The following is a 57,671-nucleotide window of genomic DNA, read 5'->3' on the forward strand; positions in this document are numbered from 1 at the left end:
TCTCTAGTCAGCAAGTAAGCCATTTTGCGACTGGCGACGCTGGAAACGGCTTGCCTAGTATAGATTTCATATATTAATCTGGCCGCTTGGTCGGTAGTTACTTGATTGCGAATCGGCTGAGAAGCATCGCCCCGCAATTGCAAGTCGCGACCGATTGGCCCTTCTTGTCTTAAATAGTATATGGGATAATTTTTGGTGCTTATACGAAGATCATTGTAGCCTGCGGACTGGAAAAATGTGTTAATTTGAGTGCGCTTTTTCAGCCATGTTTGCAACTCTTCTCCTGAGAGCCTGCCGCCGGATTTTGTATCTGTGATTTTGTCTAAAAGTCTGCTGGCAGCATCGTTGTTGGAGATGCGAATCATTTGCTCTAGGTCGTTTTTAAATGCAGATTCTCTTTGCGTAATAATGCCTTTTTCTATGGCTGAGTAAAACGCTGCCATCCAAAATAACTTGGCAACGCTAGCGGGAAATCGAAGAGTTTGATTTTGATATCCGGCAAAGGTGTGACTTTTGGAATTGCTGACATCAAATAAGGTAATTGATAGCCGTTCTGCGGGCATTCCTTTGGTGGTTGCAATCTTCACCGCTTCATCAACAATCCCTTGCAATTCTTGAGAGTAAACTGGATTGGGAGGTGTTTTGATGTTGTAGCTAAAGGTAGGCTCGCTTTGACGATCGGCTAAATTGTCCGATGGTTCAATTGTCGGAGGCGAGAGTGTTTCTTGAGGCGAGACGGCCTGTTTAGCCAAGATGACTGGCGGTTCTGGGGGACGGCGAATTCTGAACGGTATTGTGACAATCCAACCGATCGCGATCGCCCCGGCAATTAAGCACAGGATGTTACGGTACTTTAAGCGAGAAAATTTCGTCCTGACTCGACGACGAGATTGAACAGGACGCTGGCTGCTTTGGCGTCGTGGCCCGATTGGGCCTAGGGGCTCGATGGGGCGTCGGGGGGAAATTGGGCGTGGGCGGCGTCGGCGTTCTACTTGCATTACAGTTTTGTGCTATCAAACTCGCACGATCAGTTTATAATAGGGCGGCATCTAAATGACAAGTGTATCCATCTAGTCCGCTGTTGCCAATTTTATCTGTCTACTAGGCTGATTGAGAATTCTAGTAATTGTAAAATTTTCAGGATAGCACTGAGTTGAAGCAAAATCCTTGGAAAAACATGAAAAATTTTTGGAGTCTGGCTGTTTTGGGATTTGCGATCGTCGGCGTGAATAATTCTTTGATCCCTGATGTTTGGGCATTTCAGTCTCAATCTGCTACGAGATATGTTGTCGATCGACAAACAGCAGGACAGGGGGCGGATCTAGCGTTTTCCTTGACGGGAGAAAGCGAAAATCTGGAAATAACAAACAAGCAAAGTGTTTCCAGTTTTCCGAGTATGTTGTGGGACTTCAAAAATTTAGGGGAAATTTCCTATTCCGAATTGCTGAAGGTGCTGGCGAGAGGATCGGACTCCAATAATACCGAGAGAGAAACCGTTGCACAGCCTCAAGACATAGCACGTTTTGAAAAGGTTGTACAGTATGCAAAACAACAAAATTTGCACGATCGCTCGATCGGAGAAATCGTCCAGGCGATCGCCGATAATTTCCAAGGATCGCCCTACGCCGCTGGTTTGCTGGACAAATCTGGCGAAGAAAAGTTGCTCATAACTTTGAATAAATTTGATTGCGTTTTATTTGTAGAAACCGTTTTGGCGATCGCCAGGGGCGTAGCAGTACAAGATTACGACTATCAAAATTTTGTAAATCGCATAGAACAACAGCGGTATTTAAACGGTAAAATTAACGGTTATTGCAGCAGATTGCATTATTTTTCTGAATGGATTAATGACAATCAAAAACGGCAAACAGTGGAAAATATCACCGCTGAATTAGGTGGAGTTCCCATGAATAAAACACTAAATTTCATGAGTCAGCACCGCAGCAGTTACCCGCAAATGGTTAAAGACGAAGCGACTTATCAGTGCATAGTCAGGCAAGAAGCAGACTTAGCCAAAACTACTGTTAATTACATCCCGACAAATCAGATAAAACGTGTTTATTCTCAGTTAAAACCAGGGGATATTGTAGCGGTAGCCACGGATGTTAAAGGATTGGATGTCACCCACACGGGTTTAGTCTACCGCAATGCTGACGGCAATATGGGTTTAATTCACGCTTCGCCGGCTGGGGAGGTGACAGTTGCTTACGACTTGCAGAGATATATTAGCAGAGTCGAAAGTGCGATCGGCATTGTAGTCGCTAGGGCGACAACCCCTAATTAAATTAGTTTGTACTCCTATGGTGCATCCGCTTGCATTATTTTAGCTGAAAATTTAAAATTTCTGTGCTGACGCACCCTACAAACTCTGTTGTGGGGTGGGCTTCTAACCCGCCCGGAATATACAAATTAAATGCACAACAGTTTATTGAACAATTTCGCTGCGAGATACCTTACTCTTTCTAGCAGGATTTGGCGTTAATTCCGGCGGCGAAACTTGAACACTTCCCCAGTCATTCAAAAAGCTTTTCAACAAAACCTCTTGCTGAGTGCGAAATGTCTCGACATTTGCCCCTCCATTCATAATCACAAACCACACTGTTTCTTGTTTTTGAGTTGGCAGGGCTCCGCCCAAAGCGCTAACATTATCCAACGTGCCAGACTTGACCACTGCTAATTTAGGAAGCGCCCGTTCTGCCAGTATTCCTTGATCTTTCCCAACTACAGTTAAGACATCAGCAACTGTCATGCTGTAAGGTTCAAGATAGCGTTCTAAAGCTATAAATAACGCGCAAGCAGCCCGGGGAGAAATCAGATTTTCTTCGCTCAATCCCGAACCGTTGACGAGTTGAATTTCTGCGGGGGGAACTCCGGTTGCTGCTGCTGCTTTTTGGGCGACTGTTTTGGCGCCGCCGACAGTATCAGCTAGCATATCTGCCATGAGATTGTTGCTATACTGATTCATTTTTTTGATCAATTCAGCAAGGGGCAAAGAATAATGTTTGACTAAAGGCTGCACGTCATTGGGAGATGCTGGCAAAACTTGTACAGTACCCTCAATTGCTATTTGGGGTTTTGGCGTATTTGGAGGCAGGGTTTGATACTGGGCGGCGGCTTCGCTGGGCCAGATTTGACTGTTCAATCCTTGTTTGAGCAATTCTCCCGATTTGAGGGGATCAAGTTCAAAGTTCATGTAAAACTTATCGACAATTATCAAATTGCCACTGACTTGCTTGATGCCTTTTTGATTTAAGGCGTTACCAAGGGCGATCGCCTCTTCCCAAACAAACAACGGATCGGCGTTTCCCTGTACAATTAAATCGCCTTTTAATACGCCGTTTTCAATTTTTCCAGTTGTACCAATTAAGGTTATAAATTGATGTTCCGGGCCGAATTCTTGCAGTGCTACCAGAGATGTGGCTACTTTGGTAATAGAAGCGGCTGACAGAGGAACTGTACCTTGATGATTTGCTAGCAAAGTATTGCCCGATTGCATCCATATCCCTTGATCTTCTTTGGCATAACCTTGTGCTGTTAAGCCGTTGAGATATTGCTGGATTTTGGTATTTGTGGCGGTTTCGGGATTGCTAACAGAGACTATTAAGGGCTGAGGCTGACTTGGTTTAACTGGGGGCGGGGAAGATTCAGCTACAGGAGAGGGAGATGCAAGTTGAGGTGATTCAGTAGCTGCACATCCGGCAATAATTGTGAGAAGGGCGATCGAACTCGCAGCAGTTAAGTAGGGGTTTTTCAGCATTACCTTAATTTTTTTCATCAAATGTACGATCGTCTGTTCGGCACGCCCGATGGAAAGTTTAACATTAACACGCGCGTTTTGGAGCATCCGGATCTGCGTTACCAGAATCCCGAACCGCTAACATTAGCTATCTTCTTCTCCATCTTTCTTCGTGCTCTACCCTACGGGAACGGCTTCGCCGAACACGTCTTCGTGGTTCGTTAAATAGATATTGTTTAGATACTGCGGGATTTTATACCAATAGCCCGGACTTTTTTAGTTCGCAGTCTGAAACCTTCGATTTTTCGTTAGTAGCTCACATCTTGCATCATTCTCGCTTAACAAGCATCTTGCCTGTTCCACAACAAGTGCATTTTCTTGTGGGGTGGGCAGGAGAGCCCGCCCATAAAAAGCTTATTGAAAATGGTGCAAGATGTCAGTTGGTAGTTCGATTGCCGAATCGCCTTGAAATCCTTATTCTACGGTTGGCACTCAACAACTGTCCGAAGTATTTTTATACCAGTTCCCAAAAACAATGCAACTCTAGGCAACCTCCAAACCCTTATCTTATAAGGCATTCCCAAATCTAAAATCTAAAATCTAAAATCTAAAATCTAAAATAGTCTGATCTTCAGCGCCTGGGGCCTTCACCCCAGGCCGATCGCTCTCACAAATTTTCGATAAACTGGTTTATCCAGCCATACTCCCTATACTCAGTGGCACCATTTCGCCGTGCATCGTCAGGCCTAATAACATCGGCCCGCCCGGTCGAATCAACTCTCCTGTAAGCGCGCAGCGTTCCTCCTGCTGTGCTGTGGCATTAATGCTAGCTCGAATATCCGATCGAGAAAACATCTGCCGATACTCTCCAGACTTCTGCTGCACGTAATTCCAGAGCAAATCTCGAATCAAAGCTTGATAGCCTTGATTGCCCGCGAGTTCTTTAAGTCTCTCCTTGAGCTCTCTTTCGAGTCGAATGCTGGTGACTTCCATTTCGGTGGTTGAGGTTCTAGGTAGGGTATGCATAATTTTTTCTCCGTGACGGGTGGACATATGTGTAATATCAGTGTAGTATGTTTACAGCTAGATTGAAAGCCTCTTAACCACCTTCTGCCGACTTTGAAATTTCTCCCCACCTACTCCACCTATCAACTGAAGTGCGATCGCCCTACGGGTCGCTCCGAGTCGTTACGGCACGTCTTTAGCACGGGTTTGGCGACTGTCGCAGCGACCTCGTGGGCGGGCTTGGGCCTAATTAAACCCGGTTATAGTGGATTAGAACAAATTGCAGAAATTAATTACAACGAGGTAGACCGAGACGGTCTGCAAGTGGCACAGCCACATCGAGATACGCGAAGCGGGAGGTACAGCTAAACGACTGTACCAAGACAGGATGAAAATTTGCATGAAAGCAGTTTTTCTAGCCCCCGCTTCTAAGTAAGAGAAGCGGGGGCATTTGATTGGATATTTGAGAAATTCGATCCGCTTGGGGAACTGGGAAAAAACCAGATGTAGCCAATGTAGGCGTTGCACCGAAAATCCCAAATCTAAAATCTAAAATCTAAAATCTAAAATCCAAATGAGGAGGAGCAAGCCGTGACCGTAGTAACTGATGTATTGAGGCAATCTGTGGTGGTGTTTTCTCAAAATTACCTACCAATGAGCCGTGTCAACATCAAACGGGCGATCGTACTGTTGGTAACAGGCAAGGCTGAACCTCTGGATTTTAGCATCGGCAACGGCTGGCTGGTGCGATCGCCCAGCACCAGCATCCACGTACCCGAACAAATCCGCTTGACTTTTGGTAACAGGGAACGCCTTTGGAAAGTGCCCCCGGTCAATCGCCGGGAAGTTCTGCGCCGCGACGCTCATTCTTGCCAATACTGCGGTAGCAACCGACATTTGACGCTGGATCACGTCATGCCTCGATCAAAGGGCGGCCCGCATACTTGGGACAACGTGGTGACTGCTTGCGAACGGTGCAATTCTCGTAAGGGCGATCGAACTCCCATAGAAGCTGGAATGTCTCTGCGAACTAAGCCGAAGGCTCCTATACACCCCACTGTTGCTTTTGCAGAACTGTTTTGGCACGAATACCAAATAGGGGAATAGGGAATGGGAAGAATTTTAGATTTTAGATTTTAGATTTTAGATTTTAAATTGATGCGTAATGCTCATCTAAAATCTGCCCTAAATCGCAATTCCAAATTCCCGATCGCCAATTTTCAATTACCAATTTTTAACTTTCAATTCCAAATTTAGGGCTGTCAATATGCTGAAGTTGACTTACACTGAAACGGGCTTTAACCTAGAGCGTTTGGCTCAATCTCCCGAACAGTTAGTGGCGCTGCGAGTTGTGCTGGCTATGCGAGTTGGTCAAAGCATCAGCGTCGAACCGAGCACTGCGGCATTTTTGCTGCCCGCGAATTTGCCGGCGCTGTCTCTGTTGGAATCTGAGGCGCGCCGAAACGACAATGATGCGATCGCCCTTTGTGTTGCTGATGCTGACTTTGTAGAAGTGACTCTGCGCGGTACGTGGATTTCTGATGCGTCTGAGGGGGCTGACGGCGTGTTTGCGACTGTGTTGGGCGATCGGGCGGAGCTCTTGCTGCTCAAACTCTGGCTGGAAACTCAGGCTGCTGCAGAGGTTGTCGGGGAAGTCGGCGATTAATATCCGATGTGGAAGAAAGAGGGAACAAGGAAGAGGGAACAAGCAAGAAGGAAATATTTTCTTCCTATCGCACTCCCCCACTTTCTCCCTCTCTCCCGCCAGAAGCGCACTCAATTCCATTCTCCTTGCAGCCCAAAAGCAGCCCAATAATAAGGAGATTGCCATTCTGAAAGCTGTAGCACTTCGATTTGCGCCGATCGCAGTGCCGCAGCAGGCGCCAACTTATCTTGGAGCATTTTTTTGTAAAATCGTGTCATCAACTCAGAAGTTACTTGATCCTCAACACTCCACAGAGAAACCACCACACGCGGCGCCCCCGCATACATAAACCCTCTCGTCAAACCCACCAACCCTTCTCCTTTAACGTCTTTTCCCAAACCCGTCTGACACGCGCTCAGCACCACCAATTCAGCCGGTAAATTGAGATTGAAAATATCATTCAGTCGCAGGTAGCCATTTTGTAACGTACCTTTTTCATCAACTAAAGATAGCACCAATCCCGATAATTCTGGATGTTTGCTATTAGCAAATCCGTGCGTAGCGAAATGAACAATGCGATATTGAGATAAATCGGGATTGGTTGCCGTAGTACGATTAGCCGTAAAGTCAAACGCTTGTTTTTCCAAATCATCGGGTACCAAAGCCAGGATTTGCTCAGCTTCAGTTCGCGAGAAAGGTAGGCGAGTCCAATAAATGTTAGCCTCTGATGCAGATCTCTGTAATTGTTGCGCTTCCACTGGCAGATTTTCAACAGTTTGATTCTTCGTTACAGAGGATGTACTCGTGCCTTTGAGCCGTTCATCGTCCGTGCTAAAAACTGGATCTGCAAACAAGGCGATCGCCTTTGGAGCCGGTTGACGAGTCGCCATATCCCGCCGCAGAATAGCCAGAGTTGAAGCAGAAGGCAGATTAATAATTTCATGCTTAACTATTAGCGGCGCTTCAGATTTTTCCAGAGTAAGGGCGCCAAAAGGAATGTATTGCAAGGCTCCATCCGCAACAATTAGCAAGCGCTTGTTGCCCAACTCAGAAGCAACCGGAGCGAGGATCGTTTGGCTCAGAAGTGCAGCAGATTCGGCAACCATTTGAGGAGAGGTTCTCGTGGTGGCTTTGGTTAAAGTATCGCGAAAATTCTTAGCCGTGGCTTCAATCTCGGTGCGAGAAGGGAGTTCGTAACTGGTGAAAGAAGTTTTCGTCACCGCCCACAAATAACTGCGCTCCTCACCCAGAGAATATTCTAAAAGTAGCGTATTGTCATCGAGTACCTGTTGTTGAATTTGTGGCAAGTTGAGAGGTTCGGGATATTTTAGAGCAGCGTAACGAGGACTGCTGGCGCGAATTTGAGCTTCTATTTGAGCGAGTTGCTTGAGAACTGTGTCGATTTTTTGTTGAATTTCATTCACAGCTTCTTGGGTAGATTGAGCGATGACAATTTGGTATTTGCGAGTCTGAAACTCACTAAGTTGTTGTTGCAAATTTTGTTCTTGTGCTAGCAGTTGCGAGTCAACACCTTGGCGAATATTTGCGCTGGCTTCGCTAAGGAGTTCAAGCAGACTGCGGGCACGGGCACGTTCGCTAGCATGAAAAGCTTGTGCGTCATAACCTTTATCTGGATTTTTCAGGTGCAGTTGCATCAACAAATCGATGTAAAACTGGTAATAATCTTGGTTGCGGGCAAAGTAAGACTGGCGCAGTTCTTGGCTACCGATTTGAGTGCGGAGGCTTTCAATAATATTAATTGCGGTTTCGATTTCGGTTTGGGCAACTGTGAGGTTATTTTGTTTGCGGTTTAAGATGGCAAGATTGTAGATGATGTGCGCTTCTTCTGTTTTGTAACCGAGTTGTTGGGATAGAGATAAGGCTTGGTTATAGTTTTCAAGGGCGGTAGAATGCTGACCTAAAGCAGTTTGTATTTTCCCCATTTGGTTGAGGACTGTGGTTTCTTTTACTTTGTCGTTTAGGTGTCGGGAGATTTTTAGGGCTTGGTTGTAGGCATTCAGGGCAGTTGACCATTCTTTTGAAGCGATGTAGGTGCTACCAATGCCAGTTAAGGCAGTAGCTTCTGCTGCTAAATTAACTGCGGGTCGAGAGATGACCAGGGCTTTGTTGTAGGAGTTTAGGGCATTTTTCCAGTTTCCTGTAGCAGCGTGAATATCACCAATGTTGTTGAGGGTGTTGGCGACTGCCGTTTGGTCATTTAATTGATAAAATAAGGGCAATGCTTGGTTATAGTAATCGAGGGCTGTTTTTGGGTCGGCTAAATCGGTGTAGAGTTGACCAAAACTGTTGAGGATAGCGGCTTCTTCGGCTTTTGCACCGGCTTGTTTTGATAAGGGTAATGCTTGATTGTAGGAGTCTAGGGCAGATTGAAATTGTCCGAAATTGGCGTAAATTTTACCCATTGAAAGGAGAGTGCGTGTGGCTTGGGCGTAGTTTCTCTCTGCACGAGAGAGTGCGATGGATTCTTCTAACTTTTGAAGGGCTAGTTTTCTTGAGTCGACTGTGCTTTGGCTAGAAAGTTGATTTCCATTGAAAAATGCGACTTCAGCGGCTGAAACTTTGATTCCTGTGGAGATATCCCATACACGGGCGGTTCTATCCCGACTGGCAGTGACAATTTGTAGACCGTCGGGACTAAATTCTGCACTTTCGACACTATCCTCATGTCCCCGGAATATCGCTAAAAGATCACCTTTGTTATCCCACAGACGGGCGGTTTTATCCTCACTGGCGGTGAGAATTTGGCTTCCATTTGGACTAAATACGGCGGTGTTGACAGAACTCTCATGATCTCGGAATATGGCTAACAGATTGCCTTTGATATCCCATAGCCGGGACAGTCTATCCCCACTGGTGATTAAAATTTGCCGACCATCCGGGCTAAATACGACGCTGCTGCTAGAACTAGAGCCTTTCTCTACATCCTTCTGCCCCCGAAACTCTGCTAGGAGATTGCCTTGGGTATCCCACAGACGGGCATACCCGTGGGAATCATTGCCGAGGGTAAGGATTTGCCGGCCATCGGGGGTAAAGATGGCATTATCAACCCACTCATGCCCCCGAAACTCTGCTAAAAGATTGCCTTGAGTATCCCACAGACGGGCGGTTTTATCCGAACTGCTGGTAAGGATTTGAGTTCCATCTGGACTAAAGACTAGGGTGTTAACTTGATACTCATGCCCCCGAAACTCAGTCAGGAGATTTCCTTTGTTATCCCACAGACGGGCGGTACTATCTATACTAGCAGTGAGAATTTGATTCCCATCTGGGCTAAATACTGCCCTTGTAACAGAACCCTTGTGTCCTTGGAATTTTGCCAGGATATTACCTTTGATATCCCACAAGTAGGCAGTTTCATCACCCACTGCAAGGATATGTCGGCTATCGGGGCTAAATACTGGTCTGGAGAGCCTTTCTTTAGAAACTTGAAACTCGGTTAGAAGATTGCCGTTGGTATCCCACAGGTGAACCACTTTCTCTGTCGTGGTAAGAATATGGCGACTATCCGGGCTAAATACCGCACGCTGGACTTCCTGGTTCTCCTGTAACTCTGCCAGTTGAGCGTTATTTTGGGACAAGCTTTCCTGAAAGGTTTGTAGGGCAGCCATTTGTTCTGCTTGGGCAGCAATTGCCACTGAGACATCCCACAACCGCGCAGTACCATCATTACCAGCAGTGAGAACTTGACTTCCATCGGGGCTAAAGACTGCACTGTGAATGGCACCTTCATGTCCCCGAAACTCTGCTAAGAGATTACCTTTGGTATCCCACAACCGGGCGATTCCAGGGCCGAAAGTCTCACTGCTGGTGGTCAGAATTTGCCGGCTATCCGGGCTAAAAATTACACGTCCAAGATGTCTTTCATCTACCCGAAACTCTGCTAAGAGATTACCTTTGAGATCCCACAGACGAGCAGTATCATCTAAACTCTCAGTCAGAATTTGACTTCCATCAGGACTAAATACAGCACTTTCGAGTCTTTCCTTATGCCCCCGGAACTCGGTAAGGAGATTACCTTTAAGATCCCACAGACGGGCAGTTTCATCATTACTTGCTGTCAAAAATTGACGACCATCGGGGCTAAAAACGATACTTTTGACAGCCTTCTCATGTCCGAGTGGGAATTCGGCTAAGAGATTACCTTTGGTATCCCACAATCGGGCAATTTTATCCTCACTGGCGGTGAGAATTTGGCTACTATCGGGACTAAATGTTGCACTGTTAACGATCCACTGCCATTCTTCTATGTCCTCAACTTTCCTGGGCACCCGCAACTCAGTCAGGAGATTACCTTGGCTATCCCACAAGCTAACCGGATAGCACTGACAATCGCTGGGGAGGATTTTGCTACCATCTGGGCTAAATTCTGCATTGATGTGACTGCCTCCTTGCAATACAGAGAGAAGATTGCCTTTGTTATCCCACAAACGGATGTTTTCACCATTGGTGGTGAGGATTTTACTCCCATCGGGGCTAAATCTTGCTCGATAGACGCCTTCTTCATGTCCTTTAAACTCTGCCAGGAGATTGCCTTTAAGATCCCATAATCGTGCTGTTTCATCTCGACTCGCGGTGAGAAGTTGCTGGCCATCGGGACTAAAGACAGCACTGCTAACCAAACTTTCATGTCCCCGAAATATTGCCAGTTGAGCATTATTCTCGGACACATTTTCTAGAAGGGTTTCCCTAGCAACTATTTGCTCAGATTCAGCAGCAATTGAGGCTGACATATCCCACAAACGAGGCACTTGATCCCAACCAAAGGTGAGGATTTGCCGGCCATCTGGACTAAATACGGCACTCACTGCACTCTCATGTCCCCGCAACTTTGCCAGGAGATTGCCTTTGGTATCCCAAATTTGAGCAGTTCCATCTCGACTACTGGTCAGAATTTGTCGGCCATCAGGACTAAATCCTTGTACACCCCAGCTATAAACTTCATGTCCCTGGAATTCTGCTAAAAGATTGCCTTGAAGATCCCAAAGGCGGGCTGTATCACGACTAGCAGTGAGAATTTGCCGGCCATCTGGACTAAATTCTGCACTGTAAACTAGCTCTTTATGCCCCTGAAACTCTTTGAGGAGATTGCCTTGAACATCCCACAGACGGGCAGTTTTATCTGAACTTGCTGTTAGGATTTGGTTGCCATCGGGACTAAATTCTGCACGAATGACAATATCTTTATGTCCCTGAAACTCTTTGAGCAGATTGCCTTTGATATCCCATAAGCAAACGGTTCCATGCGTATCGACAGTGAGGATTTTGCTACCATCCGGGCTAAATACAGCTTTTGAGTAAATTGATCCACCACTTCTCCTCTCCGGACGACCCTGGAACTGTGCGAGGAGATTGCCATTGGTATCCCATAGATGGAATGTATCCCCAAAACCGACTTGCTTATAAAAGCGACTAATGGTGAGAATTTGCCGGCTATCTGGACTAAATACAGCATTTATGACTTTATCGCCATTGTCAACGCCTCGGAACTCTTTGAGGAGATTGCCCTTGAGATGCCACAGGCGGACTGCTTCATAATCCGTAATTGTCAGAATTTTGCTGCCATCGGGGCTAAAGATAGCACGTCTGACTTCTTTGTCATGACCTCGAAATACCGTTAAAAGATTGCCATGAAGATCCCATAGACGGGCAGTTTCATCCTCACTCGCCGTCAAAATTTTACTGCCATCGGGGCTAAAGACAGCACTGGTGAGATCCGCCTCATGTCCTAAAAACACGGCGAGTTGTCCAGCAAATGCTTGTACTGGTTGTTTTATTCCTGATGGGTTAAGGTTTTCTGTTGTTGATGACTGAGACACTCTGGTAGTTCTGGGTTGGCCACTGATGGGGATGCTGTAGGTAGTAGCGAATACAACTCCCATCACCAGAGGGAGACAGCGATGCACTTTTCGGTATTTATCTGGCAGCATAATTGTTTTTTGGGAGAGTTAAGAATTGGGAGAGGGGGTCAACTAAACCTTTCTCTAGCGAATCCGTAAAAGCCAAAAGCTCTAGTTTCTTTTTGGATAGGCAAATCTGCTTAGCGTTGGCTCATTTTTTACAGAGGTCATCAAAATTAAGATGGGCTGGGGGTTAGTTGTCAGAAAAAATTATTTATGTTAAGGACAAACTCTATCATTTTTCATAATCTTTGTCTGTCATTGGCTGCGTCAAGGGTGAGGCAAAGACGTTAAGAGATGTAACTTGAATCGGCTGCGGGAGCGTTGGCTCGTCGATGTTATTATCTTTTGACTGGCTGACTGTGGTTTGTAAAGCGAGCTGATTTTTCTCAAGGGACAGCTACCTGCGTCTAATACCAACTCCGGTAGCGTGGGAATTAATATTACCCCCAGTCAGGACACCGCGAGTGCCTAAGTTATCATAGGTTGCAGCATTCTCAATTAGCCTTTTATGAACAGGCAAGATGCCTGTTCCACAATAAAATTTATATTTTGTGGAACAGGCATCTTGCCTGTTGCTGACAATGATGCCAGATATCAGTAAGTCCCTTTAGGGCGTATAAATTATGTTGAAGTAAATTCCCTTATCTTGCAGATTGTCGCCTTTATCGCTAATTCTCACCAAAGGAAAAGCGTAATCTACTCGCAGGTTCACCCGCTGTATCGGTTCCCAGATTACCCCCAAACCTAAACCTGCTAAAAATGTCTGATTGGTTAATGTATTAGGATTGTTCGCAACGTTCCACACCGTACCCGCATCCAAAAAGGGAGCTAATTGAAGTTTGGGATTTCCCGAAGCATCCCGCTGCAAAGTAATCCGATCTTCGATGGAAACTCTGAAGCCGTTATCGCCAGAACGGACATTTTGGCGGTAGCCGCGCAAAGATTGTCCGCCGCCAATTACAAATTGCTGTGAAGGCAACAAACTATTAGCTGACAACTGCAAGTCAGCCTGCAAAATTAATAAATGTTTGTCATTCAATCGCTGTACTCGCTGCACTTGACCCAGCCAACTAAAAAATTGTCCGTCGGGATCGGAACCTTCGTTTTGAGTAGCATCAAACAAGCTAGTGCCGATCGTAAATTGCGATCGCACGGCCCAAGCACCCTGCGGGTCGCGCCGAATGTAGTCCTGTCCCAGCTTAATTGCACTCGTAGTGGTGACACCATTGGAGTCCGGGCCGATGCCAAAAGGAGTCGGTTCGCCGGCGACAAAAGTTCTGCCTGTCTGATAAGTAAAACCGGCAGATAAGGCAAATTCTTCGATCGGCGTTCTCCGCAGTGGCTGGCGGTAACTAACTTCAAATAAATGCGATTTTCCCGAAATATCAAAAGTATCAAAAGGTGCTTGCACAATACTGTTGCGGTTCGGGGCTGCCCTCAATTGCAAAGTGCCGTTCATCGCATTTAGCGGCACGCGATAGCTAAAATCAAACACGTCTGAATCGCCGAGCGATCGATAATAAGCCCCTGCCAGTTCGTCGCCATTTCCTGTTATATTGCGGTGTCGCAAACTAACTCCCAATCTTTCCGAACCGACACTGGGAGGCGAGTAATTGTCAATGCTGAAACTAGGTTGAAATGGATTAGCTTCCGAGATTCGGACTATCAGAATGCTCTCGCCTTCATTATCCCCCGCCCGCAGACTGGCTTCTACATTGTCAAATAAAGGATCGACTCGCAGCAGCCGGAGTTGGTCTTCTAATGAAGCTGTGCTTAAAGGCATTCCCGCACCGAGACGAATCCGGCTGCGGATGTAACTCGGATTCAATCTTTTAGTTCCTTCTACCTCAATTCGGGCTAGCTTGCCTTCAATCACTTGAATTTGGACTACCCCTGCGGTGATAGTTTGGGGCGGCAAGACTGCTCTCGAAGTGATGTAGCCACGATTGAGGTAAATTTCGGTAATTTTGTCGGCGATTTGTTTGAGCTGTTCTAGGGTGGTAGAACGGCCTTCTAAGGGGTTGACTAAGGCATTAATTTCATCTTGGCTTAAAATTGTGCTGCCAACTACTTGAATTTTCTGCACCTCAATTGGTGTATTCGGCAGGGTTGGGGGAACTGGCGACGGGGACGGCGGCGCTACTGTGGGTGGTACTTGGGGAGGTTCTGGGGAAGGCTGCGGGGCGGGTTGCAAAAATCGATCGCGATTTGGATCGGGCTCCGTCGGCGGCGGTGGCAGGTTTGGAGGCAGCGAGGGTTGGTTCTGGGCTAAAAGATGATTGCAATCTAGCGGGTTCTGACATTGGGGATCGCTGTCAACCAGATTTGTTTGTTCGGGCAAGATGCCCCCACCACAAGCAGTTCCATCGATTGTGGAACAGGCTTCTTGGCTGTTCTCGGCGGGGTTCGATTGTGTTTCTGGTTCAGGGTTGGTCTCGATCGCATCGGGAAGCTGATTTAAGTTTGTTGCTGTTTCATCCTGCTTGATTTCGAGTTTTTGCAGTGCTAATACTTGATTGCCCGTATCTGCTGAGTTGTCAGCGGCGACAGGCAACAGAGAAATATCGTTTGTTTGGGATATAGCTTTATTGGCATAAAAGCAAGCCATCGGCAGTGCAGTTAGAAGTGAAATCCCCAACCGAAATAGTGCAATATTTGCATTCGGGCGCATAATTAATAATTTCTCTAAAATAAGTTTGTCGGCTGCTTCACTATGCCAGTTTATCATTTAGTATTAGGCGAAATTTGACCATCAAAATTTCCACCGTCCGCCTTTCAAGATGCCAGAAGTCCGAACTGCTGATCAGTACACAAATTTTAATTTATTTAGGACGCTCGACCAAACAACCCGCAACAGGCAAAAATCATCTGTGGCGCTGCCAAATACCATTTTAGATTTTAGATTTTAGATTTGAGAATTGGCAATGACTTATGGCTATCAGGGTTTGGGGCACGGGCCTACCGTTACATTCTTTGCGTGAAACTGGTATTGAATTATTTTCTTGTGATCGGTGTTATTTCACTGGCGACTAAGGGTTCTTGGGCTATTTTGCCGAGTTCGACTGAGTTCAAAACTGCTGACCACTTGATCGCTAAACTGGAATCGCTGGGAGACTGGAGACGCAATTTAGCTAGAGTTGCCAGGTACTCGTACCAGAGATTTTGTTGGGCGAAGATGCTGAGCTTGGTGAGATCGGACGATCGATCCAACTCTGTTTTCACGCTTGGAGCGACAGCAGTGCGGTTGATCCACCCGGAAACGAGAACATCATCTTGTGTATTTTTGGGGTTGCATTTGATAGTAAAGTACCATTGATAGTTTTTGCCAACTTCCAGGGCTGGCGAGTTGTCGTCGGAGCCAAGGCTGACGCTAACGACACCTGCACGGCTAGTTACCATGCGAAAACTTTTTTTGTATAGTGTTTTGTCCCTTTGGTCTGCTAACTCAAACTGAACTGTTTTGTCGAGGGCTACGGGAAGGTAGTAGAAAAATGTTGGCTTTGCTGATATGGTTTGCCCCATAGTTGATTGGGGAATCAAGGCAGTTAAGGCAGTTGTGGCCGTGGGGCATTCTAAGCCGCGGGTTCCTCCCCCTTCCCGCCTTCCGGGTACTCCGTCCTCCGGCGGTTGAAAGCTATTCCACGCCGCTCCCAATTGCTGGCTGTTCGGTCTGCTTCCGCTGGGTTCAGGGGGTTGAACTGTTTGCCAGTTGAGGGGTAACTGCGGTGGTGAGGGGCGCTGGACAATGTTTGCGGGGCTTTTGAGAGCCTCTGCTGGTATTAAAAAACTACCGGCGGCAACTGCCTCTAAAGACAGAATTAAGGAAAGAGCACCGATATTTAGAGCAGACTTCAAAGCCATGACGAACCTGCCTTCTGATGAACCTAGGAACTTTATCGCACGGTTTTATTCTATCCAAGGTTTTGACGGATATCGTAATCTGTTGTACTTAATTTATATCTTCAGGCAGATACGATTATTTGGGTCGATCTGCTCAACATAGAATTCTCTGTCGCGTTTGTCAGTGGTAGCTTAGTAGTTATACTTACTTCCATTCACTGCTGCAGGTTGGGTTGAGCTTGTTAAACCCAACTTTGACAAAGACTAATATTCGGGGTCTTTTAACTCTAGCAAGAGGCTACAACGCCTCTTTTCGTAAAAACACCTGGTTGATGCGTCAGTCCTGGATATCAGGAAACTCGGCAATTTTGCTGGTGAACCTCAAGCGCTCGGCTACAAGTTACAAATCAGTTTTTCTGTACAATACCGGCAAGAAATTTAGCATGAATCTCGATTCACCTGTTCTCTCGGACAAACAGCCTTCGGGGCTGCGGATGGTCAGACCCATCGGAGTCTTGGCACTGCACGGCATTGCTTTTTTAGGAAATAGGTTGTTCGCTGTCGATCGCGCCGAAGGGCTGCTATTGGAGATCGATCGAGAAAGTGACAACACTACTGTTTTGAATCCATTTCAAACGGCTAAGTTTACCGGCGCAACGGGGCTGGCTATTTCGGAAGATACTCTCTGGTTTGCGCGGGATGAGGATATTTGTTGCTGTCGGGGCGCAATTCGGGACGGGGCGATCGCTGAACTCAAACCGGAACATTTTGTTTCACTTTCTTATCCTGCTGACGGGATTGCTGTTTGGAAATCTACGCTTTATGTGACTTGCCAGAGATTAAACTCGATTCTGGTTTTTGACCTGAAAACTGGTCGGGAAATTACTCGGTTTTACGCTCCCGGTATTGGGGTAGAAAATATTACAGTCCGGGATGAGGAAATTTGGGTTTGCGACAAAACTGAGCAAACTGTTTACTGTTTGGAACGGGGAACTGGGGAGATTAAATTTAGCGTTTTGACTCCCTTTGAGTCGCCTTCTGGTTTGGCTTTTCACAAGGATTCCGAAACGGGGGAGGAGGTTCTGTACGTGGCTTATGCCGGGGATGAACTTTACATCCGAGATGACCCGAATTCGGAAGATCCTTTTCAGTTGACGAAGCGCGATCGCACTTTTATTCAGCCCTTGTCTTTTCACTACAATGAAGCTGAGCGCTACGCTTTGTCAAACGGTTTTTTGATGGAAATGTCTTATGTGGAGGAACTGTCTCCCCTCGATGAGGTAGAAATCGAAAATTTGGAGTGGCGGATTGCTTTGCCTTCGCAAACTCACCGACAAAAGGTCAGGAAAATTACGCCGATTGGAATGCCTTTTACTGAGGAAATTCAGGAAGGAGAACGGGTGGCGGTGTTTAAGTTCGATCGGCTGCACCCTGGGGAACGCCGAATTTTTGGCTGGAAGGCTTTGTTAGAAGTTCGATCGATTAAGTATCAGTTGTCGCCTCGGGATGTCGAAAAGAGTCCGAAGCTGTCGCCGGAGTTTGCAGCTAAGTATTTGGTTGATAATGACAATTTGGCGATGGATACGGAGATTGTGCGATCGGCTGCTGTGGCTGCCATTGGCTCAGAAACTAATATTCTCAGGCAGTTACTGAGCATTCGCAATTTTGTTTACGACCAACTTTCTTACGGGATTAGGCCTCACATTGACACTCCCGATATTGTATTACGCCGGGGCATCGGTTCTTGTGGCGAGTACGTGGGCTTGTTGTTGGCTTTGGCAAGGTTGAACCGGATTGCTTGCCGCACGATCGGGCGCTACAAGTGTCCGGCTTTTGCTGACAGAAAAGGTGTGTCGCTAGAGCCAGATTTCAATCACGTTTGGCTGGAATTTTACATTCCGGGTTTTGGCTGGGTGCCAATGGAATCTAATCCTGATGATATTCAAGACAGAGGCCCTTATCCGTTGCGATTTTTTATGGGTTTGGCTTGGTATCACGTAGAAATTGGCAAGGGAATTCGGTTTCAAAGTCTCACTAGCGGCGGTCTTCCTTTAAATAAGGAGGAGGTTTCCGTGGGAAGTCTGGCAATTAATCATGTGAGGTTTACAATTTTGTCAGAGTTGCCAGCAGTTTGAAGGGAGTGTTAACAGTTAACAGTTAGCCTTGAATATTCAACTGTTAATTGTTAACATTTTTCATCTAAAATCGAAAGTAGAAAATGTAAAATCAGAGGAAGAGGGGTTGTGGAATTTTCGATTGCTAATATTCTCGTTTTAGTTGCCTTTGTACTGCTGCTAACTGTGACTGGCGGTGTCGCTTATTTGACTTCTGTTGAGTGGCGCGATCGCAGGCGGTTAGATAAGGCGAAACGGAAAAAAAAGTAGCTTTTTGCTGTTGACAAAGTGCATATTTTATGATAAAAAACAAGGCGACCTGGTTGGCTCGCCTTGTTTTGTGATTTGAGGTATTTTCACCGCAGATGATATCAAGTTTAGTAACATAAACGTTGCAGGTTCGTAGTGAGGACTTGAGTTTTCATACAAAACTATGATTCATATCGTTTCCGGTTGGATCGGAAGGATTTAACCACAGAGAACGCAGAGAACACAGAGGGAGACAAGAAAGATGAATAATTCCGATGAAGCGTGGATTTGAGATCGCGGGCGGGACGCCCGCGCCACAATAAAAACACTAAAATAAACACAGATGAAAAAGGGAATTTTGGAGTTGATATCTTAAGTCCACTGTCTGAAAAATGTATTTTCTTGCCAAGCGGCGGCGGTGCGTTTTTCAAGTGCTGCCATTTCTGTTGTGTTCAGGGGTTTGAATGCTTGGGCGACTTTAAAGTTTTCTTCTAATTGCTTTACTGAGTCGGCGGCGATGATGCAGCAGTGCACGCCGGGAAGTGAAAGCGTGTAGCCCATTGCTTGGTGCATTCCCTCTAAAACACCGTTTTGAAATAATTTGCCGTAAGCGGGTATTTTCATGGCTATGACGCCGATGTTTTTGGCTTTGGCTACTGGTAAAGCGCTGGTAACAAAGGAGCGCGGATGATGTTTTTCGGCGGCGTTGAGGGAGATTAATGTTGTGTCGAAAGGATAGCGCTCCAGGCCTGCCACAATGATAGCAGGTTCGTGGTGTCCGGTGATGCCGGAAAAACGAATAATTTTTTGCTGTTTGGCTTCTTCGATCGCCTTTATTGCTCCTTTGGCACTGAAAATTTGGTCTAATTCGGCTTGGAATGAGACGTGGTGGAGTTGCCACAAGTCTAGTTGATCGGTTTTTAATCTTTTGAGCGATCGCTCTAAGTCTCTCCACGCGCCATCTCTGTCTCTGGCGGAGGTTTTTGTGGCTAGGAATAGGCGCGATCGATATTTGGGCAAAACTTTGCCTAAGTTTTCTTCGCTGGGCCCGTACTCGGCCGCCGTGTCAAAATAGCGAATGCCTAGTTCGATCGCACGTTCAATTTGTACCGCCGCTTCTGCTTCTCTTCCCGGCTGCGACAGCGGTGTTTGTCCGCCTCCCCCCAAACCGAAAATCGGCACTTTCACGCCGGTGTTGCCTAACAGTCGTTCTGGCATTTTTACTGTGGCGGCCGCCTGGTTATTGGGTGCGGCTGCGATTTCCCGATCCTGCTGTTCGATCGCCTTAGCACCTGCAATGCCACCTGCAACAGCTATACTGCTCAATATAAAATTGCGACGAGTCTTTTTGCTGGTCATGGTTGGCATCTCCTCAGAATATGTAAGTATAAATTAACTGGCTTTATGTTGGCACAATAAATATATTTTTACTGCAAATCTGATTATTTTCCCCCTCTCCGAGGGAGGACACGGTCGGGGGAAATTTATCAAGATGCCGATCGATTATTGGTCAATTATCCATGCGCGAATCAGTTCGTTTATCTGTTCTGGTACTTCGTCGTGGGGACAGTGACCAGCTTTGATAAAGTGTTCTGTCAACTGCGGATAGTGTTTGCGAAATTTGGCGCTTCTTTCTGCGGAATTCATCCACGGATCGCCTTCTCCCCACAGCATTAGCAACCGACAGTTTAATTGACTTAGCAATACGTCGATTTTTTCGCCTTGGGGTGTTCGGAATACGGAGGCGAATACTTTGGGGGCACCGGGATCGCAGGAGGGAAGGTATATTTCTTCTACTAATTGGTCTGTGACGGCGCTTTGGTCGAGATATACTTTTTCTAGGGTTTTCCGAATTGTCGATCGCTGGCGCACGTACTGGAACAGCAGAAAACTTGCCCAATCTTGCTGAAATAAGGTTTTAGCTACTGCAGATATAGCTTTTTGCAAGGGCGGGGCTTCAGGTGCGGGCTGCGGTTCGCTGAAGGGGCCGGCGCTGTTGATTAATATGAGTCCGGCTGCTGATTCGGGGCGCTGGGCAGCTACACACAAGGCGGCGTAGCCTCCGAGGGAGTTGCCAGCTAGTACGGCGGGCCGGCCGATGATGTTGGTGATAAAGTCGTGGAGTTGGTCGCGCCAGAGGTCGCCGCTGTACTGCAATTCGGGTTTTGCCGATCGCCCGAATCCGATCAGGTCGATCGCCCAGACTTCAAAATCTTTGCTCAGGCCGCTGATATTTTTGCGCCAGTGGTCTGTGGATGCTCCAAAACCGTGAATTAACAGTAGGGGAGGGCGTTCTGGATGCCGATCGCTGGATCGAACGTAGTACACTGAATGCCCCCGCCACTGCCAGTAAGTGCCGGCTATGGGGGCTGCGGTGATGGCTGGGGTTGTTTGCATAATGTAAAGAAATAATTATTTACTTTAACTATTGTATCGCGATATTCAGATTTATATAGTTTGACCAACGCCTCGGAGTTTCGCCAGCAAAGGATTGGTCAATTTGGGCGAGTGCGGGAGATCGCGATCTCCCGCACTCAGGATTAATAAGTTTTGTAACAAATATTGATTTTGGGAGGGGCGCAGCAATGGGAGATATTTTGCCCGATCGCATTTGGGATAATAAATCGGGTTTTGGCTGCAACATACCTAGGTATGATGATTTGGCTGTTTGGCGGTCTGAGCAAGTTCTGGGCGATGGCGCTTGCCTAGGGGTGCGAGGGTCGAACCTGATTGGGGACGGTCAAGGGATCGACTTTTTTATAGTTATTTGCGAGCTTTTCCAGGTGGGGATCGTTTGTTCAAGATGTGTTGACGGCTTCGGGGATGCAGCTAGCCGTTGGGTTGCTAGTTGGCCAAAGCCGAGCTCAAAAATTTCGCTGCTGGGAGAACCTATAAGTAAAATTACTGATGGTTCTCTGCAGAAGTTTCTCAGAATCGCTGAATATTTTGTGACGTGGTTTGCTGTTCTTAATTGCTTGGATACTCTAAGATAGAAGTAGAGCTGCGCCGCTCAATTAATTAGCATTTTGAATACTAGGGAGCCAACTATGCAGGGTGTGAACTTTATCCACCTGAAAGTTAGGGAGTTTTCTGAGTGATTGCTATTTCACCTCGTCCCGTCGGACGCAATTGGATTACGATTAGCTTCGCTTCTACCCTATACCTTTGTCCTATTTTGGATCTGCTCCTAGCAGAGCTTCCGGATCACTGGCAAGCGGAATTGCGGTTGGGGCTTCAAGAAGCTTTGGTAAATGCTGCTAAGCATGGAAACAAGTTAGACCCCGGTAAAACTGTTGGAGTCCGTTTTTCGATCGTCCAAAACCAATATTGGTGGGTGATATCGGATGAAGGTTCTGGCTTTAAGGCCCCTTGCAGTTGTAACCTTTATACCGATGATTGCGACAGTCTCCTAGCAGAGGACGTTGCAGATAACTCTGGACTACCCCATGTGGAACAGGAATGCGGTAGGGGGTTGTTTATTCTTTACCAAATATTCGATCGGGTAGAGTGGAATTCTCAAGGTACAGAGTTACGGCTGTGCAAAGAACTTCCCAGTCGCTACCGGCTGCCTCGCTTGCGCTAGAACTGCTATTTGGCAGCAGTTTTTACCTCAGCTAGACCTGGAAATTTTTTCGTTCCCGGACTGAAGTTGGCAGTGAGAATTTGAACGCTCTGGCTATTGATAGCTGATCATAATGCAAAATGTTAGTTTTGAGTTAAAAAAGTATAAATCTTTTGAACTCACAATCGCGCTGCTCGATCGGGCGGCGCGATTGTCTAAGTTTTGAGCGACTAATCAAGTCAAAACTCCCAAATCAAAACCGCGAAGCGTTAGGAACAACGAAGCAATCTAATTATTTGCCGTGGGTGGGACAGGGAGGAGCAGATATCGATCGATCCAGCCATCCTGCTGCTTGGTTTAAGCGCGGGAGAGCTTCTTCAGGCTGTTTTTTGAGCAAAAACACCAAAGCGGCCGCAGCTTGCTCGCAGGCCCGCGCGGAACGGTTGGCTTTGAGGCGGTGCCAATCTTTTTCGTGGATGGCGAGGCGCCCGGCTAGAGCTTGGGCTAGTTCTACCGTGCTCAGCTCGTTGAGGTTGACAGTTTGGGTTGTTTGTGTAGTTTCAAGCATAGGTGGTAAGGAAGAAGGAAGAAGGAAGAAGGAAGAAGGAAAATGCGAGAAAATCAAGGGTTTCAGCAATTAAAAACGTTTTAAATGCCGATAAAGTTGCTATACTTATGTCTATTTGGCTAGAGTTCGTTAATTTAGAAAATATACTGCATATAATAACAATTTAATTGGAAATCGGTTTTTTTTATTATTGTCAGGTTTGCAGATCGAAATGCCTCAACAGCCGTCAGAGTTAAATCCGGAAGAGCAAGAAAGCGAGTTTGTTCAAGCGATCGCAGCAGTTGAGCGATCGCTCGCGGCAGTCAAAGAACGGTACACTCAAATTCAGGTTGATCGACAGCGCCAAGTCGAACTCGGCCATCGGCGCGAAGAAATCCGCCAGTCGGGGCGCCGAAATCCTTTGCCACCACTCAAAAAAGAATTGCGGGAAATTGAGCAAGAATTGGAAACTATCGAGTTGAATTTAGAAAGCAGCCTGTTTTCTTGGGGAAGCATAAAACAACCTTTTTGGCAAGCAGTTCGCTTTGGGGGACTCGGTATTTTGATCGGTTGGATTTTGAAATCCTATGCAGGTTGAACAATGTTGGGATTTTTGATTTTTTTATTTACCGCAGAGGGCGCAGAGGGCGCAGAGGAAGAGAAAAGAGAGAAATATGGTGCAAAATATTAAATAAACAGGAGTGGATATTATGACAAATCAACGAATAGCAGCAATTTTGCGTTCAGGTGAACCCGACGAAACTGTAACTGTTCAAGGCTGGGTTCGTACTAAGCGCGAATTGAAAGAGTTTGCCTTTGTCGAAGTCAACGATGGTTCGGCGATGGCCAACTTGCAAGTAGTCATAAATTCCGATTTGCCAGATTTTGAAAATGTACTGAAACAACTGAATACAGGTGCATCTCTAGAAGTGTCGGGAGTGCTGGTAGCATCTCCGGCAAAAGGACAGCGAATTGAGTTGAAAGCCTCACAAGTACAAGTTTACGGTGATGCAGACCCGCAAACTTATCCGTTGCAAAAAAAACGCCATTCCTTTGAATTTTTGCGGACAATCGCGCATTTGCGGCCGCGCACAAACACCCACGGTGCTGTCTTTCGAGTCCGCAATGCTTGTTCGGCGGCGGTACACCAATTTTTTCAAGAACGCGGTTTTTTGTGGGTTCATACTCCGATTATTGCTGCTAGCGACTGCGAAGGTGCGGGGGAAATGTTCGCCGTTACCAACTTTGATTTAAAGAATGTGCCGCGCACTGATTCGCAAGAGGTTGATTATGCTAAAGACTTTTTTGGAAAGCGCGCTTATTTAACAGTTAGCGGGCAGTTGGAAGCGGAAGTTATGGCGATGGCTTTCGGAAATGTTTACACTTTTGGCCCGACTTTCCGAGCGGAAAATTCTAATACTTCGCGGCATTTGGCTGAGTTTTGGATGATTGAACCGGAGATGGCTTTCTGTGATTTGCAGGGAGATATGGATTTGGCGGAGGCGTTTTTAAAGTATATTTTTAAATACGTTTTGGAGCGCTGCCCGGAAGATATGGAGTTTTTCAATGAGCGCATTGACAAAACGGTTTTGGCTACTGCTGAAAATATCATTAATAATCAGTTCGAGCGGATTACTTATACGGAGGCGATCGCACTTTTGGAAAAAGCAGACAAAAAGTTTGATTTCCCGGTAAGTTGGGGTTTAGATTTGCAGTCAGAACACGAGCGTTATTTGGCTGAGGACTTGTTTAAAAAGCCGACAATTGTCAGCGATTATCCCGTGGGGATTAAAGCATTTTATATGCGTTTAAATGATGACGAGAAAACGGTGCGAGCAATGGATGTTTTGGCTCCTAATATTGGGGAAATTATCGGCGGTTCGCAGCGGGAAGAAAGGCTGGATGTGTTGGAGCGGCGCATGGAAGCCCAGGGTATGAATAAGGAGGAATTGTGGTGGTATTTGGATTTGCGCCGCTACGGTACTGTGCCTCACGCTGGGTTTGGTTTGGGATTTGAGCGGTTAGTGCAGTTTATGACGGGAATGGGGAATATTCGGGATGTGATTCCGTTTCCAAGAGCGCCTTTGAGCATTGATTTTTAGTAGTAGGGACACGGCATTGCCGTGTCCTTACCTTGGGCGGAGGACAAGGCATTGCCGTCTCCTGAAAACAGAGGAATGCAAGCCTTTGTTACCGATTAAGTCGCTGGGGGAATTGTGATATCAACAGATTCCACTTTGACCGAAGTTCCCAAACTCGATAACGGCGGTTGAATAGCGGCAGTATTTCCCACTACTAATGTTACCAAATTTTCCGGTTTCAAGTAAGTCTTGGCTACGCGCTGCACGTCGGCAATTGTTGCTGTTTCGATGCTGCGGCGGTAGCGAAAAATGAAATCTTCGGGATAACCGTAGTATTCGTAGCGAATTAATCGCGACAAAGTTTGACTGGGATTTTCAAATTTGAAGATGAAAGAATTCAGGGTGGAATCTTTAGCATAAGCTAATTCTTCCGGGGTAATTGGTTCGGTGCGGATACGATCGATCTCGGCGCGAATTGCCTGGATAAATGGTACTGTGGCATCCGATCGCGTTTGGCCTCCTGCGACAAACACCCCCGGATAGTCATATCTCGGACTCCAAGCCGCGTATACTGAATAAGCTAAGCCTTGGCGCGATCGCACGTTATTAAACAAACGGCCACCGAAACCGTTCAAAACCCCATTCATCACATCCAAAGCACCGTAATCTGGACTGCTGAGCATTCCGCCCAAATGTCCCATTTGCACGTAACTTTGACTTAATTGCGGCTGATTTACCAAAAATACGCCGCCCCCATTTGCTGGCGCTACGGTTGGTAGTGCAGGCACTTCTGCACTTTGACTCGGTTGCCAGTTGCCGAATTTTTGCTCGACGAGCGATCGCATTTTAGCTGTATCAAAATCGCCAGAAATACCCAAAATCATATTTTTGGGATGGAAATATTTCTGGTAGAAACTCACCAAATCGTCGCGGGAAATATTGGCGAGGGTTTTGTATTCTACCGTGCGCGCGTAAGGACTGCGATCGCCATAAATTAATTTTTGAAACTCGCGGCCGGTAATACCGTCAGGATCGTCATTGCGGCGGGCGATCGCACCTTGAGTTTGGTTCTTCGCTAAATCCAACTTTTCCTTAGCAAATATTGGCTCCCGAATCACTTCTGCAAATAAGTCAAATACGGGTTCCAAATCTTCAGCTAAAGCACTAAAATTAGCGCTGCCCGAACTAACATCAATCCCTGTTTCTACCGAAGCTGCTCGCTGTTCTAGCAACTGATTTAATTCATCAGCCGTATGCCGACTCGTGCCGCCAGTTCGCATCACTTCTCCCGTCAAACCTCCCAATCCAATTTTATCGGCAGGTTCAAAACGCTCGCCCGTGCGAAATAGCGCCGTTCCCCCGACTAACGGGAGTTCCCGGTCTTCCATCAGATACACCCGGATGCCATTTTTCAGCTCGAAGCGAGTATATTTAGGCAGTTTAATTTCTGGCACCGCCGGGAATGTTAATTCGTCGTAGTGTTTCGGTGCAGCCGCGAAGGAAGGTAACAAATTAAACGTGCCCAGTGAAACAGTAAAAAAGCAAAGCGACAGCAGAAATAACTTTACTTTTTTCAGTCTCAATTTAGTCCTTTTCATTCTTTCTCCAATGTTTCCTAATTTGACAATTCGAGGCAGAGCCTCGCCGATATGCGTTCCCAGGCAGAGCCTGGAAACGAGTATTTCTTCCCTCTTCCTTCTTCCCTCTTCCCTCTTCCTTCTTCCCTCTTCCGACTTCCATCGGACTGACATCCGTTACATCCGTTACAGAATCCGTTGCCGAACCTTCTTCTTACAGCGGCAAAAGCTTTCCAATCGTGCGATTTTCCGGGCGGAAAGTTACCTGAGCGACACGCTGAATGTCAGCGGGAGTAACAGCGGCGATCGCATCCAATTCCTTGAACAAATTTCGCCACGAACCGGTTTTCACTTGATAGTCCACCAGCGCAAATGCCATGCCCATATTAGAATTGAGCGATCGCAACAAATCGGCTCTCGCCTGAGTTTTCACTCGCTCCAATTCCAAAGCAGAAACCGGCTCAGTTTTCAGGCGATCGATTTCCTTGCTCAAAGCTGCAGCTACTTCATCAACCGTGCGGCCCGGAGCAGTTTGAGCGTAAAATAACATCAAATTCGGATACTTTTCCCCCGGATAACCGCTGAAACCTTGAGCAGCCAGCGCCAATTGCTGCTCTTCTACCAAAGATTTGTAAAGCCGAGAAGTGCGGCCATCGCTGAGCAAAGAACCCATCATTTCATAAATGGCATTGTCGGGATGATTCATCGCCGGTTTGTGATACCCTTCCAAATACCAAGGTTGAGTTTTTAATTTCAGCGTGACTTCCTTCGTTTGCGTTTGGGGAGGTTCGACAATCTGCAATTCTGGAGGCGCTGGTGAAGCCTTGTAACGGCCGAAATAAATTTGAGCTAGTCGCTTCACCTCCGAAGCTTTCACGTCTCCTACCACCGCAACAGTCAGCTTGCTGGGGACGTAGTGAGTCTCGAAAAACTTCTGCACGTCACTGCGGGTGAGGTTTTTAATGTCTTCACTGTAGCCAATTACCGGGCGACGGTAGGGATGTACAGAGAAAGCTTTATTGGCAAAAGCTTCAACCATTTGTCCGATCGGAGAATTCTCGGTTCGCAGCCTGCGCTCTTCTAAAATTACCTGTTTTTCCTTGTAAAATTCCCGAAATACTGGTTCTAGAAATCGCTCAGATTCCAGCGACATCCACATTTCTAACTTGTTAGCTGGAAGGCTGTAAAAATACATTGTGGCGTCGGTGGAAGTAGCGGCATTTAGTCCGACTCCGCCTGCTTGTTCCACTATTTTGCCGAGTTCATTGCGCTTAACAAATTGCGAAGCTTCGGCTTCAACTTTGTCAAATTCTGCTTTTAATTGGGCGACTTCTTCAGTTTTGCCGCTGGCCTTGGCTGCTTGCATTTGCTCGAAGAGTTGGTCTTGTTTTTCTAGCAGCGGCTTTTCGGCTTGGTAGTCGGTAGTGCCGATTTTTGGCGTGCCTTTGAAGGCTAAATGTTCCAGATAGTGAGCGACGCCTGTTTGGCCGTCGGGTTCGTTTGCGCCGCCGACATCGGCGTGAATCAGAAACGATGCTACGGGCGCTCTGGGCCTTTCGAGTACGATAAATTTCATGCCGTTGTCGAGCTTAAATTCGCTGACTTGGCTGATTACTCGATCGAGCGACGGTTGAACAGAGACTGCTTGGGAGCCGCTAGCGGGGTTGGGGCGGGCGAGGGCGATTTCGGGAGAAAGTCCCCACCACAGCAGTACAGCGGCCAGCAGGGAGGCAATGAATCGAGTTTTGCTCACGGGCGATTCCCTACGGGATAGCTTCGCTTCACGGGGTTTTTGGAACTGCGGGGTCATTCGATTGTAGATTTTAGATTTTAGATTTTGGATTGTCAAACAAAAAAATGTTTGTGCTCGGTGGCCAGGCATTCTTTTCTAAGGATAAAGATTTTTGGAGGCATAAGCGATCTGTTGCGCCGCAGATGTTAGGCTGATACAGCAAATCTCAAAAAGGGTCTGGAGCCCGGCGAGGAGTTTTAAGTTTGGGATAAAAGCCGCGCACAACTTAAAACTTAACATTATTTAGCCATTTAGTCCCGAACCCGTAGTTCCAAGTTGCCAATTACCGATTGCAAAGCCATGCGAATTTTTAATCAGTCTCCTCCTTCTGAAACAGAAACTAAGAAGCGAATTTTACAAGCAGCTCAGCGGTTGTTTGCCCGCAGCGGATACGACGGCACGACAACTCGTGATTTAGCAGCGGCGGCGGGGGTAGCCGAGGGTACGCTATTTCGGCATTTTGATAATAAAAAAGCTATTTTGATTGAGGTGGCGACGGAAGGATGGGTGGAGTTGCTGACGGATTTGCTGACTGAATTGAGTGAGATGGGCAGTTACAAAGCAGTGGCTCAGGTGATGCGGCGGCGGATGCTGAATATCCGCGAGAATAGCGACATGATGCGGGTGTGTTTTTTGGAGGCGCAATTTCACCCGGATTTGCGCGACAGAATTCAGTTGGAAGTCATCGGAAAAATGAGCGATGTGGCTGAGGCTTTTTTTGAAACGGCGATGGAAAAAGGAGTTTATCGAAAGATGAATCCGAAGATTGTCGCTCAGGTATTTTTGGGAATGTTTGCAGTCGCGGGTTTCAGTCAAAATACGATTATGGAGCCGAATGCTTCTCCGCAAGAAATGCAGGAAATGGCTGAAGGACTCGCAGATATTTTTCTGAATGGGGTTTTGCTAAAAGATGAATAATTAGTTATGGGTTATTTATTGGTTGTTACTTATTGGTCATTATAATCAATAACCAATAACCAATAAGTAGTCACTACTCCCCACTTACTCTATAAACTCGTACATCTTTTGCACCCACTTCTCGCGATAATCCTGCCATTCATCCGTCACTACTTCCCAAGTTGTATTGCTTTCAAGTTCCAGCAAGAGACTTGATACTTCTTCTAGCGTCGAGGCTATATGACATTCTTCTACCCAACTTTCACGGATCATTTTCCAGAGACTTTGTACTGCTTCTCGCTGAAAATTTGATTCTAATTCAACTAGCAATTTGGCGAGGTGTTTTTCGTCACTTGCTGCTAACACCTCGCTCATCCAACAGTTGCGACGTTCTTTCCATTCTTCCGTCACGGCGTCCCCGTTTAGGTGGGCTTGAAACTCTAACAGTAATTGGTTTAGTTCTACCATATTAAATTTGGTCTTGTTTGCAGTTTGTGCTAGAATTGTACAAATTTTATTCATTTAGACTGTTGGTTTTTTATAATGAGCTATGTGGCGGAGATTTTTTGGAAAACTGCGATGGAAAAACAAGTTTATCTAAAGATGAATCCGAAGATTGTCGCTCAGGTATTTTTGGGAATGTTTGCAGTCGCGCCCTTCAGTCAAAATACGATTATGAAGCCGAATGCTTCTCGGCCGCAAATGCAGGAAATGGCTGAAGGACTCGCAGATATTTTTCTGAATGGGGTTTGGCTGAAAGATAAAGAATTAGTGATTAGTCATTAGGAAAATTTAGAGCCTGGAAACGCATATTTGCAGGCTCTTAACCCTCGAAACTACTCGTTAAACTTGTGCATTTCCTGTACCCATTTCTCGCGATTCTGCTGCCATTCATCTGTCACCGCTTTCCAATTGGTATTGGTTTCAAGTTCCAGCAATAAACTTGATACTTCTTGAACAATCGATGCTGCCAGACATTCTTGTACCCAACGGTCCCGACGCTCTTGCCACTGAATATCTACCGATTCCCACTGCAAGTTAGATTCCAATTCAACTAGCAATTCTGCTAGATATGTCAGGTTAACTGATGCTGCCACATCGCTCACCCAACTTTCCCGCCGCTCTATCCATTCTTTTGTCACTCCTTCCCATTTGAGGTTGCTTTCAAACTCTAACAGTAACTGATTTAGTTCTACCATCTTAAATGTTGGTTTTTTTGTAGTTTGTGCTACAATTATACCAAAATTTTCACTCAACAGAGTGTTAAGTTTTTTTTTAGATTGCGGTCGCAGTGAAACTACAGAATAGATAACTGAAGAATGAGCGATGAATTTACTTTAGATATGCTAGACATTCCCAGCGGTTGGAGCCGGGGCGAAGGTGACTGGACTGGAGTGGCGGCGGCTCTTGCTAGAGGGGAAACTGTCGAAGTAATTCAAGAAGTTGGTTCTACTTTGTGGCACAACAGCCTGCCCGAAAAACATTCTTTGTATTGGGAGGGGGAAAATCTATCAACTATCAAAGCCCGAATTTGGATTAGTTTCACCCAGAGAAGATTTTCGCCGGAATCTGCTTTGCCAAAGGTTCAGTGGCATCCAAGAGTGTTGTGGGTAGGGATAGGTTGTGAACGCGGAACAGGGCGAGAATTAATCGAAACTGCGATTAAACAAGTATGCCGTGCTTATCATTTAGCCGAAAGTGCGATCGCAGGTATTGCTACAATAGACACTAAAGCAGGTGAAGTCGGCTTGCTGGAACTTTGTCAAGCGCGAAACTGGCCGTTAAAAACCTTTGCTGCTGACATTTTAAGTTCCGTAGAAGTCCCCAACCCTTCAAATATTGTAGTCAAAGAAGTCGGGACGCCCAGCGTAGCAGAAGCTGCGGCACTTTGTGCGATCGAACTGATATCTTGTACCATTCTCAACAACAGGCAAGATGCCTGTTCCACAAAGAGTGAATCTGCTTGTGGGGTGGGTATCCTACCCGCCCGTGAAAAGCTTTTAGTCCCTAAACAAATATTTCGCAGCAAAAATCCCCCCCTTTCACAAGGAGGGGTTAGGACGGGTTCTGCGGTAACAGTAGCGGTGGCAGTTTGCCCGATCGAGTATCTGGGATAATGTATTACTGAGACAAAGTATTGGCATTCACAAATCGACCAATCAACCCAGAAACGAATGACAACACAATTGAACCCAACAAAGCCGGCCAAAAACCGTTAACCGCAAAGCCGATATTGAACGCACCCGCTAACCAGGAAGCTAGGGAAAGCGAAATTGCATTCACAACAAACAAAAACAAACCTAAAGTAATAATGGTCAAAGGCAGCGTCAGCAATGTAAGAATCGGTCTGACAACCGCATTCACCAATCCGATAACAACAGCAGCCAGCATCGCTGCCGGAAAGCTAACTACCGCAATACCTGGTACAATGTTAGCGGTAATGATCAGCGAAACCGCTGCTACTATCCAAGTTAAGAAAAAACTTAGCATATCTTTTTTTCCATCTCCATCACTATTAATTAAGATTGTAACTGTTTAGTCGATCGACCAAAGTTCGGGATACACTACGAAATACCCACCTTCCGAGAATATCAGACTTATGAAACTCCGGCAACTAGCTGCATTGCTATTAGCGTTAACTATCTTCATCTTCCCGCGGCCAGCCCAGGCTCAATCTAAATATTACGCTCCGCCCTTGTCCTTTAGCAACGCCGAACTGACAAGACGCGATTTTTCTGGTCAAATGCTGCGGGCCGCTGAGTTTTCTAACGCTAATATGGACTTGACTAATTTTTCTAATGCCGATTTGCGGGGAGCAATTATGAGCGCTTCGGTGATGACTCAGGCGAATTTGCACGGCGCCAATTTGACTAATGCAATGATAGATCAAGTTAAATTTACTAATGCCGATTTAAGTGATGCCATTTTAGCGGAAACAATTTTGCTGCGTTCTACTTTTGACGGAGTTGATATCACCGGCGCTGACTTTACTGATGCAATTATGGACGGATCACAAGTTAAAGAATTGTGCACAAAGGCAACCGGGATTAATTCTCAAACTGGGATTTCTACTCGCGATTCTTTAGGATGCCGCTGATTTATTTTATTATCCCATAATTTAAATTTCTGGAATATTGATGAGGGGCCGGGCTAAAAGCCCACCCCCCCAAAATCAATACACAAAATAAATTTTTTTGTGGAACGGGCCGGAGAGCCCCTTCCTGAAAGATTAGCTTAAACCAAATTTACTAAGGCTTTGCTTTTTTCTGAGCAGCAGCATAATGCTCACTCATTAACTGATTAACTTCGGGATTGTAAATCCGCAGATAATTCCAGTAATTCTCAAACACCGATTTCACGTATCCTTTCGTTTCAGGAAACGGAATCTTTTCCGCAAAAGCATCCGGGTCACTAAAATTAAACCTCTTCAACCAATCTGATACTGCATTTGGTCCGGCATTATAACTCGCCACAGCTAACATCGAGTTATTCTTGTACTCGTCGTGAGTGTGATCCAAATACCACGTACCTAGTTTAACGTTGTCATCCACATTCTCCAATGAATACTTTTTGAGGCTGATTTGTCCAGCAACCCAAGCTGCTGTTTCCGGCATTACTTGCATTAAACCAGTGGCGCCAACTGATGATTTGATGGCGGGCATAAACCGCGATTCTTGCCGGATTAATGCTGTTACTAATACTGGATTTATTTTGCGTTCTTGCGACCATTTGACAATGGTTTCTAAGTAAGGAAAAGGATAAAGTGCTTGCCAATAAATAGGTTGCTGTCTGAGTTCGAGGTATTGGGTTCTATCATCTGGTTTATCGCGCTGCCTCAAACTCCCAACCATCCACAAGCCGTCTAAATTGTCTCCAACTGCAACTCGCATTAAACCGTCGGTAAACTGTTCGGCAATACTTGGTTCTACGCGGTCGATAAATTCTATTTGCCACAGCGTCCAAGCATCTCTATCTTGACCTAATTGATAGAGTTCTTTCAACGCAGGAGAACCCGCAGTTGGTTCGGGGCGCTGAGGGGGCCGCACTACATTGGGAGACAAATCTCGGACTGTGGTAAAGTCGCCGACGGGCCAGCCGAGAAGTACAGCCGATCGCCACGCAAAATATGATTCTGGATAGCGTAAAATAGTATAGTCAAATGCAGTCTTGGCGTCTTGTTTGCGGCCGAGTTGCTGTGCCCATTTCCCGACCCAAAATGCGGCTTCTGGAGCTTGTTCGCTGTCGGGATTGTGGGTGGTTAATTCTCTCGCCCACTGCCAAGCTGATTTTAAATCTCCGCCTTTGGCAAACTGTTGGGCGATCGTCCACCGCAATTCCCCTGCTTTATCAGAATTATTGTATTTTGTCAAGAGCAACTTCCGGGTATCTGAGGCGGATTGACCACTGCGTGCTTTGTCGAGAAGTTGCGATTTATCTAACAAAGCTTCGGGGGCATAATTGGGAAATTTGCTAATAACTCGATCGAGCAAAACGATCGCTTCTTTCGGTTCGCTCAGCCGCGATAGCCGAATTAAACCCAAACCAGTATCTTCGGCATCGGGAAACTCGCGCACTAATTCTTGATAGGCAATTCTGGATTCCGGGATTTTTCCGTCGAGCCACAAACCGCGAGCTTTGCGGTAAAGATTTTTGGCGTTGCGGGGGGCTTTCCCGTAAGCAATAGCTCCTTTGCCATAATCTTGTTTTTCCCAATAGCCAAAGGCAATTTCTTCCCAATCTTCCGGTTTCAAACCGGCGCTGTTTCGCTGCACCAGTTGTTCCAAAATTGTCCCGTAATCTTTGACATAATGACCGTGTTTTGCTACGAGCAGCATCAACTTCGGCTGATTGGGATTTTCTTTTAACTTGCGGAGGGCAATTTCTACGCTGCGGGGATGACCCGGAAATTCAGTAATTGCCTGTTGCCAATATTCCGGTTTTGACTTGCCTAAAACATATAAAGCTTCCGCTGCTACCGGGTCGCTCGGATAGTTTTTGAGCAGTTCCTCCCAAGCTTTTTGAGTTTTGCCCTTGTCGCCGGTCAATTGGTAAGCTTGCGCTCTTTTTAAGGCAATGTGAGCAGCTAAAACCGGATATTCTTGCTCTAATTTGTCCAATAATTTTAATGCTTTGGCCGCATTTCCTTGCTGGATTAAATCGCTGGCAAGCAGATAGCGGGCGCGGCTTTGAGGGGAGATTTCCTGCTGCGGGTTCGTACTTGCAGACTGACTGGTTGCGAGTTCAACTAATTTCGCCGATCGCTCGATCGGTGATAGCGATACCAGCATCTTGACTTGCGATTCGGAATTCGCTGCATTCAGCGGCTGCTCGGCCTTCTGGACCGAGCCAAAACCCATCCATTTCATCGCAGCAACCAAAGAGCCGATCGCAATAACGCAAACTGAAACGCTGATTAAAACAGAAAATCGGGCCCGGCGTCGTTTTAGCATGGGAAAATTTAAGAGAATAAGATATAAAGAACCGATCGTTTGTCAAGAGCTATCACAGGCAGGATGGGTGTTCCACGCCATCACAGGCAGGATGCCTGTTCAACGAGAAATAAATGTTAAGAGTGGGGCAAAAACGGACAGCCGACCCCCAAACAGATGATTGAGATTGGTGGAAGATCCGATCGCAGGCGGACTTGGCTGATATAGTAGCAGAATTTATTTCGATGTGGAGCGAAGAATTTGTGCGATCGATCTATTTCCCCGCACCAATGAAAAACCCCAAACCACCCACTACAAAGTACAATCAAAAATCTAAAATCTAAAGTGTAAATCAAAACATGGAATTTCTAGTCACCGATACGCCCCGCTCTGTTTGGACGGGAGACGCCCTGGCAATTGGTCTATTTGAGGACGCCCTGGAACTCACGGGCGAGCTGGCACAATTAGATGAAAAGCTTGCAGGCACTTTGAAAGAGCTGCTACTGGAAGTAGATTTTAAGGGCAAAGTGGGCACGAGCGCCATCACCCGCGTGGGCGGCAATAATCCCATTCGCAAAATTGCGATCGTCGGTTTGGGCAAAACAGAGGACTTAAAATTAGACACCGTGCGGCAAGCAGCAGGCGTTTGCGCCAAGTTAGCCAAAAAAGAGAAATGCAAAACCCTCGGAATTAGCTTTCCGGTGTGGAAAAACGCGCCGGATGTTACAGCAAGCGCGATCGCCGAAGGTGTAGAACTTTCCCTAAATCAAGACAACCGTTTCAAATCGGAACAGGAAGACAAAAGCCCGCAAATCGAACAAATTCATTTGCTCGGTTTTGCCGGTACCGAAAGTGCGATCGCCCGCGCCCGCCAAATCACTGCCGGAGTCATTTTAGCACGCGAATTAGTCGCAGCGCCTGCAAATTTTGTCACCCCGATTACCATGGCAGAAACTGCTCAAAGTCTGGCTGCCGAATGCGGTTTAGAATTAGAAATACTGGAGCGGGAAGACTGCGAAAAACTAGGCATGGGAGCCTTTCTCGGCGTGGCACTAGCATCTGATTTACCACCCAAATTCATCCATTTGACTTACAAACCAGAAGGTACACCGCGTCGCAAAATAGCAATTGTGGGCAAAGGATTGACCTTTGATTCCGGCGGTTTGAACATCAAAGGTGCGGGCAGCGGCATTGAAATGATGAAAATAGATATGGGCGGCGCTGCGGCTACTTTGGGAGCGGCAAAGGCGATCGGACACATCAAACCCGATGTGGAAGTTCACTTTATCAGCGCCGTCACTGAAAACATGATTAGCGGCCGCGCCATGCGCCCTGGAGACATCCTTACAGCTTCCAACGGCAAAACAATTGAAGTCAACAATACCGACGCTGAAGGTCGTTTAACCCTGGCTGATGCTTTGGTATTTGCTGATAAATTGGGAGTTGACGCGATTGTCGATTTAGCAACTCTAACCGGGGCCTGCGTAATTGCTTTAGGCGACGATATCGCGGGTTTGTGGAGTCCTCAAGATAGCGTCGCCGCCGAAATAGTCGCGGCCTCAGAATTGGCAGGCGAAAAATTTTGGCGAATGCCGATGGAAGAAAAATATTTTGAGGGCTTGAAAGCATTGCACGCTGACATGAAAAACACAGGTCCACGTCCCGGCGGTTCGATTACGGCGGCGCTATTTTTGAAGCAGTTTGTAAAGGATACTGCATGGGCGCATTTAGATATTGCCGGCCCGGTTTGGACTGACAAAGAAAATGGCTACAATGGCCCTGGCGCTACCGGTTTTGGAGTTCGGACTTTGGTGCATTGGGCGCTCGGCGGCGCTTAATTGTGGATTCCCAGCGCAAAAATTGAGATTTTCTCTGCCTTAAAAGTCTGCTAGTCCATCTGTGAGCCAGGGGTTAAAAACCTCTGGCTCACTGCTTAAGTAATCTAAAAGAAAATTTAATAGTGATCATTAACAATTTAAATGTTTCTGAAGCAATCAGTAGGCGAACCTATCTATTCCGTCACAGGGAGCAACGTAAGCGTTGTAAGCGTTGCGAGCCGTGACGCTCGGCATGGCTCATACTTCGGGAAACCTTCGCTCCCAAAGCCTAACCGAGACAGTTTTGACATTCCTTTACAAAATAGCTGTTTCATAAAAAATGAAAAAAGTATATAATTATGTAAATATTTCACTAGCCAAAATCAAATAATTAGATTTGATCTGATTTGCATTGGTACAGATAATTTTTTTCTTGAACTTTATGCAAGAACAATTAACAATTTTTTTTTCAACACTTGCTGTATCTTCCACACTCGGCTGCAACGCGGTACCGGAGTTGCGACTGTACGCTGTTTTTGACTCCCTGACGGCACTGGCTTATTGCTCGATCGCCCTCTCTTTAGTTTATTTTTCCCGCCAAGGTTCTCACCGCAAGATTTTCCGGCTGTTTGCCGTTGTTTTTTTTGCCTGGGGCGCTGCTAAATTGACGGAAGTTTGGACGCTTTGGCATTCCATATATTGGCTGTCGGTAACTCTCAAAGCTACAAGTGCTTTGATTTCTTTGCTTTTAGCCGCAGTCGCTCTCGCCCTCATGCCGAAAGCACTTGCAGATTCTGGTTTAAATCACAAAGAAAATCTTCAACAACTGCCGTTAAAACAGGTAGAAAAAAACCATCACCAGCATGATATCCACAAAGGAGAATTGGCAAAACCATCCCTCAATTTTTCCCCTTCCGATACTATTGTCGATCGCGCTTTAGATATCAATTCGCTTAACGAACAGTTAGAAAAAGAAATTGCCGATCGCCACCGAGTTGAGGAAAAGTTGCAACTGACTCAGTTTGCGATCGACCGATCGGCAGATGCGGTATTCTGGATCGGGTCGGACGGTAAATTTTTGTACGTCAACGACTCTGCTTGCACTTCATTGGGATATTCTGCAGCAGAATTGCTTTCGATGACCGTACACGACATCAATCCAGATTTTCCCCAAACTGCTTGGAGTTTGCACTGGAAAGTCTTAAAACGCTGCGGTTCGGTTAATATTGAAGTTCACCACGTCACTAAGTACGGTCGCATTTTTCCGGTAGAAATTACGATCGATCATTTGGAATTTAACGGCAAAGAATATCAGTGTGCGTTTGCTCGTGACATTAGCGAGCGTAAGCGGATTGAGGCAGCTTTGCGAGAAAGGGAAGAAGAATTTAGGTCATTAGTTTCTAGCATTCCTGGTGCAGTTTACCGTTGCAGTGCTGCTGGGCGATCGAGCCTAACTTTTATCAGCAGTGGCATAGAAGCTATTTCCGGCTATCCCGCAGCTAACTTTATGCAAAAACCGGTGCAGGCTTTTCCGAGTATAGTTCATCCCGATGACGTGCAGCATATCGAGACAATTATCGATCGGGCTATTAAAACAAAACAACCTTATATCATCGAATATCGCCTGATGCACTGCGACGGAAATGTGCGGTGGGTTGCAGAGAAAGGTCAAGCCCTTTTCAACGCAGACGGTGAAGTTTTATCCCTCAACGGTGCGATTTTTGATATGACAGAGCGCAAAGCAGCGGAGGATGCTTTGCGACTCTCCGAGGCGATCGCCAACAACAGAGCCCAGCAGCTAGAAATCGCTCTCAAAGAACTCCGAGAAACTCAAGCTCACCTAATTCATACCGAAAAAATGTCAAGTCTCGGTCAAATGGTAGCTGGAGTAGCTCACGAAATTAATAACCCGGTCAGTTTTATCTACGGCAATATTTCCTATGCTAGCCAATATATCAGAGACTTGTTGCAGCTTGTGGAACTTTACAAAAAACACTATCCTCAGCCAGCGGTAGAAATTCAACAATGTATTGACAATATCGATTTAGAGTTTTTGACAGAAGATTTGCTAAAAATATTATCTTCGATGAAAATGGGAGCCGATCGCATTCGCGAAATAGTTCTGAGTTTGCGAAACTTCTCGCGTTTAGACGACTCGGTAAAAAAACCTACTAACCTTCACGAAGGCATAGATAATACCCTCTTAATATTGCACAATAAACTCCGAGCCAGAGGCGACTATCCCGAAATAAAAATAATCAAAGATTACGGTCAACTCCCTTTAATAGAATGTTATGCAGGTCAGCTCAATCAGGTATTTATGAATCTGCTTAGCAACAGTATTGACGCCTTGGAAGATGCTTGCAACCAAAAAAGGCGAGCTGCGGCGGTCGGGGACGATTGGAAACCAACTATTAGCATTCGCACAGAAGCCCTGAACGAAAATAGTATTTGTATCCGCATTGCCGATAATGCGATCGGCATGACAGAAGACGTGCGGAGCCGATTATTTGACCCGTTTTTCACGACAAAACCGATGGGAAAAGGCACTGGTTTAGGGTTAGCCATCAGTTACCGAATTGTGGCGGAAAAACACGCCGGAGCCTTGAGCTGCCGTTCCACCGTAGGAGAAGGTACGGAATTTGCGATCGAAATTCCTTTATAAATTAGTACGATTGTCAAGTGGGCTGTAAAGAAAAATCCATTTTCAAAAAAAATCAAAAAATTGGCTATAAATTACCAAGCTAATAATCAACATGGCAGTGAAATCGTAAATTCTGTACCTCGACCTAAAGTTGAGTTGACTTCTAGCATACCAGAGTGTTTCTCAACTACAATTTGCCGTGCGATCGCCAAACCCAACCCGGTACCTTTCCCCACACCTTTGGTTGTAAATAAGTGGTCAAAAATATGACCTTTTATCTCATCGGATATCCCTGGCCCGTTGTCATAAATGCGAATCGTCACCCACTCAGAAGACTTCATTTCTGTCCGAATCGTGATGCAATTAGCTGGGGCTTTAATCTTCTCTAAACCAGCTTCGCGATTTGATTCTTCCACTGCATCAATCGCATTCGCCAATATATTCATAAACACCTGATTTAATTGTCCGGGGAAGCAATCAACTGATGGCAAGTTGCCGTACTCTTTCACAACTTCAATCGCTGGACGATGTTCGTTCGCTTTCAATCTGTGTTTGAGGATCAAAATTGTACTGTTAATTCCGTCATGAATATTGAAAGGAACTTTGTAGTCTTTGTCTGCTCTGGAGAAGGTACGAAGACTGGTGCTGATACCTTGGATGCGATCGCACCCGATTTGCATCGAATTCAACATTTTGGGTAAATCTTCTACGAGATATTCAATATCAAGTTCTTCTGCTATTTGCTCGATTTCATCCCCAGGATGGGGAAATTTTTCTTGGTAGACTTGCAGGTATTTGGTCAGATCTTTGACAGCGGCGATCGCTTCATGGATATTCCCAGAAATAAAACCGACTGGATTATTAATTTCATGGGCTACCCCGGCTACTAAATTACCCAAAGCCGACATTTTTTCGCTCTGTACTAATTGCAGTTGAGATTGTTCAACCTGGTGGGCATAGTCCTGCGCTTGCTGATACAGTCGCGCATTTTCTAAGGAAATGGCAGCCTGGGTGCAGAGGAAGTTGAGGACGAGGAGCCGATCGCGAGTAAACACTCCTTTTGTCGATCGATGTTCGAGATAAAGTATCGCAACTAAGTTCCCGCGATCGACAATTGGAGTACATAGCATACTCTGAGAGTGATACTGGAGCGTACAGTCATTCATTAAACCCGGAATATCGGTCTTGCCACCTTCAATAACCACAGTTTCCAGGGTGTGTTTGACATAATAAACCAGCTTGAGCGGAATCACCGCCGAGCCATCTATAGGTTGGGTTTGCAGTAAGGTTGTGGGTAACTCGTTATCTGGATTGATGTGAGTTATTGCTCGGATTTGCCATTCATCCTGATGGGGGAGTAGCAAAGCACACGTTTCTGCTCCAGAAGTTTTCAAAATAATTTGATTGAGGGTGTCGAGTAATTCATCAAGCTGAATTTTACTGGATAAAGCTTGAGCAGCTTGCACAATAGATGCGAAATCAAGGGCATCGGAAATACTCGTGCTGCTGCTGGTGGAAGTGTGCGAAGACGGGCTCATCGTTGCTAGCGTCTCTAGGGGATTAAAGCGAAGTTTGGGCTGATTCAGGATGGGATGAAGTAATTGGGGATAGCGTTGTTCTAAGTCTTCAACTTTGGCTAGTGCACCCCAACGGGCATAACAGTAATATGCTTCCTGCATATAGCTGGCGGCGACTTTTTCTTTGCCCCATTCCCAGTAGAATTTTGCTGCGAGTTCGTTGGCTAATCCTTCCTCTTGGATATAACCGTTTTCTTTGGCTCCTTGAATTGCTAGATCGTAAAATTCTAGAGCTTCTGTTTTGCAATTGAGGAGTTGATGCTTTTGGGCTTCAACTAAATGGTACTTGTGCAAGTAATTCATGGGAGCATAATGCGCCCATTCTTTTAACTTTTCTTGATTTTCTTGCATTCGCTGCCATCGAGGCTCCGACTCAGTTTTCGATTCACCAGGAGTAGCCAGCACGGTCAGAGAATCATAGAAATATAAGATCGGTTCAACGACACTTCCCATCCCTCCGGCCAAATACTGTCGGGTTTGAGCCCCATCGTGTTCCGCTTGGGCAAAGTCTTGGAGCCAGTAATTTAATGTGAATCGATACAGATAAAAGAAGGATAGTCGGTAAAAATCGACTTTGGCCTCATCCAGGATTTTTTCTTCGTATGAATCTTGGCGTAAGGGAATCTCGTTCTCTGACTCACCCAGCAGAATGAGAGCAGCTTGCCAGTAAGCCAAAACACAGTTTGCTGCTGTGACTTGGTGGAGGTCGCACAACTGTTGGTAATAGGCGCGAATTTGGGGTTCGAGTTCACTTAGCGGTTGACCGCACCAATAAGCATTAAAGCAGTACAACTGGGCGTCGTAGCCCATAAATTCTAGATTGCCGGTTTCCAATCCAGCTTGATAGCCATCGAGAAGAATGGGCAGCGATTCTTGTAGATGGGTCGTCCAATGACCAACATATCCCCCCATTAACAGGGCTGTTGCGGCTCGAATATTTTTGGCATCTGGCTCTGAGGCGAGTTGGTATCCTAATTGCCCAAACTGAGGCACCTTTGTCATGTCTCCCCACAGAATTCTCAGTTGGAAGGCGTAACCAGCGTAGCAATAGGGCGAAACAGGACTATTTCCAAATTGAATTGATAATTTGACCTGTAAAGCAACTATTAGGAAATAGAGCTTTGAGCCTGTCATGTAACAGACGGGTGTAAGACGAGCCGCATTTTGCATAATTGCTAACTGCTGGGCATCAGTCATGTTCGGCAGATGAATGAATGTCTCAATTGAGCGACCCTCAATTAGGGCATCAATTTCCTGCTTCAACTGCCGAATATCGTCTAGGGTTGGTTCATTTGGTAGGTTGACGCCTAACATTTGGAAGACTGATTGACCGATCGCGATCGCCTCGACAAATTTATTGTGGGCTACCAATGCCTGGATTTTGACTTGGTAAACTTGCACCTGTTCTAAAGGTGTTTTCGCATGATGAATCACCGCCTCAATCCACTGGTGCATCTGCTCAAAATCGCCTGCCAAAAAAGCCACCTCGGCAGCCAAGTCGTACAAAGATAGGGTCATTTCGTACTGCCGTTGCCAAGCCTCTGTTCCCAGCAGTTTCAGGCCCACTGTGGCATATTCGCGGGCGGCTTGATATGCGGTGGCGGCTCTGGCTTTGCGGCAAGCAGTGAGGTTGAGTTGGGCGAGTTCCTCCCTTTCCTGCTGTTCTACAACCATTATGGTTCCGTAGTTCAACTGATTGACTAATTCAAAAATGCGTTCTTCTCTGGCTTCGGCTGAAATTTGTTGCAGGAGTAATTGCCCGATTTGATAATGGGCGATCGCGCGTTCTTCTTCCGGAATCAAAGAATAAGCGGCTTGCTGGACGCGATCGTGCAAGAAGCGATAGGAAACTGTTTGAGAAGTAGCTCGATCGATATTGTCTTCTTCCCCTACATAAAATTTATAAATCTCACTCTGAGGTAAAACAAAACCTTCCTGTAAAGTTTTCCATAAAGCCGTTGCCGTTTCAGTCTCAGATATTTGCGAAACAATTGCTAATGTTGTCAGATCGAACTGATTGCCAATGCAAGCGGCTAATTTTAAAACTGACTGAGTTTCAACGGGCAATTTCTGTAACTGCTGCGCCATGAATTCAACTACATCATCCGTCAGTGCAGCTTCGGTAATTTTGCTAATATCGCACTGCCAATATCCTGCTTTAATATCAAAAATAATCACTTCATCTTGATGCAATGCCTTGAGAAACTGCGTCGCAAAAAATGGGTTTCCTTTTGTCTTCTGATACACCAATTCCGTCAGCGGTTCTGCTAAGTTAAGAGAACAAGTCAGCGTATCTGCTACTAATTGATTCAAACTGGTTCGAGCCAGAGGTGCCAGTGTGATGGTATTGACAGTTGCCCCTGTTTTAGTGACTTCATCTAAAGTCAACATCAAGGGATGGGCAGGGGAAACTTCATTGTCTCGATAGGCTCCAATTAATAGCAGGTGACTGGATTGGGATTCACCTATGAGCAACTGCATCAACTTTAAAGATGCCGAATCAGCCCATTGTAAGTCATCCAGAAACATCACTAAGGGATGCTCTTTTGTGGTAAAGACAGAGATAAATTTTTGGAATAGTAAATTGAACAGATTTTGAGCAGCTATCCCTGATAATTCTGGGGCTGGGGGTTGTTGTCCGATAATCCGTTCTAGTTCAGGAATGACTTCAATAATGACTTGTCCGTTGTCACCAAGGGCTGCTAAAATTTTGGTTTTCCATGCTTGGATTTGAAGATCGCTTTCACTGAGCAATTGTGTCATTAAATCGCGAAAGGCTTGCACAAATGCCGAAAAGGGAATATTGCGATTGAACTGGTCAAATTTACCTTTACTGAAATAGCCATGCTTTCGGACAATGGGTTTGTGAACTTCATTGACCACAACGGTTTTTCCGATGCCGGAAAAGCCTGCAACGAGCATCATTTCGCTGTTCCCTTGTGCTACTCGTTCAAAGGCTGCTAAAAGTTGCTGTATTTCTCGTTCTCGACCATAGAGTTTTTCGGGAATCAGGAAGCGATCGCATACATCCCGCGTTCCTAACTCAAAAGTTTCAATCTTTCCAGTTTCTTGGCACTGCTGCAAACACCGTTCTAAGTCATGCTTCAATCCCAAGGCACTTTGATAGCGTTTTTCGGCATTTTTTGCCATTAGCTTCATGACAATATCCGAAACCACCTGCGGGATTTCTTTGCTGTTTATTGAAGGAGGTTGTTTGGCAATATGGCAGTGAACCAACTCCATGGGGTCGTCACATTCAAATGGCAGTTTTCCTGTCAGGAGTTCGTAAAAGGTGGCTCCCAGAGAATAAAAGTCGGTGCGGTAGTCGATGCCTCGGTTCATTCGTCCAGTTTGTTCGGGAGAAATATAGGCGAGGGTTCCTTCTAAAACGTTGGGATTTTGAATTTCTTGAGTTTCTCTCGGCAGTAGGGAGGCGATGCTAAAGTCAATTAGTTTAATTTGTTTAGTTTTCGGATGTATGAGGACGTTAGCTGGCTTAATATCTTTGTGGATGACTCGGTTTCGGTACAGTCCGTCAAGGATGTCAGTTATTTGAATGGCAATTTCCAATATTTCTGCTAGAGTCAGCGATGCCTCTTGGGCGTAGTCTCGCAGAGAAATGCCCCCAAAATCCTCCATTACTAGGGCATAGCTGTGGCGATAGGAGTCCAAATTGTAGGGTTCAACGACTCCCGGCAGACGTAGGTTTTTGGCGATGGTGTACTGGTTGCGGAATTGCAGCAGTTCGCTGAAGCTGGGATAGTCTCGATTTAATAGTTTAATGACAACCGGAAGCTGATCTGTTTCTCGAATGGCTCGATAAACTAGGGTTCTGGAACCACAGTATAATTGCTCAACCAGATGATATCCTGAAACTCGCTTCGTCAAATCCACTGCTGCACTCATCTGGATTACCCCATCTCAGACATTGACTATTGTAACTAATTATACACTTTTATTGGTCTAGTCTGAGGAAAATAAAACTGCGAAATCCCCAAGCGACAGACTCTACCGCTTTTATTCTTTTTCACTTTTAAAGAGAAAGATGGCGCTCTATCAAGATAATAGTCTTATCCTTTCATCGGCAATAAAATTGTAAACTCCGTCCCTGCTCTCAATACAGAATTTACCTCGATTGTACCGCCGTGTTTCTCAACCACAATCTGCCGTGCGATCGCCAAACCCAATCCCGTGCCTTTCCCTACTTCCTTGGTAGTAAATAACTCATCAAAAATCTTCTCTTGCACAGCTTCACTCATGCCCACACCGTTATCTTTGATCCAAATTCTCGCTTGTTTGTTGTCCCGAAAAATGTCGGTTTTAATGGTAATTTCATTAGCAATTTCTGCATAAGGTCGTCCTTGATTTGATTCCTCCAAAGCATCGATCGCATTACCTAACAAATTCATAAATACTTGATTCAACTGTCCGGCATAACACTCCACGGGTGGCAAATTCCCATATTCCCTAATCACTTTGATTTCTGGACGAGTATCGTTAGCCTTGAGGCGATGTTTCAGAATCATAATGGTGCTATCGATGCCATCGTGGATATTGCAAGGTACGGGATAGTTAGTATCGGCACGGGAGAATGTCCGTAGACTGGTACTAATATCCCGAATCCGCTTCACGCCTTCCCGCATCGAACCTATTAATTTCGGTAAATCTTCCCGGATGTAGTCAAGATCGATGTTCTCGATTTCTTCTTGAATTTCTGGATCGAGTTGCGGATATTTTTGTTCATACAAATCGAGCAATCCAAACAAATCTTTGATATAATCTAAGGCGGGTTGAATATTACCAACCAGAAAACCAACTGGATTATTAATTTCGTGAGCGACCCCAGCCACTAAGTTTCCCAATGCTGACATCTTTTCGCTTTGAACTATTTTTATTTGTGCTTGTTTGAGATCGGTAAATGCTTGTTGAGATTCTTGATACAAACGGGCATTTTCTAAGGAAATAGCAGCTTGAGAAGCCAGCAAATTTAGCACTTCAATGCGATCGCTCGTAAATGCCCCAACCGTCAGGTTATTTTCCAGGTATAAAACTCCTATCAACTGCCCTTGATTAAGAATGGGCATACAAAGAACACTGATCGGCTGGTGCTGTTCAATATAGCGATCGCTCGCAACCTGGGAACTTACCCTAGCATCAACTATTACCAAAGGTTTCAAACTACGCTTGACCGTATTAACCAAACTAATTGCTACATCCTGACTAGATTCTAGAGGTATTGATGGTAATAGCTTAGGTTCCTGTCCCTCTGCTACAAGAGCCGCTACCTGTAAATACTGTTTTTGTTTGAGCAATAAGACGCACTTAGTGGCGCCAGCATTCGCGATCGCTATTTTTAAAAGAGTAGTCAGGAGTTGATCTAGTTCAATCTCTCCAGAAATGGCTTGAGAGGCTTGGATCAGAGTAGGCACATCTAGAAATTCAGAGTTGCTGCTAGAAGAGTTGGTATTATAAGTAATTGTTCCCCGGGCGATCGTTTCCTTAAAGGAACTAAAGGATTGAGCTTGCTGAAGGATAATACCGAGTAGGCGAGGATAACGTTTTTCCAAATCGTCTATTTTGGCTTTAGCTCCCCAGCGGGCATAACAATAATATGCTTCAATCATGTAGGCTTGAGCTACTTTTTCTTTGCCCCATTCTAGGTAGAATTTGGCTGCGAGTTCGTTGGCGAGGGCTTCTTCGTTGAGGAATAGATTTTCTTTAGCGAGGGAGATCGCGCGATCGTACATTTCCAGTGCATCTGCTTTATTGCCCAAAACCCGCTGCCGTTCTGCTTCAACCAAATACCATTTATGCAGATGATTCATGGGAGCATTTTGCGCCCATTGGTGCAGAGTCGTTTGATGAATTTCCACAGAGGCGAGAATGTCAGCTTGCTCAATTTCAGGATTTGTGGGGAAGAGCGCCAGATGCGTCAGGGCTGCATAGAAATGGAAAATGGGAACATGAACCAATCCTGATAATGCCATCACACACTCTTTGGCTGAGCTAATGTAGTTTAGAGCAGCCGGATAATTACCAAAGGAATAGGCAAGCAGTAGTTTGTAGACGTAGATAAGGGCGATCGCACTGAATTCACGCTCCTGATAGTGCTTAGGAATCATTACCGTTTCATCATAGGCTTCGCCGATTAAGCAATCCGACAGAGTACGAACTTCCCTCAAGTTCTGCAACATCTGCAGCTCCATATGCAAATAAGTCCGAGCAGAATATTGCTTCACCTGAGCCAAGGTAGCACTGTAGACTGCAAGTTCCGGTTCCCAAGTATCCAGTTCTACCCCACTGTAAAAGTTGATGTAGCTGTAAGTAGCTATATTGTAGCCAGCGTTAAGAAAATCGCCAGTTTCCATCCCAGCTATAAAGCCCTCTTTCAGGGTTGGTATCCCTGCCCTCATAGCATTTTGATGATGCTGAATAAATGCCCCAAACATATTATGAGTAATGCACTTAAATTCTCGTGAATTGACCCGATCAAGCAATGACATTGCCAATTTACCAAAGCTATAGCCTGTTTTTGCCTCTCCCAAAAAGGCACTTAATACAAGCCCGTGAATCGCATAGCCCACTGTTGATGCGGGTGCATTCCCAAATTGGAGTGATAAACTTACCATCGTGGAGCTCAGTAGGGGTACTAAGCCTGGAATTCCCTGGAGAATGGGTGCAAATAACATTGCCAATATTGGCATAGCTGCCTGAGTCTGAGGATCACTCATCACAGGCAAATCGATTAGTTCCTCAATTTTTCTGCCGCTGAGTTGGCCCGCAAGGCTCTGTAGCGCTTTACCAATCAAGGCTTCGTCAGCTTCGGTAGGGAGTTCAACCCCCAATTGCCAGAGTGCATCTCTTGCTACTGCAATGGCTTCTAACGTCTTACTCTGTGCTGTCTGTGCGACGATTTGAATTTCATAAATTTTGATTTTGTCTAATATTGTCTGTGCATTCTTTAGCACAAGTGCTGCCATCTCTTCCATGCCATCAAAGTCAGCATTCAAATAGGCGACTTCAGCAGCAGCAACATAGAGGTTCAGGGTTAATTCATACTGGCTTTGCCAGCAGTTGGCTGTTAGTAGATCAATGGCTGTCTGCAGATAAACTCTGGCTGCCATGTAGGCGGTAGAATTTCTGGCTTTACAACCGGCGGCCAAGTTCAGTTTAGCTAAGGCTTCTCGTTCGCTAGGTTGGGTAATTAACTCAATTCCTCGATTCAAATGCCCGATAACATCAAACAGTTTTTCTTCTTGCTCTATCTCGGCGCAATTTTGCTGAAGTAATTGTCCGATTTTGAGATGCGTTGCTTTTTTCTGCGAATCTGGAATTAGCGAATATGCGGCTTGCTGGACGCGATCGTGTAAAAATCGATAAGTGGGATTAGCTGAAGCCTTGAAAACTTCATCACTCTCTGATTCCGTAAAGAATTTATAGATTTTGGTCGTGGGAATCACCAAACCTTCCTGCATTACTTTCCATAAAGCTTTAGCCGTCATCGCAGCAGATTTCTCACTGACAATTACTAACGTATTCAAATCAAACTGCGCTCCAATACAAGCAGCTAATTTGAGAACATCCTGAGTTTCTGGCGGCAACTTCTGCAATTGCAAAGCCATGAATTCAACGACATCATCAGTGATCGCTAAGGCTTTGACTTGGGCAATATCACACTGCCAATGCCGAATATCCCAGTTAAAGCTAATTAGCTTATCGTCATGTAATGCCTTGAGAAACTGAGTGGCAAAGAAAGGATTACCCTGAGTTTTTTGATACACTAATTTGGTCAAAGGTTGGGTCAGGGATAAGTCGCAATTCAGCGTATCCGCCACCAACAAATTCATATCTGGTTGGCTTAATGGTTGCAAAGTAATCGTCTTCACTATTGCCCCACTTTTAATTATCTCATCTACTGTTAAGATAAATGGATGCACAGGTGAAACTTCATTATCTCGATAGGCCCCCAATACTAATAAATATCCTGTCTCCCTCATCAATAATTGTAGCAAATTCAGGGAGGCTGAATCCGCCCATTGCAAGTCATCCAAAAACATCACTAAAGGATGTTCTTTGCTCGTGAAAACTTGCACAAATTTCTCCATTAGCAGATTAAAGCGATTTTGGGCGGCACTTCCTGACAATTCTGTTGCAGGAGGTTGAGCGCCAATTATCCGTTCTAACTCAGGAATTACGTCAATCAATACTTGTCCGTTGTCTCCGACGGCTGCTAAAATCTGGGTTTTCCATGTTTGCAGTTGGGTATCCGATTCTGATAGCAATTGACCCATTAAGTCGCGGAAGGCTTGCACAAAGGCACTGAAGGGAATGTTGCGTTGAAATTGATCATATTTGCCTTTGATAAAATAACCGCGCTGACGGACAATGGGTTTATGAACTTCATTGACAACGGCGGTTTTCCCAATTCCCGAAAAACCTGCTACTAGCATCATTTCGGTGCTACCTGTGCTGACTCGCTCAAAGGCAGCTAATAGGTGATTAACTTCTTTTTCTCTACCGTAGAGCTTTTCGGGGATAGTAAAGCGATCGTTAATATCTCGCTTTCCGAGTTCAAAAGATTCTATTTGTGCTGTTTTTTGTAACTGAACTAAACAAATCTCTAAATCGTGCTTGAGTCCTAATGCACTCTGATAGCGATTTTCGGCATTTTTCGCCATTAGCTTACTGATAATTTGCGATAAAATCGGGGGAATTTCAGGATTAATGTGATGGCTCGGTTTGGACTGTTTGGCGAGATGACAATGCACCAATTTCATCGGATCATCCGAGATAAAGGGCAACTTTCCTGTCAACAATTCATAAAAAGTCACACCCAGGGAATAAAAGTCACTACGATAGTCAATGCCTCGATTCATCCGTCCTGTTTGTTCGGGAGAGAGATAGGCTAATGTTCCTTCTAAGATATTGGGATTCTGTATTTCTTGGGTTTCTCGTGGTAGGAGGGATGCAATACTAAAGTCAATTAGTTGAATTTGTTTAGTGTCTGGATTAATAAGAATATTAGCGGGTTTAATATCTTTGTGAATGACTCGCTTTTGGTAGAGATAGTGGATAATGTCTGTTAGTTGTATGGCGAGTGGGAGAAATTCTGCTAAAGGTAAAACTTGAGATGATTCGGTTTCATTTGTTGCGGTTTTGAGATAAGTAGATAGGGAGACTCCGCCAAAGTCTTCCATTACTAGGACATAGCTATTCTGGTATACTTCCAGCGTCAGGGGTTTGACGAGGTGAGGGAAGTCGAGATTTTTGGCAATGGTATATTGGTTGCGAAACTGGACGAGCTCGTTGAAGGTGGGGTATTTGTTTCGCAGCAGTTTGACGACGACTGGGTATTGGTCACGGGTACGGATGCCTCGATAGACTAAGGTACGTGTACCTACATAAAGTTTCTCTGTAATTTCATAACCTGACAAATTTGCGATCGCATCCATAACTCGTTTATACAACAGTTAAATTAAAACATTCCCTTCTATTTTATTTTATTATGTGACAAAGATAGCGATCGCCAACTCTGCACCCTCGCTAGGTACAGAATTAACTGTAATTTTTTCCCTATGTTTATCAACTATTATTTGACAATCAAGCAATTTGGTGACAAGCCCCCGGACTCATCCGTGCGAGCAATCTCAAATCTTAAATCGTATGAGGTGCGATCGCTAATTCTCAACCAGTTCCTTTCCCTATTCTGCACTATTGGCTATGGTATGTATAGTATGGTTTCGTAAGTTGTGATGGTATCATAAAACAATAATTTGTAATTTTTAACCGCAAATATACGCAGATTAACCAGTATATAAACTTGATAGTATCTGCGTATATTTGCCTGCATCTGCGGTTGTATTATGCTTTATTCGCCGTAGTGGCCGCCGACAACCTTACCCCGAAACACAACATAATTGTAGATGTTGTAAAAAATCATAATCGGGAGCAGAACGCCCATAAACACAATCATAAATACCAGGGCGCTGGGCGAAGCTGCGGCTTGGTAAATGGTGATTTGCGAGGGAATAATGTAGGGAAAAACAATTAATCCCAAGCCGATGAAAGTAAGCAAGAAAATCAGAATCGTCCAGACAAACGGCGTTCGTTCTTCTTTATTTGCGAGACTTTTCAGCAGCAGTCCCACCAATAGCACTCCCAACAAAGGAATCGTGGCAAAGACATAAACTAGCGGTTTATCGAACAACCTGGCTCTAGCACTTTCGTAAAAAATCGGAGTGGCGACCGTAATTAAAACTGCTCCGATTAAAGTTGTCACCGCCGCAATTTTAGCCGTGCGATAGTGATTTGTTTGCAGTTCGCCCTCCGTTTTCATAATTAGATAGGTTGAACCGATCAAAACATAGCCTTGAATCAGCGTCAAAGCAACCAAGATCGATCGCCAATCCAGCCAATCCCAAGTAGAACCTACAAAATGACCAGCTTCATCAACCGCAATGCCTTCGAGCACAGCACCGAGGGCAAATCCTTGAGCTAAAGCTGCTAAAAAACTGCCAGCACCAAAGGCATAATTCCAGAATAACTTGCGATTAGAATGCTCGCGAAATTCAAAGGCTACAGCGCGAAAGATCAAACCAAAAAGCATCATGCAAATCGGTATGTACAACGCTGTCAAAATCGTGCCGTAAGCGAGGGGAAATGCGCCAAACAGAGCGCCTCCCATCAACACCAGCCAAGTTTCGTTCGCGTCCCAAACGTTGCCCAAACTCGTCATTAAAATGCCCCGGCGTTCCTCGTCGGAAGCAGTCAGAGACAGGATTCCTACTCCTAAGTCAAAACCATCTAGCATGACATATAGCAGGAGAAACAAAGCCAAAACTACAAACCAAACTTGCGGGAGAAAATGCTCCAAAGCTTGCATAAAATCTCCTATTGTTGTGCTTCCAAGGGACGTTGATCGGGAATGTGTTCTGCGGGTTGACTTTCGATGGCAGGTTCATTGTCTAAACCAGGCACAGGCAGACTTAAATTAGGCCCTTGGCGGATAATTCTGCTGCCAAAATACAAGGCACAAACAAACAAAAAGCTGTAAATAACTGCAAAGAAACTCAGAGAAGTTAAAACATTGCTGGCGGGGATGTTTGACACCGCGTCAGCAGTGCGAATTTGCCCGTATAAAGCCCAAGGTTGTCTGCCGACACAGCGCACAATCCAACCCGATTCTACAGCAATATATCCCAGGGGAGCAGCTAATACCCAAGCGCGCATCAGCCAAGGTTGACTGCTAATATTTTCAGCAGAAAGTTTGCCTCGCATCCACTGAATTATACTGAACAGCATCAGTCCTAAAAAGAAGAATCCAATGCCGGACATGATGCGGAAACAATAATAGATTAAACCCACCATCCGGGGTCTATCTTCTGGCTTCCATTCCTTCAATCCGAGTACGGGTTCGGAGAGTTTTTGTTTAAATTCCAGAACGTAGCCTAAGCCATTAGGGACACTAATTTCCCAGTCATTTTTTTGGGCTTTTTCATTAGGCAAAGCTAGCAAAGTCCAATCTGCGGACTCTCCCGCTGGTGAGGTTTCCCACTTAGCTTCGATTGCTGCTAATTTAGTGGGTTGATAGTGATAGACTTGTTCGGCGCTCAAATGTCCGATGTATATCTGCAAAGGTGCAACGGCGATTGCTGTCGCTATGGCAATTTTTAAAGACTTGGAAAAAAACGCTTGGTTGCGCTTATTGAGAATGTACCAAGCGCTAATTCCCCCAATGACAAACAGCGAAGTTTCTAACGTCGCAAAAAACATATGAAGAATGCTGTTTAATGCGAACGGGTTCAGAATTGCTTGAAAGTAATCGCTGACAATAAACTTGCCATTGACCATTTCTCCGCCTGCAGGAGTTTGCAGCCAAGAGTTAGCGACTAAAATCCAGACTGTGGATAGGTTAGCGCCGAAGGCTACCATGATTGTAGCGAAATAATGGACGATCGGGTGAACGCGCTCCCAACCAAATAGCATAATGCCTAAAAAGCCGGCTTCTAGCATAAATGCCATTGAAGCTTCAAATCCCAAAATGCTGCCAAAAAAGTCACCAACCGCTTCCGAAAATGGTGCCCAGTTTGTGCCAAACTGAAATTCCATCGGAATTCCTGAAGCTACTCCAATACCGAAGTTTAGGACGTAGAGTTTAGACCAAAAACGAGCGTGATGGTAGTAGTCAGGATTGCGAGTTTTTAGCCACATTCCTTCAACAATTACCAGGTAAATCCCCATTCCAGTTGTCAGAACTGGCCACAGCATATGGAATATGGCGGTTAGGGCAAATTGCATCCGCGATAGCGCCACGGTGTTAGATAAGATATCCATCGTTATATCCTTTGCTCAGTTCAAAAGAGGTTAGCTTGCACAAATTCCATAATGGACACTGGTTATAATGTAGTGTAAAAATTTGTGACATTTTGTAGAGTTGGCACTTTTTAAGGTTTTATACAGATTTCGGTTGTATTTTCTTGTATGTTAAAATAGGTAGATTATGATTGGCCGTTGGGTGGGGGCGGGTTTATGAGATTGTGGGTTTTAGGCATTTATTGTTGGTGAACCCGCCCCTACAAGATTTATGTTCGGTGATGGAAAGATTATCTTAGCGAACTGTGACTGTATAAGTCAGTTTAAAGGGTTTAAAATTAGCTTTATTTTGGGCTGTTCCGCTCAATTCTAGTTCGTAAATCCCAGCCTTGGGAAACACGATATCAGCTCCCGGAATGCCTTGATATTTCTCGGCAGATATGGCGGTTAAAGGCGGCTGCATCAGCGGCTTATCCCCCTCTTTACGATTTTTAGGATAAACAGCCAATTTGCAATTACACTGCTCTAGCGGGATAATTTGACCGCCCCTGCGAGTCAGCGCAAACCACACTCTTGCAGGCTGTCCGGCGCGGGGATTGTGGTTGGGTTCTAGGTGAAAGGTAGCAGCTACATCTCCCGATAGTTCGACTTCGTGCGCCAAAACTGAAATCGAGTTTAACTGCGGCGCACTGGGAATTGTTGCTTCAATTAGCAATCCCAAAAAAACTAATAATCCTAAACTTTTACTTTTGTTTGACAGGTGAAACATAGAAATTTTCTAGTGATAAAACTGACCAAAACAAGCGCGATCGCACAAACATAACTAATACCACAACCACCGCTAACACGCCTGTCAGCAGTTGATTGTGCAACTTCCATTCAAAGCCACCGAGATAGTGGGAACCGATGAGTGCAGCATGAATGGCGCACAGCAAGAAAGCTGGAACGCTTAACAAGTGAAGCATTCGCCACAGTTGGCCTAGAAAATTTTGAATACAATCGCAACTTGTAACCGCCGCCGGCAACATCAACAGCAGCGACAGCATCCCAGCCATCATTCCCAACTGATGCTGCGGCAACATAAAAGATAGGGCGTCAAAATTCCATTTCAGCGTATGATCCAGCATATGAAACGTGTGGGCGAGTGCTAAGACAAACGCGCCCACACCCAAAGCCCGGCGGTAGCGCAGCAGTTGCGGCAAAAACTTGCTCACCGGACGCGCCAACAATGCTAGCATCAAGCACAGCAGCGCTGCGTGGCCTGTAAAATCTACCATTTCATCGGTTCGCAGCAAGGTAAGAATCCCGATCGATATCGTCACCCAACCACCCGCACGAAACAGTTGACTGCGCTTGTCCGCGCTCAATCTGCCAGCCAAAAAACTCACTCCCAGCATAGTTGGCAGCGTGCCGAGTCCAAAAGCCAGCATCGTGGCCGCACCCAAAACCGAATTTCCCGTTTCCGCCGCCTTAATCTGCGCCGCGTAGAGGAAACCGCAGGGAATCAAACCCCAAAGCAAACCCAAAGCAATCGGCACCCACCATTTTTTTTGTGCCGAAAGCTTGCTCATTGCTTGTCCGACTCGATCGTGCGACAGCGGGTGCAATCGGGGCAATCCCGGCAGCAAGTTCGGTTTAATTTGCCCTACTCCGAACCAAATCAGCATCGTGCCCGTGAGAAGTGCGATCGCCCGCCGCAATTCGCTACCCGTACCTGCCAAAAGTCCGCCAGCAATTAACACCGAACCCAGTCCGCCAATTGCAGCACCAACCAAAGCGTAAGCAGTAATTCTCCCCAAATTTAGCAGCAAATGAAAGCGGAAAGCAGCTAATTTATCGTTGCGGGAATTAGAAAGAGAAAACGCCATTGTCAGCGGGCCGCACATCCCAGCGCAGTGACCGAAACTGCCGAGAAATCCCAAAATTGCAATTAGCAGCAGGTCTAGCATTTTGAGTTAGTAGTCAGCAGTCATTAGTTATTAGTTTTTTTACTGCTGATTGATTATTGATGAGTGTTGAATATCATAAATGTAGCCTATCGATTTTGTCAAAAGACAGTCTGTCAAATTTATCTCCATCAGAGGGGCAGGTTTATTTATCCTCTGAGTTAGTTACAACTATTTCTCGTGAAACCCGCCTCTACAGACTAATGACTAATAACTAATGACTAATAACTACTTTTGTTCTGGATGGGCAGCCGCCGGCGAAGCTGCACCCATTTGATTAATAGCAGCAATTAGCTGATAAAGCCGCCCAAAATCCCGCTGGTTGAAATGCAAAGTCAGGCGCGGCAGATCGAAAGTTTCATCTCCTATTTCCGGTTCCAAAGCTTGACTTTTTTCAATTTTTCCGGTGACAACAATATCGCTAAAATCAGTATTTAGCCGATCGACCTTCTCCTCAGAAAGCTCTGTTTTCAAGCGAATTACCAATTTTTCGCGTACATAACGGCAGGAGTGATAAACCAGATAAAAACTACCGATCGCCTCGCAAGCGACATTTATATCGTCAGTAATCGTATACAGGCTGCGATCCTCGGGTGAAATCAAACCCCGGCCCCGCAATTGTTTTTGCACAAAATAATTCCAATCGTGCCAATAATCTCCTCCCGGTCGATCGATCAATACCAAAGGAGCCGGCCCGAACTTGCCAGTTTGAGTCAAAGTCAGACACTCAAAAGCCTCGTCCAGAGTGCCAAAACCACCCGGAAACAGAGCTAAAGCATCGCTCTCCCGGAGAAAAAATAACTTGCGAGTGAAAAAATATTTAAAATTGAGCAATTTGGGATCGCCGGCAATGAAAGGATTAGAACTCTGCTCGAAAGGCAACTGAATGTTCAGCCCAAAAGAACGTTCAGCAGTCGCCCCCTCGTTCCCCGCCTGCATAATTCCTCCGCCGCCGCCAGTAATCACCATAAACCCCTGCTGGGCGATCGCCCGCGCAAAGTCTCTGGCCATCAAATATTCTGCCGATTGCGGTGACACCCTCGCCGAACCAAAAATCACAATTTTGCGAACGTGTCGGTAAGGATAAAACATCTCAAAAGCGCTCTCCATATCTCGGAGCGACGCCGCAATAATTTTCCAGTCTAGGCGATCGAGCTCCTCTCCGGCCATTTGCACTATAGTAGAGAGCGATCGTTCGATCCACTCAGAGTGCTTTAACATTGGGAAGCGATCGAGCAAATCGATCAATTCAGCTTGGAGGGACTCAAAACCTTGACCAGACCCAGAACGAATCATGAATTTTTCCGAAACGATAACAAATTGTCGCTACCAAAAATTAAGGGGCAAGCCAAAGTTAGAAGCCAATAGCCACCAGCAAATTGCCCTGCTGACCACTAATAACTTTTCCCGTAGCTTTGCCCCGGTTCTGAAGCGAGTTAGCTTTCGCGGCCCACAAAGAACAGCGCGAAACCGCTCGCAATTCAGTTAAATGTACTTTTCCAGAGTGTTGGCTAGAGTAGTTTTCGGAACTGCCCCTACCACCATATCCACACGTTGACCCCCCTTAAATATCATCAGCGTCGGAATGCTGCGGATACCGTATTGGCTGGCCACGTTAGGATTCTCGTCGGTATTAACTTTTACTACCTTGACCTGCCCTTCATATTGCTGGGCAATTTCGTCTACGACGGGTGCCACCATCCGACAGGGCCCGCACCAGGGAGCCCAAAAATCCACTAGAACTGGAACTTCGCTATCGAGCACTTCCTGCTTAAAGGTAGAGTCGGTTACTTGCGCGGCTGCTGACATCCCTAGCCATCCTTGTAAATACTATTTCTCGGATAACAAGTCTAGCAAAAAATGTAACCACTTGCGTCAACGATTTTAAGAGAAGGCTTCTGAAGGAAAAAGGAAGACGGTAGAAGGAAGAGGGAAGACGGTAGAAGGTAAGAAAGCACAAGGTTTCTGAAGGAACAAGGCACTTATGTTTCCCAAGGCATTTATGTTTCCCAAGGCAGAATGCACTTATATAGAAGAAAAATTCTCCCACTCCCAGACTCTCCCTCTCTCCCCCTCTCCCCCTCTCCGGAGCGAAAAGCCTCAGTCCTGTATCTAGTAAGCAAGAGGCAAGATTTCCGGCAAAAAAGGAACCGCCCGAACAGTAGTCCGGGCGGAGTGTGGTGTGAGGAGTGAACGGAAACTTGTGTCTCCGCTTCTTCTATTGTGACATCTCCTTCTCGATAATTCCACAACATTCTGTAAATTTCGAGACTATTGAACAAATTTTGTCAAGGTATGCTGGTATTCGATCGGTAAATCTACTTACCCATGCCCAACTGCTGAGCTTTTTGATAGACTTTACCCTCAGTCAGCAGAGAAGGAGCAATTACCACTTCCACTTGCTGCATCTCCTTAATATCCTTAGCACCCAAGGTACCCATGCTAGTTTTCAGAGCTCCGAGCAAGTTGTGCGTACCGTCATCTAGCACCGCAGGCCCCCGCAAAATTTGCTCCACAGTACCCGTAGTCCCCACTCGAATGCGAGTGCCGCGCGGTAAAACCGGGCTGGGAGTCGCCATCCCCCAGTGAAAGCCGCGGCCAGGAGCTTCGGCGGCCCTGGCAAAGGGCGAACCAATCATCACTGCATCGGCACCGCAGGCAATGCACTTGCAGATATCGCCGCCGGTAATTAAACCGCCGTCAGCAATCACCGACACATATTTGCCAGTTTCGCGATAGTAGTCGTCCCGCGCGGCGGCGCAGTCTGCTACCGCTGTGGCTTGGGGCACGCCGACACCCAATACGCCCCTAGATGTGCAAGCAGCCCCCGGCCCAATGCCCACGAGAATGCCCGCAGCGCCAGTTTTCATTAAATTCAGGGCGACTTCGTAGGTCACGCAGTTACCCAAAATTACTGGGATCGGCATCTCTTGACAGAATTGAGTTAAGTCTAGAGGCGTGATCGCTTCAGGGGAAAGGA

The 57,671-nt window shown here is 45.9% G+C and carries 39 protein-coding genes and 1 pseudogene (2 of these 40 cut by a window edge); 16 read left to right on the plus strand and 24 right to left on the minus strand.

What is annotated here, in order from left to right:
• A protein-coding gene (locus QUA07_RS10670; RefSeq protein WP_333324812.1) for a serine hydrolase crosses the window boundary here: on the minus strand, window positions 1–998 show its 5' portion. Its footprint begins 280 nt before the window's first position; the window shows 998 of its 1,278 coding nt (coding positions 1–998); its start codon is at window positions 996–998; its stop codon lies off the left edge, out of view.
• Between the two features lie 179 nt (window positions 999–1,177).
• Here QUA07_RS10670 and QUA07_RS10675 point away from each other — a divergent pair, with 179 nt between their 5' ends.
• Window positions 1,178–2,284 (plus strand): N-acetylmuramoyl-L-alanine amidase-like domain-containing protein, encoded by a 1,107-nt coding sequence (locus QUA07_RS10675; protein ID WP_333324814.1) that lies wholly within the window; start codon window positions 1,178–1,180, stop codon window positions 2,282–2,284.
• A gap of 141 nt (window positions 2,285–2,425) precedes the next feature.
• Here QUA07_RS10675 and QUA07_RS10680 read toward each other — a convergent pair whose 3' ends face one another.
• Together QUA07_RS10680 and QUA07_RS10685 are read right to left on the minus strand one after the other, a co-directional pair.
• Window positions 2,426–3,757, minus strand: coding sequence for a D-alanyl-D-alanine carboxypeptidase (locus QUA07_RS10680; protein ID WP_333324885.1), 1,332 nt, complete (start codon window positions 3,755–3,757; stop codon window positions 2,426–2,428).
• 669 nt (window positions 3,758–4,426) lie between these two features.
• On the minus strand, window positions 4,427–4,762 hold the full coding sequence (locus QUA07_RS10685; protein ID WP_039886507.1) for a ribbon-helix-helix domain-containing protein: 336 nt from the start codon (window positions 4,760–4,762) through the stop codon (window positions 4,427–4,429).
• A gap of 93 nt (window positions 4,763–4,855) precedes the next feature.
• On the opposite strand from QUA07_RS10685, the gene QUA07_RS10690 reads away from it, so the two are divergent.
• The 3 genes from QUA07_RS10690 to QUA07_RS10700 all read left to right on the plus strand — a co-directional run bounded on the left by QUA07_RS10690 (window position 4,856) and on the right by QUA07_RS10700 (window position 6,407).
• A complete protein-coding gene (locus tag QUA07_RS10690) occupies window positions 4,856–5,110 on the plus strand; it encodes a hypothetical protein (RefSeq protein ID WP_333324816.1) in 255 nt (84 codons plus the stop codon).
• Window positions 5,111–5,332: 222 nt separating this feature from the next.
• Window positions 5,333–5,848 (plus strand): HNH endonuclease, encoded by a 516-nt coding sequence (locus QUA07_RS10695; RefSeq protein WP_190660760.1) that lies wholly within the window; start codon window positions 5,333–5,335, stop codon window positions 5,846–5,848.
• 160 nt (window positions 5,849–6,008) lie between these two features.
• The gene (locus QUA07_RS10700) at window positions 6,009–6,407 is read left to right on the plus strand and encodes an alr0857 family protein (RefSeq protein WP_333296669.1); all 399 of its coding nucleotides are present in this window, start codon (window positions 6,009–6,011) and stop codon (window positions 6,405–6,407) included.
• 110 nt (window positions 6,408–6,517) lie between these two features.
• Here QUA07_RS10700 and QUA07_RS10705 read toward each other — a convergent pair whose 3' ends face one another.
• From QUA07_RS10705 to QUA07_RS10715, 3 genes are all read right to left on the minus strand, one after another.
• Window positions 6,518–12,334, minus strand: coding sequence for a CHAT domain-containing protein (locus tag QUA07_RS10705; RefSeq protein WP_333324818.1), 5,817 nt, complete (start codon window positions 12,332–12,334; stop codon window positions 6,518–6,520).
• Between the two features lie 580 nt (window positions 12,335–12,914).
• Window positions 12,915–15,035: a ShlB/FhaC/HecB family hemolysin secretion/activation protein gene (locus QUA07_RS10710; protein ID WP_333324820.1), complete on the minus strand. Its 2,121-nt coding sequence runs from the start codon at window positions 15,033–15,035 to the stop codon at window positions 12,915–12,917.
• A 266-nt stretch (window positions 15,036–15,301) separates the two neighbouring features.
• On the minus strand, window positions 15,302–16,168 hold the full coding sequence (locus QUA07_RS10715; protein WP_333324822.1) for a DUF928 domain-containing protein: 867 nt from the start codon (window positions 16,166–16,168) through the stop codon (window positions 15,302–15,304).
• A 422-nt stretch (window positions 16,169–16,590) separates the two neighbouring features.
• Between QUA07_RS10715 and QUA07_RS10720 the strand changes: the two genes are divergently transcribed.
• Window positions 16,591–18,282, plus strand: a complete 1,692-nt coding sequence (locus QUA07_RS10720) for a transglutaminase domain-containing protein (protein WP_333324887.1) — start codon at window positions 16,591–16,593, stop codon at window positions 18,280–18,282.
• A gap of 108 nt (window positions 18,283–18,390) precedes the next feature.
• Window positions 18,391–18,531 carry a hypothetical protein gene (locus QUA07_RS10725; protein WP_006631167.1) on the plus strand — a complete coding sequence of 47 codons (141 nt, stop codon included), beginning with the start codon at window positions 18,391–18,393 and terminating at the stop codon, window positions 18,529–18,531.
• Window positions 18,532–18,882: 351 nt separating this feature from the next.
• Here QUA07_RS10725 and QUA07_RS10730 read toward each other — a convergent pair whose 3' ends face one another.
• Both QUA07_RS10730 and QUA07_RS10735 read right to left on the minus strand, forming a co-directional pair.
• The gene (locus QUA07_RS10730; RefSeq protein ID WP_333324824.1) at window positions 18,883–19,869 is read right to left on the minus strand and encodes an aldo/keto reductase; all 987 of its coding nucleotides are present in this window, start codon (window positions 19,867–19,869) and stop codon (window positions 18,883–18,885) included.
• 144 nt (window positions 19,870–20,013) lie between these two features.
• A complete protein-coding gene (locus QUA07_RS10735; RefSeq protein WP_333324826.1) occupies window positions 20,014–20,907 on the minus strand; it encodes an alpha/beta fold hydrolase in 894 nt (297 codons plus the stop codon).
• 188 nt (window positions 20,908–21,095) lie between these two features.
• On the opposite strand from QUA07_RS10735, the gene QUA07_RS10740 reads away from it, so the two are divergent.
• A complete protein-coding gene (locus tag QUA07_RS10740) occupies window positions 21,096–21,503 on the plus strand; it encodes a hypothetical protein (protein ID WP_333324828.1) in 408 nt (135 codons plus the stop codon).
• A 101-nt stretch (window positions 21,504–21,604) separates the two neighbouring features.
• Window positions 21,605–22,093, plus strand: a complete 489-nt coding sequence (locus QUA07_RS10745; RefSeq protein ID WP_333083403.1) for an anti-sigma regulatory factor — start codon at window positions 21,605–21,607, stop codon at window positions 22,091–22,093.
• A gap of 271 nt (window positions 22,094–22,364) precedes the next feature.
• Here the strand turns inward: QUA07_RS10745 and QUA07_RS10750 are convergent, their stop codons facing one another.
• The gene (locus QUA07_RS10750; protein WP_333324830.1) at window positions 22,365–22,640 is read right to left on the minus strand and encodes a DUF6439 family protein; all 276 of its coding nucleotides are present in this window, start codon (window positions 22,638–22,640) and stop codon (window positions 22,365–22,367) included.
• Window positions 22,641–22,851: 211 nt separating this feature from the next.
• Here QUA07_RS10750 and QUA07_RS10755 point away from each other — a divergent pair, with 211 nt between their 5' ends.
• Window positions 22,852–23,217 carry a DUF2203 domain-containing protein gene (locus QUA07_RS10755; RefSeq protein ID WP_333324832.1) on the plus strand — a complete coding sequence of 122 codons (366 nt, stop codon included), beginning with the start codon at window positions 22,852–22,854 and terminating at the stop codon, window positions 23,215–23,217.
• Between the two features lie 112 nt (window positions 23,218–23,329).
• A complete protein-coding gene (gene asnS / locus QUA07_RS10760; protein ID WP_333324834.1) occupies window positions 23,330–24,721 on the plus strand; it encodes an asparagine--tRNA ligase in 1,392 nt (463 codons plus the stop codon).
• Between the two features lie 95 nt (window positions 24,722–24,816).
• Here the strand turns inward: asnS and QUA07_RS10765 are convergent, their stop codons facing one another.
• Entirely contained in the window at window positions 24,817–26,298 is a 1,482-nt protein-coding gene (locus QUA07_RS10765) for a pitrilysin family protein (RefSeq protein ID WP_333324889.1), read from the minus strand.
• Window positions 26,299–26,491: 193 nt separating this feature from the next.
• On the minus strand, window positions 26,492–28,087 hold the full coding sequence (locus QUA07_RS10770) for a pitrilysin family protein (protein WP_333324836.1): 1,596 nt from the start codon (window positions 28,085–28,087) through the stop codon (window positions 26,492–26,494).
• A 282-nt stretch (window positions 28,088–28,369) separates the two neighbouring features.
• On the opposite strand from QUA07_RS10770, the gene QUA07_RS10775 reads away from it, so the two are divergent.
• Window positions 28,370–28,987, plus strand: a complete 618-nt coding sequence (locus tag QUA07_RS10775) for a TetR/AcrR family transcriptional regulator (protein ID WP_333083393.1) — start codon at window positions 28,370–28,372, stop codon at window positions 28,985–28,987.
• An 84-nt stretch (window positions 28,988–29,071) separates the two neighbouring features.
• Here QUA07_RS10775 and QUA07_RS10780 read toward each other — a convergent pair whose 3' ends face one another.
• Complete coding sequence (locus QUA07_RS10780) at window positions 29,072–29,434, minus strand: hypothetical protein (protein ID WP_333324839.1); 363 nt, start codon at window positions 29,432–29,434, stop codon at window positions 29,072–29,074.
• A gap of 75 nt (window positions 29,435–29,509) precedes the next feature.
• Here QUA07_RS10780 and QUA07_RS10785 point away from each other — a divergent pair.
• A pseudogene (locus QUA07_RS10785) lies at window positions 29,510–29,752 on the plus strand (TetR/AcrR family transcriptional regulator); the annotation flags it as partial.
• 50 nt (window positions 29,753–29,802) lie between these two features.
• Here QUA07_RS10785 and QUA07_RS10790 read toward each other — a convergent pair.
• Window positions 29,803–30,165 carry a hypothetical protein gene (locus tag QUA07_RS10790; protein ID WP_333083390.1) on the minus strand — a complete coding sequence of 121 codons (363 nt, stop codon included), beginning with the start codon at window positions 30,163–30,165 and terminating at the stop codon, window positions 29,803–29,805.
• 120 nt (window positions 30,166–30,285) lie between these two features.
• Between QUA07_RS10790 and QUA07_RS10795 the strand changes: the two genes are divergently transcribed.
• A complete protein-coding gene (locus QUA07_RS10795) occupies window positions 30,286–31,083 on the plus strand; it encodes a cobalamin biosynthesis protein (protein WP_333324841.1) in 798 nt (265 codons plus the stop codon).
• A gap of 4 nt (window positions 31,084–31,087) precedes the next feature.
• Here QUA07_RS10795 and QUA07_RS10800 read toward each other — a convergent pair whose 3' ends face one another.
• A complete protein-coding gene (locus tag QUA07_RS10800) occupies window positions 31,088–31,456 on the minus strand; it encodes a phage holin family protein (RefSeq protein ID WP_333046840.1) in 369 nt (122 codons plus the stop codon).
• Window positions 31,457–31,565: 109 nt separating this feature from the next.
• Between QUA07_RS10800 and QUA07_RS10805 the strand changes: the two genes are divergently transcribed.
• The gene (locus QUA07_RS10805) at window positions 31,566–32,063 is read left to right on the plus strand and encodes a pentapeptide repeat-containing protein (RefSeq protein WP_333324843.1); all 498 of its coding nucleotides are present in this window, start codon (window positions 31,566–31,568) and stop codon (window positions 32,061–32,063) included.
• 151 nt (window positions 32,064–32,214) lie between these two features.
• Here the strand turns inward: QUA07_RS10805 and QUA07_RS10810 are convergent, their stop codons facing one another.
• The gene (locus tag QUA07_RS10810) at window positions 32,215–34,416 is read right to left on the minus strand and encodes a transglycosylase SLT domain-containing protein (RefSeq protein ID WP_333324845.1); all 2,202 of its coding nucleotides are present in this window, start codon (window positions 34,414–34,416) and stop codon (window positions 32,215–32,217) included.
• Between the two features lie 338 nt (window positions 34,417–34,754).
• On the opposite strand from QUA07_RS10810, the gene QUA07_RS10815 reads away from it, so the two are divergent.
• Window positions 34,755–36,233, plus strand: a complete 1,479-nt coding sequence (locus QUA07_RS10815; protein WP_333324847.1) for a leucyl aminopeptidase — start codon at window positions 34,755–34,757, stop codon at window positions 36,231–36,233.
• A gap of 421 nt (window positions 36,234–36,654) precedes the next feature.
• Window positions 36,655–38,877 carry a PAS domain S-box protein gene (locus tag QUA07_RS10820; RefSeq protein ID WP_333324849.1) on the plus strand — a complete coding sequence of 741 codons (2,223 nt, stop codon included), beginning with the start codon at window positions 36,655–36,657 and terminating at the stop codon, window positions 38,875–38,877.
• An 86-nt stretch (window positions 38,878–38,963) separates the two neighbouring features.
• On the opposite strand, the gene QUA07_RS10825 is transcribed toward QUA07_RS10820, so the two are convergent.
• From QUA07_RS10825 to QUA07_RS10865, 9 genes are all read right to left on the minus strand, one after another.
• Window positions 38,964–44,339, minus strand: coding sequence for an AAA family ATPase (locus QUA07_RS10825; protein ID WP_333324852.1), 5,376 nt, complete (start codon window positions 44,337–44,339; stop codon window positions 38,964–38,966).
• Between the two features lie 164 nt (window positions 44,340–44,503).
• Complete coding sequence (locus tag QUA07_RS10830) at window positions 44,504–49,885, minus strand: AAA family ATPase (protein WP_333324891.1); 5,382 nt, start codon at window positions 49,883–49,885, stop codon at window positions 44,504–44,506.
• 416 nt (window positions 49,886–50,301) lie between these two features.
• Window positions 50,302–51,315 (minus strand): cytochrome d ubiquinol oxidase subunit II, encoded by a 1,014-nt coding sequence (gene cydB / locus QUA07_RS10835; RefSeq protein ID WP_333324854.1) that lies wholly within the window; start codon window positions 51,313–51,315, stop codon window positions 50,302–50,304.
• Between the two features lie 8 nt (window positions 51,316–51,323).
• Entirely contained in the window at window positions 51,324–52,766 is a 1,443-nt protein-coding gene (locus QUA07_RS10840) for a cytochrome ubiquinol oxidase subunit I (RefSeq protein WP_333324856.1), read from the minus strand.
• A 274-nt stretch (window positions 52,767–53,040) separates the two neighbouring features.
• Window positions 53,041–53,514 (minus strand): hypothetical protein, encoded by a 474-nt coding sequence (locus QUA07_RS10845; protein ID WP_333324858.1) that lies wholly within the window; start codon window positions 53,512–53,514, stop codon window positions 53,041–53,043.
• A complete protein-coding gene (locus QUA07_RS10850; RefSeq protein ID WP_333324860.1) occupies window positions 53,489–54,694 on the minus strand; it encodes an urease accessory protein UreH domain-containing protein in 1,206 nt (401 codons plus the stop codon). The genes QUA07_RS10845 and QUA07_RS10850 overlap by 26 nt, the downstream gene beginning before the upstream one ends.
• A 225-nt stretch (window positions 54,695–54,919) precedes the next feature.
• Entirely contained in the window at window positions 54,920–55,987 is a 1,068-nt protein-coding gene (locus tag QUA07_RS10855) for an LOG family protein (RefSeq protein ID WP_333324861.1), read from the minus strand.
• A 189-nt stretch (window positions 55,988–56,176) separates the two neighbouring features.
• Entirely contained in the window at window positions 56,177–56,500 is a 324-nt protein-coding gene (trxA, locus tag QUA07_RS10860; protein ID WP_006631199.1) for a thioredoxin, read from the minus strand.
• 509 nt (window positions 56,501–57,009) lie between these two features.
• Window positions 57,010–57,671, minus strand: partial view of a GuaB3 family IMP dehydrogenase-related protein gene (locus QUA07_RS10865; protein ID WP_333085617.1) — the 3' portion only. It continues 502 nt past the right edge of the window; only the last 662 of its 1,164 coding nucleotides appear in the window; its start codon lies off the right edge, out of view — the gene reads right to left on this strand; the stop codon is at window positions 57,010–57,012.

Source organism: Microcoleus sp. T3_A4 (genome assembly GCF_036700465.1).
Classification (GTDB): domain Bacteria; phylum Cyanobacteriota; class Cyanobacteriia; order Cyanobacteriales; family Microcoleaceae; genus Microcoleus.

What these genes read in the sequence shown, in the direction of transcription:
- QUA07_RS10675 (WP_333324814.1), top strand. Translation starts at nt 1,178, where the DNA reads ATGAAAAATTTTTGGAGTCTGGCTGTTTTGGGATTTGCGATCGTCGGC.
- QUA07_RS10680 (WP_333324885.1), bottom strand. Translation starts at nt 3,757, where the DNA reads ATGCTGAAAAACCCCTACTTAACTGCTGCGAGTTCGATCGCCCTTCTC.
- QUA07_RS10685 (WP_039886507.1), bottom strand. Translation starts at nt 4,762, where the DNA reads ATGCATACCCTACCTAGAACCTCAACCACCGAAATGGAAGTCACCAGC.
- QUA07_RS10700 (WP_333296669.1), top strand. Translation starts at nt 6,009, where the DNA reads ATGCTGAAGTTGACTTACACTGAAACGGGCTTTAACCTAGAGCGTTTG.
- QUA07_RS10705 (WP_333324818.1), bottom strand. Translation starts at nt 12,334, where the DNA reads ATGCTGCCAGATAAATACCGAAAAGTGCATCGCTGTCTCCCTCTGGTG.
- QUA07_RS10710 (WP_333324820.1), bottom strand. Translation starts at nt 15,035, where the DNA reads ATGATAAACTGGCATAGTGAAGCAGCCGACAAACTTATTTTAGAGAAA.
- QUA07_RS10715 (WP_333324822.1), bottom strand. Translation starts at nt 16,168, where the DNA reads ATGGCTTTGAAGTCTGCTCTAAATATCGGTGCTCTTTCCTTAATTCTG.
- QUA07_RS10720 (WP_333324887.1), top strand. Translation starts at nt 16,591, where the DNA reads ATGAATCTCGATTCACCTGTTCTCTCGGACAAACAGCCTTCGGGGCTG.
- QUA07_RS10730 (WP_333324824.1), bottom strand. Translation starts at nt 19,869, where the DNA reads ATGACCAGCAAAAAGACTCGTCGCAATTTTATATTGAGCAGTATAGCT.
- QUA07_RS10735 (WP_333324826.1), bottom strand. Translation starts at nt 20,907, where the DNA reads ATGCAAACAACCCCAGCCATCACCGCAGCCCCCATAGCCGGCACTTAC.
- QUA07_RS10740 (WP_333324828.1), top strand. Translation starts at nt 21,096, where the DNA reads ATGGGAGATATTTTGCCCGATCGCATTTGGGATAATAAATCGGGTTTT.
- QUA07_RS10750 (WP_333324830.1), bottom strand. Translation starts at nt 22,640, where the DNA reads ATGCTTGAAACTACACAAACAACCCAAACTGTCAACCTCAACGAGCTG.
- QUA07_RS10755 (WP_333324832.1), top strand. Translation starts at nt 22,852, where the DNA reads ATGCCTCAACAGCCGTCAGAGTTAAATCCGGAAGAGCAAGAAAGCGAG.
- asnS (WP_333324834.1), top strand. Translation starts at nt 23,330, where the DNA reads ATGACAAATCAACGAATAGCAGCAATTTTGCGTTCAGGTGAACCCGAC.
- QUA07_RS10765 (WP_333324889.1), bottom strand. Translation starts at nt 26,298, where the DNA reads ATGAAAAGGACTAAATTGAGACTGAAAAAAGTAAAGTTATTTCTGCTG.
- QUA07_RS10770 (WP_333324836.1), bottom strand. Translation starts at nt 28,087, where the DNA reads ATGACCCCGCAGTTCCAAAAACCCCGTGAAGCGAAGCTATCCCGTAGG.
- QUA07_RS10775 (WP_333083393.1), top strand. Translation starts at nt 28,370, where the DNA reads ATGCGAATTTTTAATCAGTCTCCTCCTTCTGAAACAGAAACTAAGAAG.
- QUA07_RS10780 (WP_333324839.1), bottom strand. Translation starts at nt 29,434, where the DNA reads ATGGTAGAACTAAACCAATTACTGTTAGAGTTTCAAGCCCACCTAAAC.
- QUA07_RS10790 (WP_333083390.1), bottom strand. Translation starts at nt 30,165, where the DNA reads ATGGTAGAACTAAATCAGTTACTGTTAGAGTTTGAAAGCAACCTCAAA.
- QUA07_RS10795 (WP_333324841.1), top strand. Translation starts at nt 30,286, where the DNA reads ATGAGCGATGAATTTACTTTAGATATGCTAGACATTCCCAGCGGTTGG.
- QUA07_RS10800 (WP_333046840.1), bottom strand. Translation starts at nt 31,456, where the DNA reads ATGCTAAGTTTTTTCTTAACTTGGATAGTAGCAGCGGTTTCGCTGATC.
- QUA07_RS10805 (WP_333324843.1), top strand. Translation starts at nt 31,566, where the DNA reads ATGAAACTCCGGCAACTAGCTGCATTGCTATTAGCGTTAACTATCTTC.
- QUA07_RS10810 (WP_333324845.1), bottom strand. Translation starts at nt 34,416, where the DNA reads ATGCTAAAACGACGCCGGGCCCGATTTTCTGTTTTAATCAGCGTTTCA.
- QUA07_RS10815 (WP_333324847.1), top strand. Translation starts at nt 34,755, where the DNA reads ATGGAATTTCTAGTCACCGATACGCCCCGCTCTGTTTGGACGGGAGAC.
- QUA07_RS10820 (WP_333324849.1), top strand. Translation starts at nt 36,655, where the DNA reads ATGCAAGAACAATTAACAATTTTTTTTTCAACACTTGCTGTATCTTCC.
- QUA07_RS10825 (WP_333324852.1), bottom strand. Translation starts at nt 44,339, where the DNA reads ATGAGTGCAGCAGTGGATTTGACGAAGCGAGTTTCAGGATATCATCTG.
- QUA07_RS10830 (WP_333324891.1), bottom strand. Translation starts at nt 49,885, where the DNA reads ATGGATGCGATCGCAAATTTGTCAGGTTATGAAATTACAGAGAAACTT.
- cydB (WP_333324854.1), bottom strand. Translation starts at nt 51,315, where the DNA reads ATGCAAGCTTTGGAGCATTTTCTCCCGCAAGTTTGGTTTGTAGTTTTG.
- QUA07_RS10840 (WP_333324856.1), bottom strand. Translation starts at nt 52,766, where the DNA reads ATGGATATCTTATCTAACACCGTGGCGCTATCGCGGATGCAATTTGCC.
- QUA07_RS10845 (WP_333324858.1), bottom strand. Translation starts at nt 53,514, where the DNA reads ATGTTTCACCTGTCAAACAAAAGTAAAAGTTTAGGATTATTAGTTTTT.
- QUA07_RS10850 (WP_333324860.1), bottom strand. Translation starts at nt 54,694, where the DNA reads ATGCTAGACCTGCTGCTAATTGCAATTTTGGGATTTCTCGGCAGTTTC.
- QUA07_RS10855 (WP_333324861.1), bottom strand. Translation starts at nt 55,987, where the DNA reads ATGATTCGTTCTGGGTCTGGTCAAGGTTTTGAGTCCCTCCAAGCTGAA.
- trxA (WP_006631199.1), bottom strand. Translation starts at nt 56,500, where the DNA reads ATGTCAGCAGCCGCGCAAGTAACCGACTCTACCTTTAAGCAGGAAGTG.